At 47.9% G+C, this 57671-nt stretch carries 42 protein-coding genes (2 of these 42 running past the window's edge); 36 read left to right on the top strand and 6 right to left on the bottom strand.

Annotation, left to right across the window (positions count from 1 at the left end; translation table 11 throughout):
• The 21 genes from HQ865_RS01655 to purN form a co-directional block, all read left to right on the top strand.
• Positions 1-1177: the 3' portion of a polysaccharide lyase gene (locus tag HQ865_RS01655; protein WP_173413219.1), read on the top strand. It extends 482 nt beyond the left edge of the window; the window shows 1177 of its 1659 coding nt (coding positions 483-1659); its start codon lies beyond the left edge, outside the window; the stop codon is at positions 1175-1177.
• Between the two features lie 70 nt (positions 1178-1247).
• A complete protein-coding gene (locus tag HQ865_RS01660) occupies positions 1248-4358 on the top strand; it encodes a DUF6298 domain-containing protein (RefSeq protein WP_237073696.1) in 3111 nt (1036 codons plus the stop codon).
• Positions 4359-4367: 9 nt separating this feature from the next.
• Positions 4368-5753 (top strand): glycoside hydrolase family 140 protein, encoded by a 1386-nt coding sequence (locus tag HQ865_RS01665; RefSeq protein ID WP_173413221.1) that lies wholly within the window; start codon positions 4368-4370, stop codon positions 5751-5753.
• Positions 5754-5759: 6 nt separating this feature from the next.
• Positions 5760-6689, top strand: a complete 930-nt coding sequence (locus HQ865_RS01670; RefSeq protein ID WP_237073698.1) for a glycoside hydrolase family 43 protein — start codon at positions 5760-5762, stop codon at positions 6687-6689.
• 6 nt (positions 6690-6695) lie between these two features.
• Positions 6696-8537, top strand: coding sequence for a sialidase family protein (locus HQ865_RS01675; protein WP_173413222.1), 1842 nt, complete (start codon positions 6696-6698; stop codon positions 8535-8537).
• A 4-nt stretch (positions 8538-8541) separates the two neighbouring features.
• The gene (locus HQ865_RS01680; protein ID WP_173413223.1) at positions 8542-9993 is read left to right on the top strand and encodes a sialate O-acetylesterase; all 1452 of its coding nucleotides are present in this window, start codon (positions 8542-8544) and stop codon (positions 9991-9993) included.
• Between the two features lie 3 nt (positions 9994-9996).
• On the top strand, positions 9997-12792 hold the full coding sequence (locus tag HQ865_RS01685; RefSeq protein ID WP_173413224.1) for a glycoside hydrolase family 2 protein: 2796 nt from the start codon (positions 9997-9999) through the stop codon (positions 12790-12792).
• A complete protein-coding gene (locus tag HQ865_RS01690; RefSeq protein ID WP_173413225.1) occupies positions 12789-15536 on the top strand; it encodes an alpha-L-rhamnosidase in 2748 nt (915 codons plus the stop codon). The genes HQ865_RS01685 and HQ865_RS01690 overlap by 4 nt, the downstream gene beginning before the upstream one ends.
• 6 nt (positions 15537-15542) lie before the next feature.
• A complete protein-coding gene (locus tag HQ865_RS01695) occupies positions 15543-16268 on the top strand; it encodes a DUF3826 domain-containing protein (protein ID WP_237073700.1) in 726 nt (241 codons plus the stop codon).
• Positions 16269-16281: 13 nt separating this feature from the next.
• Positions 16282-17418, top strand: a complete 1137-nt coding sequence (locus HQ865_RS01700; protein WP_173413226.1) for a sialidase family protein — start codon at positions 16282-16284, stop codon at positions 17416-17418.
• 3 nt (positions 17419-17421) lie between these two features.
• Entirely contained in the window at positions 17422-18819 is a 1398-nt protein-coding gene (locus tag HQ865_RS01705) for an acetylxylan esterase (RefSeq protein WP_173413227.1), read from the top strand.
• Positions 18820-18823: 4 nt separating this feature from the next.
• Positions 18824-19696 (top strand): sugar phosphate isomerase/epimerase family protein, encoded by an 873-nt coding sequence (locus HQ865_RS01710; protein WP_173413228.1) that lies wholly within the window; start codon positions 18824-18826, stop codon positions 19694-19696.
• 110 nt (positions 19697-19806) lie between these two features.
• Positions 19807-21741: a right-handed parallel beta-helix repeat-containing protein gene (locus HQ865_RS01715; protein ID WP_173413229.1), complete on the top strand. Its 1935-nt coding sequence runs from the start codon at positions 19807-19809 to the stop codon at positions 21739-21741.
• Positions 21722-22456 carry an L-rhamnose mutarotase gene (locus HQ865_RS01720; RefSeq protein WP_173413230.1) on the top strand — a complete coding sequence of 245 codons (735 nt, stop codon included), beginning with the start codon at positions 21722-21724 and terminating at the stop codon, positions 22454-22456. The genes HQ865_RS01715 and HQ865_RS01720 overlap by 20 nt, the downstream gene beginning before the upstream one ends.
• 239 nt (positions 22457-22695) lie before the next feature.
• A complete protein-coding gene (locus HQ865_RS01725) occupies positions 22696-23784 on the top strand; it encodes a Gfo/Idh/MocA family protein (protein ID WP_173413231.1) in 1089 nt (362 codons plus the stop codon).
• On the top strand, positions 23781-25385 hold the full coding sequence (locus HQ865_RS01730; RefSeq protein WP_237073702.1) for a sodium:solute symporter family transporter: 1605 nt from the start codon (positions 23781-23783) through the stop codon (positions 25383-25385). Before HQ865_RS01725 ends, HQ865_RS01730 begins: the two co-directional genes overlap by 4 nt.
• 3 nt (positions 25386-25388) lie before the next feature.
• On the top strand, positions 25389-27587 hold the full coding sequence (locus tag HQ865_RS01735) for an alpha-L-rhamnosidase-related protein (protein WP_237073709.1): 2199 nt from the start codon (positions 25389-25391) through the stop codon (positions 27585-27587).
• Between the two features lie 246 nt (positions 27588-27833).
• Positions 27834-31133: a glycoside hydrolase family 2 TIM barrel-domain containing protein gene (locus HQ865_RS01740; RefSeq protein WP_173413232.1), complete on the top strand. Its 3300-nt coding sequence runs from the start codon at positions 27834-27836 to the stop codon at positions 31131-31133.
• The gene (locus tag HQ865_RS01745) at positions 31130-34405 is read left to right on the top strand and encodes a glycosyl hydrolase (protein WP_173413233.1); all 3276 of its coding nucleotides are present in this window, start codon (positions 31130-31132) and stop codon (positions 34403-34405) included. The genes HQ865_RS01740 and HQ865_RS01745 overlap by 4 nt, the downstream gene beginning before the upstream one ends.
• 621 nt (positions 34406-35026) lie before the next feature.
• On the top strand, positions 35027-37063 hold the full coding sequence (locus HQ865_RS01750; protein WP_173413234.1) for an aceric acid hydrolase: 2037 nt from the start codon (positions 35027-35029) through the stop codon (positions 37061-37063).
• Positions 37064-37243: 180 nt separating this feature from the next.
• Complete coding sequence (gene purN, locus HQ865_RS01755; protein WP_173413235.1) at positions 37244-37822, top strand: phosphoribosylglycinamide formyltransferase; 579 nt, start codon at positions 37244-37246, stop codon at positions 37820-37822.
• On the opposite strand, the gene HQ865_RS01760 is transcribed toward purN, so the two are convergent.
• Both HQ865_RS01760 and HQ865_RS01765 read right to left on the bottom strand, forming a co-directional pair.
• Complete coding sequence (locus HQ865_RS01760) at positions 37819-38103, bottom strand: type II toxin-antitoxin system RelE/ParE family toxin (RefSeq protein WP_173413236.1); 285 nt, start codon at positions 38101-38103, stop codon at positions 37819-37821. The two genes, purN and HQ865_RS01760, sit on opposite strands and share 4 nt — an antisense overlap.
• Positions 38100-38345: a hypothetical protein gene (locus tag HQ865_RS01765; protein WP_173413237.1), complete on the bottom strand. Its 246-nt coding sequence runs from the start codon at positions 38343-38345 to the stop codon at positions 38100-38102. The genes HQ865_RS01760 and HQ865_RS01765 overlap by 4 nt, the downstream gene beginning before the upstream one ends.
• A 204-nt stretch (positions 38346-38549) precedes the next feature.
• On the opposite strand from HQ865_RS01765, the gene purH reads away from it, so the two are divergent.
• The 6 genes from purH (at position 38550) to rodA (ending at position 46018) form a co-directional block, all read left to right on the top strand.
• Entirely contained in the window at positions 38550-40088 is a 1539-nt protein-coding gene (gene purH / locus HQ865_RS01770; protein ID WP_173417689.1) for a bifunctional phosphoribosylaminoimidazolecarboxamide formyltransferase/IMP cyclohydrolase, read from the top strand.
• 208 nt (positions 40089-40296) lie between these two features.
• Positions 40297-41319: a rod shape-determining protein gene (locus HQ865_RS01775; protein ID WP_173413238.1), complete on the top strand. Its 1023-nt coding sequence runs from the start codon at positions 40297-40299 to the stop codon at positions 41317-41319.
• Between the two features lie 96 nt (positions 41320-41415).
• A complete protein-coding gene (gene mreC, locus HQ865_RS01780) occupies positions 41416-42264 on the top strand; it encodes a rod shape-determining protein MreC (RefSeq protein ID WP_173413239.1) in 849 nt (282 codons plus the stop codon).
• Positions 42242-42760: a rod shape-determining protein MreD gene (locus HQ865_RS01785; RefSeq protein WP_173413240.1), complete on the top strand. Its 519-nt coding sequence runs from the start codon at positions 42242-42244 to the stop codon at positions 42758-42760. Before mreC ends, HQ865_RS01785 begins: the two co-directional genes overlap by 23 nt.
• A complete protein-coding gene (gene mrdA, locus HQ865_RS01790; RefSeq protein ID WP_173413241.1) occupies positions 42757-44754 on the top strand; it encodes a penicillin-binding protein 2 in 1998 nt (665 codons plus the stop codon). Before HQ865_RS01785 ends, mrdA begins: the two co-directional genes overlap by 4 nt.
• Positions 44747-46018 carry a rod shape-determining protein RodA gene (gene rodA, locus HQ865_RS01795; protein ID WP_173413242.1) on the top strand — a complete coding sequence of 424 codons (1272 nt, stop codon included), beginning with the start codon at positions 44747-44749 and terminating at the stop codon, positions 46016-46018. Before mrdA ends, rodA begins: the two co-directional genes overlap by 8 nt.
• Before the next feature lie 175 nt (positions 46019-46193).
• Here the strand turns inward: rodA and HQ865_RS01800 are convergent, their stop codons facing one another.
• Positions 46194-46727: a hypothetical protein gene (locus HQ865_RS01800; protein WP_173413243.1), complete on the bottom strand. Its 534-nt coding sequence runs from the start codon at positions 46725-46727 to the stop codon at positions 46194-46196.
• A gap of 99 nt (positions 46728-46826) precedes the next feature.
• On the opposite strand from HQ865_RS01800, the gene HQ865_RS01805 reads away from it, so the two are divergent.
• From HQ865_RS01805 to HQ865_RS01835, 7 genes are all read left to right on the top strand, one after another.
• The gene (locus tag HQ865_RS01805) at positions 46827-49409 is read left to right on the top strand and encodes a ligase-associated DNA damage response DEXH box helicase (RefSeq protein ID WP_173413244.1); all 2583 of its coding nucleotides are present in this window, start codon (positions 46827-46829) and stop codon (positions 49407-49409) included.
• Between the two features lie 61 nt (positions 49410-49470).
• Positions 49471-49866 carry a DUF4476 domain-containing protein gene (locus HQ865_RS01810; RefSeq protein WP_173413245.1) on the top strand — a complete coding sequence of 132 codons (396 nt, stop codon included), beginning with the start codon at positions 49471-49473 and terminating at the stop codon, positions 49864-49866.
• Positions 49867-49901: 35 nt separating this feature from the next.
• Positions 49902-50303: a DUF4476 domain-containing protein gene (locus tag HQ865_RS01815; RefSeq protein ID WP_173413246.1), complete on the top strand. Its 402-nt coding sequence runs from the start codon at positions 49902-49904 to the stop codon at positions 50301-50303.
• A 313-nt stretch (positions 50304-50616) separates the two neighbouring features.
• Positions 50617-50949: a tRNA-binding protein gene (locus HQ865_RS01820; RefSeq protein ID WP_173413247.1), complete on the top strand. Its 333-nt coding sequence runs from the start codon at positions 50617-50619 to the stop codon at positions 50947-50949.
• A gap of 1 nt (position 50950) precedes the next feature.
• Positions 50951-51331 (top strand): SdpI family protein, encoded by a 381-nt coding sequence (locus tag HQ865_RS01825; protein ID WP_173413248.1) that lies wholly within the window; start codon positions 50951-50953, stop codon positions 51329-51331.
• Entirely contained in the window at positions 51328-51807 is a 480-nt protein-coding gene (locus HQ865_RS01830; protein WP_173413249.1) for a nucleoside deaminase, read from the top strand. The genes HQ865_RS01825 and HQ865_RS01830 overlap by 4 nt, the downstream gene beginning before the upstream one ends.
• A 184-nt stretch (positions 51808-51991) precedes the next feature.
• Complete coding sequence (locus HQ865_RS01835; protein ID WP_173413250.1) at positions 51992-53458, top strand: ligand-binding sensor domain-containing protein; 1467 nt, start codon at positions 51992-51994, stop codon at positions 53456-53458.
• Positions 53459-53598: 140 nt separating this feature from the next.
• On the opposite strand, the gene HQ865_RS01840 is transcribed toward HQ865_RS01835, so the two are convergent.
• The 3 genes from HQ865_RS01840 to HQ865_RS01850 all read right to left on the bottom strand — a co-directional run bounded on the left by HQ865_RS01840 (position 53599) and on the right by HQ865_RS01850 (position 56693).
• Positions 53599-55371 (bottom strand): ABC transporter ATP-binding protein, encoded by a 1773-nt coding sequence (locus HQ865_RS01840; protein WP_173413251.1) that lies wholly within the window; start codon positions 55369-55371, stop codon positions 53599-53601.
• Between the two features lie 70 nt (positions 55372-55441).
• Positions 55442-56005 (bottom strand): ribosome recycling factor, encoded by a 564-nt coding sequence (frr, locus tag HQ865_RS01845; protein WP_173413252.1) that lies wholly within the window; start codon positions 56003-56005, stop codon positions 55442-55444.
• A 190-nt stretch (positions 56006-56195) separates the two neighbouring features.
• Positions 56196-56693, bottom strand: coding sequence for a lipocalin family protein (locus HQ865_RS01850; protein WP_173413253.1), 498 nt, complete (start codon positions 56691-56693; stop codon positions 56196-56198).
• A gap of 386 nt (positions 56694-57079) precedes the next feature.
• Between HQ865_RS01850 and trxA the strand changes: the two genes are divergently transcribed.
• Positions 57080-57397, top strand: coding sequence for a thioredoxin (gene trxA / locus HQ865_RS01855; protein ID WP_173413254.1), 318 nt, complete (start codon positions 57080-57082; stop codon positions 57395-57397).
• A gap of 188 nt (positions 57398-57585) precedes the next feature.
• Positions 57586-57671, top strand: partial view of a response regulator gene (locus HQ865_RS01860; protein WP_173413255.1) — the beginning only. 334 nt of this gene lie beyond the right edge of the window; 86 of the gene's 420 nt are visible here — the first part of the coding sequence; its start codon is at positions 57586-57588; its stop codon lies beyond the right edge, outside the window.

A 57671-nucleotide genomic window follows, 5' to 3' on the forward strand; every position in this document is an offset into this window, starting at 1 on the left:
TTGCGTAGCCGGCGAATCTTTTTGGGTGAACACGCACGATGTGGTGATCCGTTACATGCGTTTCCGCCGTGGTGAAACCAACGTAGGCCGCAGGGACGACGCTTTGGGCGGTAACCCGGTCGGTAATATCATTGCCGACCATGTTTCGGCCAGCTGGGGTTTAGATGAGAATTTCTCGATGTACCGCCACATGTTCGATCCGGGCGATGGCTCTAAGGAAGAGAAGAAAGGAACGGTTAACATCACCATCCAAAACTGTATCTACTCTGAAGCATTGGATTACTGGAACCACTCGTTCGGCAGTACAACAGGCGGCGAGAACAGCCTGATGATCCGCAACCTTTGGGCCGATAACACTGGTCGTAACCCATCTATCGGTTGGACGGATGTTTATCACTTCGTAAATAACGTAGTATTCAACTGGCACCACCGCACTATGGATGGTGGCGATTACACCAGTAACTTCAACGTGATCAATAACTACTTTAAACCTGGTCCGGTTACCCCTAAAGATGAGCCGGTAGGCCACCGTTTCCTGAAGCCGGAATCAGGTCGTAGTAAATTAAAGGAAAAATATTTTGGTCGCGTTTACATTAAAGGTAATGTAATGGAGGGTAACGCTACCGTAACTAAGGATAACTGGGCAGGTGGTGTACAAGTGGAAGATGCCAGCGGTAAGGAGTTGCCTGATGCCGGTAAATACACCGAATTTATGCGTACCGATGTACCATTCCCGTTCCCGCATGCGCCGATACATGTAATGACAGCCGAGGAAGCCTACAAATTTGTAGTAGCCAACGCCGGCGCCACCCTACCGGTGCGCGACGCCGTAGACGCCCGTGTTACCGAACAGGTACGCACCGGGAAGATCACTTACAAGGAAATGAATACCGATACGGCATTCCAGTTCAAAGTGCGTAAACTGCCTAAAGATTCGTACAAGATGGGTATCATCACTGCCCCATGGCAGGTAGGCGGCTACCCTGAATATAAGGGTACCCCGTATAAAGATTCGGATAACGATGGTTTGCCTGATAGCTGGGAACTGGCCCACGGCCTTAACCCTAAGGATGGCAAAGATTCGGCCCTGCCTGCAAAAAATGGCGGCGGCTATACCAACATCGAAGTTTACTTGAATACAATTGCCGCGAAGGGCGAAAAGAAAATCACTAAATAAAAGGTCGGCGTTAATGAGCGGTTTTAAATTAAAAAGTCTTCATTCTTTAGTTTGGTTTATAATAGGGTGTGTGCTGTGGTGGCACACGCCCTTAATTGCTCAGGACAAAAAAAAGGCGCCTAAGCCCCAATCGCCTGTCGCCGCCGAAAAAGGCGGCAAACTGGTTTATGCCACTGCGCCAAACGGCGATCGTATTCCCGATTATTCGTATGCCGGGTACATGGCCTCCGAACAGCCGATCCCAACCGTACAGGTAAAAGTTGTAGTGCCTGTAAAACCCGGCGATGCTACCTTACGCATACAAGCCGCTCTTGATTATGTAGCTGCTTTACCTGCCAATGCCGAAGGCATCCGCGGAGCGGTACTGCTTAACAAAGGAACTTATACTGTAAACGGCAGCCTGAAAATGAATGCGTCAGGCGTGATATTGCGCGGCAGCGGCATGGGTAACGATGGTACCATATTACTGGCTGCCGGTAAAGACCGGGAGACTTTTATTAAAGTTGCGGGTAAAAACGATCGCCATAAAGAGAACGAGATAAAAATAACCGACGCTTATGTGCCGGTAAACGCTTTTACATTCCACGTAGCATCAGCCGGGAATTTAAAGGCAGGCGATAAAATATTGGTGCACCGCCCAAGTACCGCGGCCTGGATAGCTGCCTTAGGTGTACAAAGCTTCGGAGGCGGTTTAGGTACCTTAGGCTGGCACCCCGGCGACCAGGATATTGACTGGGACCGCAAGATCATTGATGTTAAAGGAAATGCCATCACCGTTGATGCGCCTTTAACAACTGCGCTTGATACCACTTACGGGGGCGGCACCATTGCCAAATACGATTGGCAGGGGCGAATCGCACAGGTAGGTATCGAGAATATTTTATTAAGATCAGCTTACGATACTACTAACCCAAAAGACGAAGCCCACCGCTGGATGGCCATTACCATGGAAAATGTGAGCGATGCCTGGGTACGCCAGGTTACCTTTCAGCATTTTGCGGGATCTGCTGTATTTGTGTTGGAAACCGCTAACCGCGTTACCGTTGAGGACTGCCGCTCGCTGGCACCTGTATCTGAAATAGGTGGTTACCGTCGTAATACATTCTGGACCATGGGCGGGCAAACGCTGTTCCAGCGCTTGTATTCTGAACAGGGATATCACGATTTTGGCACCGGCTTCTGCACGCCTGGTCCAACGGCTTTTGTACAGTGTATGGGTTCACAGTCGTTAAGTTTTAGCGGCGGTTTGGACAGCTGGGCATCGGGCGTATTGTTTGATGTAACCAGTATCGACGGGCAAGCCATCAGCTACAAGAACCGCGAACAGGACGGACAAGGCGCCGGCTGGAACGCAGCCAATAGCATGTTGTGGAATTGCACCGCCGCCCATATAGATTGTTACGCGCCGCCAACCGCACAAAACTGGGCCTACGGTGCCTGGGCGCAATTTGGTGGTAATGGTTATTGGGAATCGGCCAATAGTACCATCGCCCCCCGCAGCTTTTTCTATGCGCAGTTAACAGATCGTTTAGGTAAAGATGTGAGCAAGCAGGCCGATATCCTGCAGATCATGACCGAACCATCCAGCAGCCCAACGCCCGAACAAGCTGCCGCGCTGATGGCTGAAGCACGCAAGCCACAAACTACCATGGGCGATTGGGTGAATAGCGCTTCGAAACGTAAACCCATCAGCATTGCATCCGCAGGAGCAAAGAGTATTGATGATATCGGTTATAAAACGCCAGCCACCCCGGCGCTTGCGCCTGCAATGGCCATCAAAAATGGCTGGCTGGTGCGTGGCAATAGCATTTTGCAGGGCATGCATTACGAAAGCCCCTGGTGGAACGGTAACGTAAAACCCAATTATTTAGAAAAGACCGCCAAGCCCGATATTACACGCTGGGTACCCGGCCGCACCGGTACAGGCCTAACCGACGACCTGAACGAAGTAAGCGACTGGCTGCTGAATAGCCACACCGTAGTTTTAGAACATAATTATGGCCTATGGTACGAGCGCCGTCGCGACGATCACGAACGTATCCGCCGGGCCGATGGCGATGTTTGGGCACCGTTTTACGAGTTGCCTTTCGGCCGCAGCGGAAGCGAGAAAGATCTGGCTTATGATGGGTTGAGCAAATATGATTTGACCAAATACAACATCTGGTACTGGAGCCGCCTGAAGCAATTTGCCGACCTGGCCGATCAGAAGGGGTTGGTGTTGTTCCACAATAACTTCTTCCAGCATAATATTATTGAGGCTGGTGCGCACTATACCGATTTCCCGTGGCGTACGGCCAATAACATCAACAGCACCGGTTTCCCCGAGCCTGTTAATTACGCGGGCGATAAACGCCAGTTTATGGCCGAACAATTTTATGATGAGACCGATCCGGCCCGCCGCAAACTATTGGTGGCCTACATCAACAAATGTATGGACAACTTTGCAGGCAACAACGGCGTATTGCAGGCCACCAGCGCCGAGTTTACCGGTCCGCTGCATTTTATGCAGTTTTGGGTAGAAACGGTAAAGCAATGGGAGATCGCCCACAAACAAAAACAAATCATCACCCTAAGCGCTACCAAAGATGTGCAGGATGGCATACTGAATGATCCATCTAAGGCATCTGTAATTAACGCTATCGATATCCGTTACTGGTATTACGAGGGCAGCGGCAAACTGTATGCCCCACTTGGCGGCCAAAGCCTGGCCCCGCGCCAGCAGGAGCGCGTATTTAAACCTAAAGCCGTATCTTTCGAATCGGTATACAATGCTGTGCACGAGTATCGCGTTAAATACCCCGAAAAAGCGGTACTGTTCTCGGCCGATGGTTTTGATCATTTTGGCTGGGCCGTGTTTATTGCCGGCGGATCGTTACCGGTGTTGCCTGCCCACACTGATAAACAATTGCTGACCGACGCGGCTACTATGTTGCCTGTAGAATTATCGGGCGCGCCAAAAGGCCAGTGGGCATTGGGCGGAGCAAAAGGCTGCATCGTATATAGCGAAAGTGATAGCGCCATTAAACCAAAGCTAACAGCCAATATCAATTATAAAGTACAATGGATCGACCCTAAAACAGGGGAGGTCATGCCTGGTAGCCAGCAAATCAAAGGCGGCGAGGGAATCGAACTGAAAGCACCTAAAACCGGACCGGCCATACTATGGCTAAGCCGCATCTAAATATAAACGATGAAGAAATTAATACTGTCGGGCATTACCTGCTGCCTGCTTTTTGCTTTTAAAACGGGACAGGAAAAGGCATTGCCGGTTATTAAAATATCGGATAATCACCGCTATTTTACTGCCGGGGGCAAGCCATTCTTTTGGCTGGGCGATACTGGCTGGCTGCTCTTTTCTAAGCTGAACAGGCAGGAAGCTATCCAGTATCTCGACACCCGCCAAAAGCAAGGCTTCAACGTGATACAGGCCATGGTGGTGCACAGCAGTAAAGAAGTGAACGCCTACGGCGATTCGGCATTGACCAATAAAAAGATAGCTGAACCGAAGGTTACACCCGGTAATACGTATGGTAAAGGTAAGGAATATGATTACTGGGACCATATCGATTGGATAATCAGCCGCGCTGCCGAGCGGGGTTTATATATTGCCCTGGTGCCGGTATGGGGTTCGGTAGTAAAGGAAAGCCATATCACACAAAGCCAGGGTAAAGCCTACGCCGAATTTCTGGCTAACCGTTATAAAGGTTATTCAAACATCCTTTGGATGAACGGTGGAGATGTTCCCGGTACCGATTCCTTAAAAACATGGAAAGCGATAGGCAATACCATCCACGATATCGACCCAACGCATCTGATGACCTTCCATCCGCGCGGGCGTACGCAGTCATCTACCTGGTTCCATAACGAGGATTGGCTGAACTTTAACTGTTTCCAATCGGGCCACCAAACCTATGCGCAGGATACCGCTAAAAAAGACCTGAATTACGGCGAGGATAACTGGAAATACGTGAACGACGACTACGCCAAAACACCCGTTAAGCCCACGCTTGATGCAGAGCCATCATACGAAAATATCCCTTACGGTCTGCACGATATTAAACTGCCCCGCTGGAACGCTGCAGAGGTGCGCCGTTACGGTTACTGGTCGGTTTTTGCAGGCGGCTGCGGCTATACCTATGGCAATAACGATGTGATGCAGATGCACAAGGCCGGCGAAAAAATGGGTTCATACGGATCGGTAATGCCGTGGACCGAAGGCATCAATATGCCGGGCGCTAAACAAATGGGCTACCTGAAAAAGCTGATGCTATCACGATCATATTTTGATCGTATCCCCGATCAGAACCTGGTCGCCGCCGGACAAGGCGAGCGCTACGACAGGCTGATGGGCACACGTGGTAAAAACTACGCCTTTGTATACACTTATAACGGTCGCGATATGCAGATAAATGCGATGGAGTTAGCGGGCAGCAAAGTAAAAGCAGCATGGTATAACCCGCGCAACGGACAAACTGCTGCTATCGGCACTTTTGCTAAAGCTAAAGCGATGAAATTTAACCCGCCCGGCGAAAAGAAAAATGGTAACGATTGGGTGCTGATACTTGATTCGATATAAACAGTGATGAGCAGTAAAGTAAAATATATGCTGATGGGCTTTGCCGCTATGCTAATGGTAGCGTGCAAAAGCAGTAAAAGCATTTACGTGTTCAGTTCGTTCCACGAACCGGCTGATGAGGGCTTGCGTTTTTTATACAGCAAAGATGCCTGGCACTGGACCGACCTGAACCACATTTACCTGAAACCACTGGTGGGCGATGCCAAGATCATGCGCGACCCATCCATCACCCAGGGGCCTGATGCTACATTTCATTTAGTATGGACCACCAACTGGAAGAATGACCAGGGTATCGGTCATGCCAGTTCAAAGGATTTGGTGCATTGGTCGGAAGAGGAGCATATTAACGTAATGGGTTATGAACCAACTACCAAAAATGCCTGGGCGCCCGAATTGTTTTATGATGATGAGGCCGGGCAATACATTATTGTATGGGCTTCGTGCATCCCCGGCCGATTCCCGAAAGGGCAGGAGGATGAGGATAATAACCACCGTCTGTATTATACCGCTACTAAGGATTTCAAGACTTTCAGTCCGACCAAATTGTTTCTTGATCCCGGTTTCAGCGTGATAGATGCCGAGATCATCAAACGTGGTAAAGGCGATTATGTGCTGGTGATGAAAGATAATACCCGCCCCAACCGCAATATACTGGTGGCCTTTGCCGAAAGTCCGCTTGGCCCATATCATGACTATACGAAACGCTTTACTGAAATGTACAGCGAGGGGCCATCGGCTATTAAGGCCGGTAACGATTGGCTGATCTATTACGATTCGTACCGGCTGAAACGCTATGGCGCTATGCGTACCACCGATTTTAAAACCTTTACCGATGTAAGCGACAGTGTAAAAGTGCCTGAGGGCCATAAGCACGGCACCATTTTTAAAGTAACACCTAAAATACTGGACGGCCTGAAAAAAGCCGCCGGACAATAAAAAGACATGAGCAGGAATATCGCTTTATATATTTTCTCCATCCTGGGTTTGTGCTTAACGGCGCGGGCGCAGGATACCGTGCATTATACCGGGCAAACGGTAGTCAATGTAGATTATCACCACGGGCAGTTAACACCAGCCGTTGGGGTACATAATATGCAGATATTCCGCGCTAACCGCGAGCACCCCGAACTGGCCGAGGGCTTTGGTTTTACTTATAACCATGCCCCTATGCTGGCTTACTGGAAGAATACGTTTTATGTAGAATACCTGAGCGATAAGGTGGGCGAGAGTGTGCCGCCGGGACAAACTTTGCTGATCACCTCGAAAGACGGCCAGAACTGGAGCAAACCCGAAGTGGTTTTCCCGCAATATAAAATACCTGATGGCACTACCAAAGAGGGCCGTACTGAAGTAGCTAAGGACCTTTATGCGGTAATGCACCAGCGTATGGGTTTTTACACCTCAAAATCAAACCGTTTACTGGTGCTGGGTTTTTACGGGATCTGCCTTGGCCCGCATGATGACCCGAATGATGGTTTGGGCATTGGCCGCGTAGTGCGCGAAGTTTTACCCGATGGTAAGTACGGGCCGGTCTATTTCATCCACTACAACCCCAAATGGAACGAGAAGAATACCTCGTATCCGTTCTATAAAACCAGTAAGGATAAAGGCTTTGTACAGGCCTGCGATGAGCTGATGGCCAACCCGCTGATGATGATGCAATGGATAGAGGAAACCGACCGCAAAGACCCGCTGATCCCCTTGCATAAAGAATATAAGGCGTTCAGCTTTTACCACCTGAACGATGGCCGTGTAGTTGGTTTATGGAAGAACGGCCTGACCGCTATCAGCACCGATAATGGCAAAACCTGGCCCGAAAACGCTACCCGCGCGCCACGCATTGTAACCAGCAACGCCAAAATATGGGGGCAAAGAACATCCGACGGAAAATATGCCACGGTATATAACCCGTCCGAGTTTCGTTGGCCGCTGGCCGTGTCGGTAAGTAAGGATGGGCTGGATTATACCAACCTGCTGCTGGTTAACGGCGAGATCTCTACCATGCGTTACGGCGGCGCCTATAAATCATACGGCCCGCAGTATACCCGCGGTATCGACGAGGGTAACGGTATCGTCCCCGATGGTAAACTTTGGGTTACTTACAGCATGAACAAGGAAGATATCTGGGTATCATCTATCCCCGTGCCCATCACCGATGTGGCCGATGGCCCCGCGAACGAAGATTTTAACGCCCTGCCTGCCGGTAAGGAGCTGGATAAATGGAATACGTTCAGTCCGCTATGGGCTAAGGTAGATATTGAAAAAATGGCCGATGGCAGCAAAGCCTTAGCGCTGAACGATAAAGACCCTTTTGACTACGCGCGTGCCGAACGGGTGGTGCCCGAAGCCAAACGCATGATGGCAGACTTTACCATCGTACCAGGTCAAGCTAATACCGGCATACTGGATATCGAGTTTCAAAATGCCAAAGGCGACGCAGCCATCCGCTTAACGCTGGATTCGACCGGGAATTTGATCACCAAGGCGGGCTATCGCAGCAAGAGTTTAATGAAGTATGAAGCCGGTAAACCGCTGCACATCGTATTGAAACTGAATACCGATACCCGTTTCTACTACTTGAATGTAAATGGCAAAGATCTGGCGCCGAACTTGTTCTTCGCTCCGGTATTATCGGTTAAGCGGGTGGTATTCCGCACTGGTAGCGTACGCCGTTTCCCGGATGCCGATACCCCTACCGATCAGGACTATGACCTGCCGAAAGCAGGCGAGCAGGCCAAACCGGCAGTATTCTATATCAAATCGTTCAAAACACAAAATAATTAACAGGATGAAGCTGCGGGGAATATATACACTACTGATACTGTTAGCTTGCCGCATCGGTGCTTCGGCAGAAGTGGTATTGCCTAAAATATTGGGCAACGGCATGGTGCTGCAGCGCGAAAAACCAATACCCGTTTGGGGCACAGCTTCGGTTGGAGAAAAAGTGACCGTAAAATTCGGTAAGCAAAGTAAAAGCACTGCTGCTGATGCATCTGGCAAATGGCAGGTAATGCTGGATGCCATGCCGGCATCGGCCAAAGGCGAAACGCTGATCATTTCGGGTACCAACACCATCAAGCTAACCGATATTTTGGTAGGCGAGGTTTGGCTATGCTCGGGCCAGTCGAACATGTCGTACGAGATGCGGAAAAATAGCAAAGTAAACAAACCCGATACCATGACCACCGCCTACTCGCCGGTTGATGAAATAGAACACGCACATAACCCGCAGATCAGGATATTTTTGGTCACCCAAAAGAATTTAGCCAAACCCGATTCCACCCATTCGGGTTGGAGCATCGCGCAGGATTCAGCATTGCGGGCATTCTCTGCAGCGGGATATTTCTTTGCGAAGAACTTAAACCATGATTTGAAAGTACCGGTGGGCGTGATCTGTGCGGCTATCAGCGGTAGCCGTATCGAGCCATGGATACCCGAAACCGAATTTGATAATTCAAAAAATTTTAAGAGGATAAGCAAAGATTCGGCACAGGTGAGTGGTGCTGATGGTAAATTTTGGCATAGGATGATAGAGCCGCTTGTCCCCTTATCCCTACGCGGTTTTTTATGGTACCAGGGCGAAGCCAATATGACCGAGCGTGAAAGTTATATGGATAAAATGGAAATGCTGGTCAATTCATGGCGAACGGCATGGAAAGATCAGCAATTGCCGGTTTATTACGTGCAGATAGTTCCGTATTACTATTCAAAAATGAAGTCTACAGTGGTCATAACCCCCGAAACATTACCTCTTTTTTGGGAAGCGCAGGGAATGATGCAGCATCAGGCTAATATGGGTATGATAAGTACCACCGATCTTAATGATGATGTAAAGAACCTGCACCCTATGTTTAAGTGGGAGATCGGGAGGCGGCTTGAATTAGTGGCTTTAGCGAAAACATATCATAAGCCCGTTGTTTATTCGGGGCCGGTATATAACGGGAAATTTGTGGATGGGGATAAAATGATCCTTTCCTTTTCAGGCATAGGTGATGGTTTAGTTAGTCATGACGGTAAGCCTTTAACTCATTTTACAATTGCAGGCAAGGATGGGAAGTTCGTACCAGCTATCGCAGTTATAAAAGGTAATAAAGTAGAAGTGTCGGCGGCTACGGTGAAGGCCCCCGTAGCTGTACGTTTTGCCTGGATCGAAGATGCCCAACCTAATTTTTTTAATAAGAACGGTTTGCCTGCCCAGCCATTCAGAACAGATAACCCAAATGTGCTTTATACACGATAATATATGAGAACCGCCGGAACTAAACTGATGCTATTTGCCCTGCTGTTGCTGGCAGGCTTTAACCTGCGCGCGCAGGAGACCCAAAAGGTTTTCCTGAGCGGTACCGGCAGCGACCATACCGTTAACTGGCAGTTCTACTGCACCGAGGGCCGCAATTCGGGCAAATGGACTACCATCCCCGTGCCATCAAACTGGGAGTTGCAGGGCTTTGGTAAATACAATTATGGTTTAGATAAAGACAGCCTGAAAGGCCGTGAAAAAGGCCTGTACAAACACGAATTTACTGTGCCCGCGGCATGGCAGGGCAAGGCGGTAAATATCGTTTTCGATGGTTCGATGACCGATACCGAAGTGAAGTTGAACGGCAAATCGGTAGGGCCTATCCATCAGGGGTCGTTCTATCGATTCAAGTATGATATCACTAATTTATTGAACTACGGCAAAACTAATCTGCTGGAAGTAACGGTAGCCAAATATTCGGCCAACGCATCGGTAAACAATGCCGAGCGCAAGGCCGATTTCTGGGTATTCGGGGGCATCTTCCGCCCGGTATTTTTAGAGGCATTTCCTAAGGCTCACGTAAAAGCGGTGGCTATTGATGCCAAGGCCAGCGGTGTTTTCAACGCGCAACTGAAACTGGCATCGGTGAAAGCAGGCTCGGTTACCGGGCAGGTGTATACGTTGGACGGTAAAAAATTCGGTCCGGGATTTTCTGCCGGGGTGAAGGCGGGTGATACCACGATCAAGATCTCGGGTAATATCACGTCGCCAAAATTATGGTCGCCGGAATTTCCTAACCTGTATAATGTAGTATTCACACTGAACCAGGGTGGTAAAGTAACCCACACCGTAAAACAGCGCTTCGGCTTCCGCACGGTAGAGCTGCGTGTGCACGACGGTATTTATGTGAATAATGTAAAGATCAAATTTAAAGGTGTTAACCGCCACTCGTTCTGGCCTACCACCGGTAGGGCATTGAATAAAACACAAAGCATTGCCGATGTGAAGATGATCAAGGATATGAACATGAACGCGGTGCGCATGTCGCATTATCCACCCGATGAACATTTCCTTGATGCCTGCGATTCGCTTGGCCTTTTTGTGCTGGATGAACTGACCGGCTGGCACGGTAACTACGATAACGAAGTAGGCGCCAAACTGGTGCATGAAATGATAGAAAAGGATGTGAACCACCCGGCCATTGTAGTTTGGGATAATGGCAACGAAGGCGGCTTTAACCTTAACCTCGACCATTTATTCGGCGATTTAGATCCGCAGCGCCGACCGCTTATCCATCCCTGGACGATCTATAACGGAACTAACACTCAACATTATATCAACTACGATTATGGTACGGCCACCAATTTCCATGGGCATGATGTAACCTTCCCGACCGAGTTTTTGCACGGTTTGTATGACGGCGGCCTTGGTGCCGGGCTGGATGATTTTTGGGAACTGATGTGGCATACACCGCTATCGGCCGGGGGCTTTTTATGGGTATTTGCCGATGAAGCCGTAGTGCGTACCGATAAAAACGGCGAGTTGGACAGCGATGGCGATCACGGTCCTGATGGTATAGTTGGCCCCTACCACGAAAAAGAGGGCAGCTATAACGCTATTAAAGAGATCTGGTGCCCTGTTCGGTTAGAACCACGCGAGATGACGCCAAAGTTTGATGGCAAATTGCGCCTGGAGAACCGTTATTTCTTCACCAACCTGAAGCAGTGTACGTTTAGCTATAAATTAATTAAACTAAGCGACGCATTCCATAAAGTAGCGGCCGATGCAAAGTCGGGCGCTATCGCATCACCTGATGTGGCACCGGGGCAGAACGGATACTTGCAAATGGCCCTGCCTGCCGGCTGGCAAAATTATGATGTGCTGTACATGACGGCTTACGGTCCGGATAAGCGCGAACTGTATACCTGGAGCTGGCCAATTACCGGTCATGATGCCATTACCGCACGTATGGTAACTAAAGCCGGCAGCAACAAACCAACTATCAAAGAAACCGACTCGCTGTATAAAGTAAGCGCCAACGGCATCGAGCTTGAATTTAAACGTGCAAGTGGTGTATTAGCCAGTGTTAAAAACGCCAAAGGTAATATCCCTTTCAATAACGGCCCGGTACTGGCCGAGGGCGGCGACAAGACCGGCTTCCAACGATTGAAGTATCGATACGATGGCGACAACGTGATCGTTGAGGGCGAGTTCGAGAAAAAGGCCAACGCTGCGCAAATGCAATGGACCATCTATCCATCGGGATGGGTGGAGCTATCTATGCGCTATTGGCCGGTTGGTGAAGAAGGCAACCTGATGGGTATCAGCTTCTCATACCCCGAAAAAGATGTAAAAGGCGTAACCTATATGGGCGATGGCCCTTACCGCGTATGGAAAAACCGCATGAAAGGCGTAACGCTGAATGTATGGGATAAAACCTATAACAATACCATCACCGGGCAGGGTATGGTGCAATACCCCGAATTTAAAGGCTATTATTCTAACCTGTACTGGATGAAACTGAATACTACTGGTCAGCCTGTAACCATAGTTTGCGATAACCGCGACGTATTTATGCGTTTGTTCACCCCGGCCAATCCTAAAAAAACCTATAACACGGCACCGGCGTTCCCTTCGGGCGATATATCGTTCATGAACGGGATCACGCCTATCGGTACCAAATCGCAAAAACCGGAGAAATTGGGTACGCAGGGTTTCCCTAATAAGTATTTCGATTACTACCGCGATATCAATATGGCTTTGAATATCACCTTGTACTTTGATTTTTCGGGGAAATGATAAACCGCGCATATATCGCCCTGCTGGCATTGCTGCTGCTAAGCTGCCAATGCTTCGCCGCTATCGGCACGCAAAATCTGCGTTGCGAAATGCTGATGAACCCGCAGGGAATCCAAACCACATCCCCGCGTTTAAGTTGGGAAATCACCGGCGATGGGCGTGGCATCAGTCAAACTGCCTATCAAATTTTGGTGGCTTCTACTCGGGCTAAACTGACCGCCAATATTGGCGACCTGTGGGATTCACACAAAATTACGTCAGATCGTTCGGTGCAGATTAACTATGCAGGCAAACCATTGGCCAGTCGCACGGCTTGTTACTGGAAAGTTAAAGTATGGACAAGCAACGGTGAAAGCACATGGAGCCAACCCGCCAGTTGGAGTGTTGGTTTGCTAAACCCTGCTGATTGGAAAGCCAAATGGATAGGTTATGATAACGGTTTCCCCTGGGATAGCGTTTCTAAGTTCTCGCGTTTATCGGCACGTTATTACCGCAAGCAATTCGATGCGGCATCAGGTATAAAAAAAGCTACGGTTTACATGGTGGGACTAGGTCATTACGAGTTATTCATCAACGGGCAGCCTATCGGCGACCAGGTTTTATCTACCCCACCTACCGATTACACAAAGTCGGTTATCTACAACACTTTCGATGTTACCAAAAACATCAAACAGGGAACAAATGCCATTGCAACCGCATTAGGCAACGGGCGTTTTTTTACCATGCGGCCCAAGTACAAGCCTCAAAAAATTAAGGAGTTCGGTTTCCCTAAAATGCTGCTGCAACTGGAGTTAGAATATAACAACGGAACAAAGCAAACCATCATCAGTGACGGTAGCTGGAAGTTCACTGCCGATGGCCCCATCCGCACCAACAACGAATACGATGGCGAGGAATACGATGCTACTAAGGAAATGCCGGGTTGGAATACCATCGGTTTTAACGACGCCAAATGGCTGAAGCCCGAACTGGTGCAAGCATCCGGCGGCAAACTGGTGGGACAGATGAACGAGCCTATCCGCGTGGTGCAAACGGTTAAACCGCTATCGGTAAAACTGGTCAAACCCGGGATGTATGTGATGGATATGGGGCAGAATATGGTGGGTTGGCTGAATATGAAGGTGCGTGGTATGCACGGACAGAAAGTACAATTACGCTACGCCGAAACCACTCAAAAGGATGGTGAACTATACGTAGCCAACCTGCGAGATGCCAAGGTGACCGATGTGTATACCCTGAAAGGCGGAGGCGAAGAAAGCTGGCACCCGGTATTCGTTTACCATGGTTTCCGGTATGTAGAGATCGTGGACTATCCGGGCACGCCAACTGTTAACGATTTTGAGGGGCAAGTTGTAAACGATGATTTGCCGGTAACCGGAAGTTTTGAAACATCTAACAACCTGGTGAATAAAATATACCGCAATGCTGTTTGGGGGATACAAGGCAATTACAAAGGTATGCCGCTGGATTGCCCGCAGCGTAACGAGCGTATGCCCTGGCTGGCCGATCATGCCACCGGATCGTACAGCGAAAGTTTTGTGTTTGATAATGCCAAGCTGTATGCCAAATGGTTGGATGATATCGAACAGGCGCAAAAACCTAACGGTTCCATCCCTGATGTAGCCCCCGCTTACTGGAATTATTACAGCGATAACATGACCTGGCCTGCCACTTATTTGCAGGTAGCCGGTATGTTGTATCATCAATATGGCGATAAGGAAGCGCTGAGCAAACACTACGCATCCATGAAAAAGTGGCTGGTTTATATGCGCACTTTTATGAAGGATTACATCGAAACCAAAGATAAATATGGCGATTGGTGCGTACCGCCCGAATCGCCGGAACTGATCCATAGTAAAGATACCTTGCGAACTACAGATGGCAAACTGATCGCTACGGCTTACTATTATAAGCTGCTGGGGATGATGCAAAACTTTGCCCAATTGCTGAATAAGCCGCAGGACGTAAAGGACTTTGCCCAACTGGCCTCGAAGATAAAAACCAGGTTCAATCAAACTTATTTTGATGATAAAACGCGGCAGTATGCTAATAACTCGGTAACATCAAACCTGCTGCCGCTTTACTTTGACATGGTGCCGGAAACGGCTAAAAAAGATGTTTTTAAAAATATCGAAGATAAGATACTCGTCGCCAATAAAGGCCACATCAGCACGGGGGTAATTGGTACCCAATGGTTGATGCGCGGTTTGACTGATCGCGGTCGTGCTGATATTGCCTGGCGAATGACCACCAATACCGATTATCCGAGCTGGGGCTACATGGTGAACAAAGGAGCCACCACTTTTTGGGAATTGTGGAATGGCGATACCGCCAACCCATCCATGAACTCGCAAAACCACGTGATGCTTCTGGGCGACCTACTGGTTTGGTTTTACGAAAACCTGGCCGGGATAAAATCGGATAGCAAGGATATCGCCTTTAAAAAGATCGTGATGAAACCCGAGCCGGTAGATGGGTTGGACTTTGTGAATGCGTCGTACCATTCTATCCACGGCATGGTAAAAAGCAGCTGGAAAAAAGATGGAGGTCGGTTTAACTGGAAGATCAGTATCCCGGCTAATACCACCGCCATGGTTTATGTTCCGGCTAAATCGGCCGCAGCGGTGATGGAAAGCGGACAAAAAGCGGCAACGTCAAAAGGCGTGAAATTCATCCGGATGGAAAATGGCCGGGCTTTGTTTGAAGTAGGTTCGGGCGATTATGTATTCGATAGTATTAATTAAGCAGATATGAAAAAATTGAACAGGATAGGTTTAGTACTCGTGGCAATGCTGTCTTTAACCACTATGGTTAAGGCGCAGGAAACTGCAAAGCCCAAAGCCGATGCCTCGCCTGAAGCACAGGCAAAGGCCGACGCGGACGTTGCCAAAAAAGCTGCTGAGTATGTGGCCGCATTAAACTTAACCGATGCTGATAAAGCCGCCCGTGTAAAGGATGTGGTTACCACGCATTTGAAAGCCGTGCGCGACTGGAACAACGCTCACAACGCCGATATGGTACCGGCCGGCATCAACCCATTATCGGGTAAGCCGCTGAGCGAAATGGACAGGCAGATCATTGTTAACTCATCTATCCCAAGATCGGTACACGAAAATTTGATGGCCGGTTTGCGCAAAGACCTGGCCGAAGAACAGGTGGAAGTGATACTGGATAAATACACCATCGGCAAAGTAGCTTTCACGCTGAATGGCTATAAATCTATCGTGCCCGATCTGACCCCGACCGAAGAAGCCGCCATTTTAGCCAACCTGAAACTAGCGCGTGAGCAGGCGGTAGATTTTAAAAATATTAAGCAGGTATCGGCAATTTTTGAGATCTACAAAACCAAGAACGAACAATACCTGAACGAACACGGCCGCAACTGGCACCAGTTATACGGCGATTATACCAAAGCCATCATCGCTAAAAAGGCGGCAGATAAAGCTGCAAAGGATAAAGCCGCGGCAAAACAATAGAACATAAGGAAACATGATAAAAAGACTTTCATTAACCGTATTTACAGCCATCATTGGCATAGTTGCTTTAGCACAAACTAACCCATGGCGCAAGGGGATTATTAAAGATGAATTCATCTACGAAAAAGCCCCATATCCGGAGTGCCATGCCTCAACCATAGCGCAAACCAAAACCGGTTTTGTGGCCGCCTGGTTCGGTGGTACCAAAGAGCGTAACCCTGATGTATGTATCTGGGTAAGCCGCCTGGTAAACGGTAAATGGACCGAAGCTATTAACGTAGCCAACGGTATCCAAAACGACACCCTGCGTTATCCAACCTGGAACCCGGTATTGTACCAAATCCCAGGCGGCGATTTGATGTTGTTTTACAAGATCGGCCCAAGTCCATCAACATGGAAGGGATTTTTGAAAACATCATCAGACGGTGGCATCACCTGGTCGGCGCAGAAAGCTTTGCCTGAAGGATTTTTAGGTCCGATAAAAAATAAGCCCGTTTTGCTAGGTGACGGCACACTGATGTCGCCAACCAGTACTGAGGGCAAAGGCTGGCAGGTGCATTTTGAAGCAACTAAGGATTGGGGTAAAAACTGGACGATGATAGGCCCAATTAATGAAGCCAAAGGCGAAATGAATGCTATACAACCCAGCATCCTGTTCCATAAAGATGGCCGTTTGCAGATCCTTTGCCGCAGCCAAAACCGCGCGGTATTAACGGCATGGTCAAGCGATAACGGCAAAACATGGTCGAAACTGGAGAAAACATCGCTTCCGAATAATAACTCGGGTACCGATGCGGTAACGCTGAAAGATGGTCGCCAATTGCTGGTATACAACCACGTATTGCCGCCGGGTAAAGAAGTGAAAGGCGCCCGCACGCCGTTGAATGTGGCCGTATCTAAAGATGGTGTGAACTGGTACGCTTCGGCGATATTGGAAGATTCGCCGATCAGCCAGTACTCGTACCCATCGGTTATCCAGGCATCGGATGGTATGGTGCACATTGTATATACCTGGCGCAGGCAAAAGATAAAACATGTGGTGATCGATCCGGCTAAGCTGGAAATGAAAGAGATAAAAGATGGCGTTTGGCCGGCTGTGAAAGGTTACACCTTACCTGTAGTAACCGGCGAGGTTGACGTAATGAAATAAACGATGAAAAAAGTATTGTTTCTATTATCGGGATTGATGACTGTTGCCGGCTTTTCGCAGGCACAGCAAAACTCCGATGCGGGCTATCCCAAGCCATTGAAGGATGTGCTGAACGAGATCATCGGGCGGTATCACGTAAAGATAAAGATAGACGAAAAGCTGGTTAAGGATAAGACCGTAAAATATGCCGAATGGGCCTTCCGCCCGGATGTTGACCAAACGCTGGCCAATGTGCTGATGCCCCTGAATATGAAGGTGAACAAGGAAGCGCCCGGTGTTTACAAACTAAAAGAGTACGAATACTACAACTGGCCGGTAGAAGACGGCTGGAAAGAGCTGGACCGCATCGCATCCCAATACCACGATAAGGCCGGGTTTGAAGAGCGCAAAGCTTTACTTCGCCCGCAATTATATGCTGCTTTGCAATTATCGCCGCTGCCTGCAAAACCGGCATCGGCACCTATCATCACGCCAAAGCGTGTTTACGATGGTTATACGGTAGAGAATATTGCCATTGAGATATTGCCCGGTTTGTACATTAACGGTTCGCTGTATAAGCCTGCCAAAATTAAAGGCAAGATCCCGGTAGTGTTAAGTCCGGATGGGCATTGGGATAAGCAACGTTACCGTGCCGATTGCCAGATCCGCTGCGCCAATATTGCCCGTATGGGTGCTATGGCCTACAGCTATGACCTGTTTGCCTGGGGCGAATCGTTGCTGCAATTTAAATCGGAAGATCATCGCCGCTCTCTTGCGCAAACCGTACAAACTTTAGGTGCCATCAGAATACTGGATTACGTTCTATCGCTAAAAGAGACAGATCCAACAAGGGTAGGCATCAGCGGTGGTTCGGGAGGCGGCAGCCATACCGCTTTAATGGGCGCATTGGATGAGCGCCTCACACTTACAGCCCCCGTGGTTTCGATGTCGTCGTATTTTTACGGCGGTTGCCCCTGCGAAAGCGGGATGCCAATAGCCCAATGCGGCGGCGGTAGCGATAACATGGAACTGTCAGCCATGGCCGCTCCGCACCCGCAACTGCTGATCTCTGACGGCAGCGACTGGACACAGCACATGCCCGAACACGACTTTCCGTACATTAAAAAAGTATACGGCTACTACGGCGCGGCCGATCTGGTAGAGAATGTGCACCTGCCCAATGACAAGCACGATTTTGGCCCGAGCAAGCGCATCCCCCTGTACAAATTCCTGGCTAAGAACTTCCATTTAGATCTGAAGGCTGTTCAGGATAAGGATGGCAATATCGATGAATCGCACGTAACGGTGGAGAAGGAACCGGCCATGTATGTGTTTGGCGATAAGGGTGAGAAACTGCCTGCAGGGGCCATCCACGGGTTCGATCAGTTAGAAAAAGTATTCGCCGCGGCGACAAAAAAATAATACGATGAAAAAGCAAGTAATCATAGCGTTGATGGGTTTAATGGCCATCCCGGCTATCAAAGCACCGGCACAAACAAAGCAACGTTACAAAGTGGCCGTTGCCGATATCATGATCCTGAAAAGGCAAAAGCTGGGCGCGTTCCAGTTAACCAAAACCATTGGTGCCGATGGCGTTGAGGTAGATATGGGTGGCATGGGCCCGCGCCCTACTTTTGAGAATACCTTAACGGTAGATTCTATCCGAAAGCAATTCCTGGATAAATCTAAGGAGCTCAATATCGAAATCCCATCTCTGGCCATGACCGGCTTCTTCGCCCAGCCTTTCGCTACCCGCGAGACCGCCGTGGCTGCTACCGGCGATTGCATTGCTACCATGAAACTGATGGGCGTAAAAGTAGCTTTCCTGCCGCTGGGTGTCAGCGACCCTGCTAAAGCGCCTGAAACCCGCGCGGCTGTTGTAGAACGCTTAAAAGCGGTAGGCAAAATGGCCGAGAAGGAGGGCGTGGTTATCGGTATCGGTACAGCGCTGCCGGCTAAAGACCAGCTTGCGTTGCTGAAAGAGATCGGTTCGCCGGCTATAAAAAGCTATTTCAATTTTCAGGATGCGCTGGATAATAGCCGCGATCTGCAAAAAGAACTGGAAACCCTGGGCGCGAAGAACATTGTGATGATCCACTGCACCGATACCGATGGCGAATGGCTGCAGAATGACCCCAAGATAGATATGAAAAAGGTAAAAGCCACTTTAGATAAAATGGGTTGGGGTGGCTGGCTGGTGATAGAACGCTCGCGCGATGTGAAGGATGTGCATAATGTGAAAAAGAATTTCAGCGCGAACAGCGCTTATGTGAAGTCGATTTTCCAAACAGGTAATTAGGTATGCAGCTCAATCAACTTGTCATTTCGAACGTAGTGAGAAATCTTATACGATATGCTAAACCGCTAAGCAGGTCGTATAAGATTTCTCCTGCGCTACGCTTCGTCGAAATGACAAGGGGGCTGATAATTGCTGCATCGCTACTGCTGATAACCATTGACACTTATGCCGCGGATATCTACGTAACCAAAACAGGCTCCGACAAAAACACCGGCACTAAGGAACAACCCTTAGCCAGCCTGACCATGGCGCTAAGGAAAGCCCGCGAGTTACGCCGCCTGAATGATCCATCAGTAAAAGGCGGCATCACTATAAAAATAGAACAAGGCCTTTACCAATTAGATGAGACGATATTCATCCGTCCCGAAGATTCAGGAACGGAAGATAGCCCTACCGTTATTGAGGGTGTGTCAGATGGAAAAACTATCCTAAGCGGTGGTATACAAATAAGCGGCTGGAAAAAAGTAACGGGTATTATCCCCGGCTTGCCTGTCGAAGCCAAAGGGAAGGTTTGGGTAGCCGATGCGCCAATGATCGGCAACGATGCGTTACAGTTTCGCCAGCTTTGGGTGAACGATGTAAAAGCAACCCGTGCCCGCGATACTGAAGCGCCACTGATGAACCGTATATTATCGTGGGATAAAAAGACCGAGACCTGCTGGATACCAAAACCCAAGGGCATCGATATTAATCATATTAAAGGCATGGAGATGTTCATCCACCAATGGTGGGCCATCGCCATGCTGCGTATAAAAGATGCCGCAGTGCAGGGCGATAGTGTTAGATTGTCATTTTACCAGCCCGAAAGCCGTGTACAATCCGAGCATCCATGGCCGGCGCCCTGGATATCGAAAAAGACGGGTAACTCGGCATTCTACTTAAATAATGCTATCCAGTTTTTAAATAAACCCGGCGAGTGGTTCCTTGATCAGCGCCAGCAAAAGATCTACTACATCCCACGTTCCGGGGAGGATATGCGTACAGCCGTTGTCACCGTACCTTATCTGGAAACGCTGGTGAAAATACAAGGCACTATCGATAACCCGGTAAAGTACGTGCAATTCAAGAATATCGCCTTGCAGCATAGCACCTGGTTGTTGCCATCAAAGCAAGGATTGGTACCGCATCAGGCGGGTATGTATATGACGGATGCCTACAAGCTGAAAATTCCCGGCACGCCTGATAAAAAAGGTTTGGAGAACCAGGCATGGGTAGGTCGCCCGGCTGCTGCTGTTGCTTTGGCTTATGCGGATCATACGGGTTTTGAGGCTTGCCGCTTTGAGCATATGGCATCTACCGGATTGGACTACCAACGAGGTACGCATGATAATGAAATAAAGGGCAATCTGTTTAAAGATATTGGGGGCACGGGTATCCTCGACGGTATATTCAGCGATGAGGGGCAAGAAGTGCACCTGCCTTACAACCCCAAAGACCAGCGCGAGGTATGCAGCGGCGACCGGATAGAAAACAACCTAATCAGCGATGTGACCAACGAGGACTGGGGCTGCGTGGGCATTGGCGCGGGTTACGTAAAGAACATCCATATAGCACATAACGAAATATCCGACATCAACTATACGGGTATCAGCGTAGGTTGGGGCTGGACCAAGACCGAAAACGCCATGCGCGATAACCGCATCACTGCCAACCGCATTCATCACTATGCCCGTAATATGTATGATGTGGCGGGCATCTACACACTGTCATCACAACCGGGGACGCTAATCAGCAATAATGTGGTCGACAGTATTTACAAAGCGCCCTACGCGCACGATCCGGTGCATTGGTTTTACCTGTATTGCGATGAGGGTTCATCCTACATCACCGTAAAGGATAACTGGTGCCCAGCCGAAAAATTCCTGAAGAATGCCAACGGTCCGGGCGATGTATGGGAAAATAACGGTCCGCAGGTAGCGGCAGCCGTTAAACAAAACGCGGGTTTGGAACCCCCTTACCAATACCTGTTGAAGTATAAACAAACCAACCCGGCCAATCAGGCCATAAACCATAAGGAGGAAAAAGATGAGGCTACTAAAAAATAGCGGCTGGCTTCTCAGTTTGCTGATACCGCTGTGCATGCTTGCTGCCTGCGGTGGCAATAATGCGAAAGCGCCAGTTGCGGATACCGCGTCGAAATCAAAAACGCTTGTTAACAAAAAGGTGATCGTAGAGATCATTATCCCCAAAGATTCAGTATTTAACGATCATGCGCTTTATGACCTTGCAAAAGGCTTCGGGTTGGATCATCAAAACCTTGTCCGCTGGAATAACAGGGTTGCCGTGTATGCCGATCTCTCTAATCCCGAAGAACTGGTAAGCGCGATAAAAAAGGAATATCCTGCCGATACCATCCAATACTTCGACGCGCCTTTTTACAATTTCAACCGCAAGATGTGTAAGGATACCATCGTATCGAAGGAGTGGACCAATATCTTCCTTTCAGCTAACCTCGTTGCCGATCCCAAACTACAGCAGGAATACCTCGACTATCATAAAACCCAGTTTGAAAAATGGCCCGAGGTATCCAACGGCTTTTGTAATGCGCAATTTCAGCAATTACTGGTGTTCAGGAATGGGCGGCAACTGATGCTGGTGATCAGCATCCCGAAAGGAAAAACTTTAGATGAACTAAACCCGCTTACCACCAAAAACAACCCGCGGGTTGATGAATGGAATAAGCTGATGAGTAAATACCAGGAAGGTTTACCGGGGACTAAAAAGGGGGAGACTTGGGTGTTTTTGAAGGCGTTAAAATAGTTTGTCATTGCGAGGAGCGGCCTGGGCAATGAGTGAAGGGGCGACGCGGCAATCTCGTAGTTTGATCTGCACACTACGAGATTGCCGCGCTATCGCTCGCAATGACAGGTAGCGAAGGAGGGGAGGCAGGACAGCCTATGAAACTATATAGCACAGCCTTTCGGATATTAGAACTTTTAAACCGATACTAAATCTTCCGGACTTTCGGTCTTCCCGTCTTTCCGGACTAAATAAGAACCATGTTAAAAATAGGCATTTTAGGATTAGGCGAAGGCCGCAGCACCATGTCGGCAGCGTTGCAGAGCAGCAAGGTTGAACTGAAAATGGTATGCGACCGCAGCATTGAGGTGTGCAAGCAACGCGCGCACGAGTTCGACTTTCATCACTATACTACCGAGTACCAGCAAATGCTGGACGACGCCGAGATAGATATCATAGCCATTTACACGCCCGATCACCTGCACGCGCAACATGTAAAACAAGCGCTGCTGGCAGGTAAAAATGTCATCTGTACCAAGCCTTTTATTGATGACCTGAGTGATGCGGCCAAACTGCTGGAAACAGCTGCCCGGTCGGGTAAAAAGGTGTTTATCGGCCAAAGTTCCCGCTTTTTTGAGCCGGCTAAACGCCAGCGTAAGGATTACGAAGCCGGACTGATGGGCGATCTGATCACCATTGAGGGGGAATACCACGCCGACCACCGCTGGTTCTTAGAGAAACCCTGGGCGCTGGAGGCTTCGTTCAAGTGGCTGTATGGCGGTTTAAGCCACCCGGTTGATTTTATCCGTTGGTATATGCCCGATATTGAAGAAGTGATGGGTTACGGCATGATCAGCAGCAACGGCAAAAATGCCGGGTTGAAGAATCATGATACCATGCACTTTATCTACAAAACTGCCGATGGCCGCGTAGCGCGTGTGAGCGGTTGCTATACCGGGCCAACACAACCTGCCCAGCGGGATAGCGGCATGAGCACCATTTTGCGATGTACCGAAGGCGCATCGCAAGCCGATTACCACGAATTGCGATACGCTATTACCGATAAAACAGGCGAAGAGAAAATTGTAGTGTGGGGCGATAAAACCATTAAATACTATTTCCGTTTTGAGGGACAAAGTCACCACGCGGGCGAATACCAAAATTATTTGGAATACTTTGCCGATAGCATCACCCAGGGCTTTACCGCTTACCCCGATGTAAAAGAAGGCATAGGTACCGTAGCTTTGTTACAGGCCATGGACCGTTCGCTACAAACCGGCGCGCCAGTTAAGGTGGATGATATCCTGGCCGAGTTCAATTTATCACGCAATCAATTGTCCGCATCATGATCTTGGGCATGCGCAATATCGTATCGCGCCTTACCACTTTGGATTATGCCATTGTGGTGGCCTACCTCGTCATCCTGATGGTGATCGGGTATCGCGCCAGCTTCGGTAAAAAGAAAAAATCGGAAGAGGACGAGACGCTGTTCCTGGCCAATAAATCGCTGGGATGGAGCAGTATCGGCTTTAATATGTGGGGTACCAACGTGGGGCCGTCCATGTTGGTAGCCTGCGCCAGTATCGGCTTTAAAACGGGTATCGTAGCCATCAATTTCGAGTGGTATGCTTTTATCTTCCTGATGCTGCTGGCGCTGGTTTTCGCGCCGAGATATATCGCCGCCAAAGTATCAACCATGCCCGAATTTATGGGTAACCGCTATGGCGATTCCACCCGTAATATCCTGGCCTGGTACGCGCTGATCAAGATCCAGATTTCATGGCTGTCGCTTGGCCTGTTCGCAGGCGGTTTTTTGGTAAGGCAGATACTGGGTATCCCCATGTGGGAGTCGGTTATTGTATTAGTGGCCTTCGCGGGCCTGTTCGCCTATGCGGGCGGGTTAAAAGCCATCGCCAAAGTGAATGTATTCCAAATGCTATTATTAATAGCGGTATCTATCATGCTGGCTGTTATCGGTGTAAATAAAGCAGGTGGCTTATCCACCATCTATCATAGCGTACCAACCAACTTTTGGAATTTGATACGCCCCGGCTCCGACCCTGATTATCCGTGGTACGCCATTCTGTTAGGTTACCCGGTTGCGGCAGTGGCGTTCTTCTGTACCGATCAGGCCATGGTGCAATCGGTATTGGGTGCTAAAAATTTAGAACAGGGGCAATTAGGTGTCAATTTCATTGGCTGGCTAAAGATATTATCGTTGCCATTATTTATCCTGCCGGGTATCATCTGCTTTATCCTTTACCCAACCAGTAATTCCGAGTTTGCTTATATGACCATGGTGACCAACCTGTTCCCCGCCGGGCTGAACGGCTTGGTGATCGTAGTGCTGATAGCCGTATTGGTAGGCACCATCGGTTCGTCGTTAAACTCGCTGAGCACCGTGTTCACAATGGATGTTTACGCTAAAAAGATAAACCCCAATGCGCAAAATAAAGACCTGATACGCGTAGGCCGCTATGTAGTGATAGCCGGTTGCATACTGGCCGTAGGCATGGCTTTGGCTATCGATAGCATCCGTGGGTTGAAATTTTTTGATGTGTTCCAATCGGTATTAGGCTTTATAGCGCCGCCACTGGCCGTGGTGTTCCTGCTGACGGTTTTCTGGAAACGGACCAGTCGACTGGCGGTGAACGCTATCCTGTCGGCAGGCTCGGTATTTAGTTTAGGCACGGGCATTATGTACCTGTGGGTGTTCCCACCGGCGCAATATCATTTCTGGCCGCATTATTTATTGGTATCGTTCGATGTTTTTGCGGTGCTGTTCGTGGCGGCGGTCATCATTTCATTGTTAGACCCTAACCCCGTACGCTATACCGATACAGCCGAACAAGCTGCCGATATTGCTAAACCAACTAAAAAAGTAAAGATAGCCTGGGCCATGTTATGCGTGGTAATGGTAATTTTATATATCGTATTTAACGGACATTAACCAATGATGACCAATATTTTAAACCTGAAGAAATTAAGCAAATACATCGGCGTAGCCCTATGCCTTGGCATGATGTTTTTTGCCGATGCCGCCGTAGCGCAAAAGGCTACCTGGATATGGTATCCCGGCGATTACGAGATCTGGCTAAGCAACAAAATGCAGAACCGTCGTACCGAGCGTGGCGCGTTCCTGCCGCCGCTGTGGAAAGAGGATAGCCATTACGTATTGGTAGAGTTCCATAAAGACATCGACCTGCCCAAAGCCGAAAAGGTGGAGATAGGCGTTGAGGGCCAATACAATTTAAAGATAGATGGGAAAGCCTTTGCGGGATACCCTAAAAGTATCGATATACCTGCCGGTAAACACCGCATCAGCCTGAAGGTATATAACCAGGCCAGTCCCCCAGCTATTTATGTAAAAGGGGATAAGCTGGTATCGGATGCATCGTGGCTGGTCACTTTCGAGGACAGGGAGTGGATAGATGCATCGGGCAAAAGCTCCGACCTATCGGCCACCACCTATGTAAACGCAGGGGCATGGAATTTTAACGAGGTAAACACATCGCCATCGGCTTTCAGGTTGCCGGTAACCGAGCAGCAGGCGGTGAAGAAAGATAAAAGCGCCAATAGCATTTTGGTCGATTTTGGTAAAGAAACCTTTGGTTTTGTGAAGCTGTTGGGCGTAAAAGGCAAAGGCAAAGCAACGCTGTATTTCGGCGAATCGAAGGAAGAGGCCCTGTCGCCGGATCATGGCGAGTTAATGGACGAATTGCAAATAGATCAGTCGCAAAAAGCCGATGTTACTTTTGAGGGCTCCCGGGCGTTCCGTTATGTCAATATCAAATTTGATGGTGGTGTTACCGTCGATGATGCATCGATGCTGTACGAATATTCGCCAGTTGAGCAGCGCGGGAGCTTTAAATGTAACGACGAACAGATCAATAAAATATGGGATGTGGCGGCTTACACATTGCACCTTAACACCCGCGAGTTCTTTATCGACGGTATAAAACGCGACCGCTGGGTTTGGAGCGGCGATGCATACCAAAGCTACGCCATGAATTACTACCTGTACTTCGATTCGCCGACGGTGACCCGCACGTTGTATGCCCTTCGTGGTAAAGACCCGGTGACCAGCCATATCAATACCATTATGGATTATACGTTCTACTGGTTTCTGGGTATCCACGATTATTACCAGTACACCGGCGATAAGGCTTTCATCAAACAAATGTACCCACGCATGCAAAGCCTGATGAACTGGTGCCTGGCCCGCCGCGATAAGGACGGCCTGATGGTTGGCCTGCCCGGCGACTGGACATTTATTGACTGGGCCGATGGCCTGAGCAAAAAAGGCGAAGTAAGCTTTGAGCAGCTATTGCTGTGCCGCAGTATGGAAACCATGGGCCTGTGCGCCGACCTGATGGGCGAAAAGGCCGAGGCCGCGAAGTATAGGCAAATGTCGGCAGCGCTGAAGGCTAAGATATTTCAATACTACTGGAATGCCCAAAAAGGCGCGCTGGTGCACAGCCGCGTTAACGGTAAACAAACCGATAACGTGACCCGCTACAGCAATATGTTCTCGATCTTCTTCAATTATTTTACCGAGGCGCAAAAGCAGCAGGTAAAAAAGACCGTGCTGATGAACGATAAGATCCAAAAGATAACCACGCCTTACATGCATTTTTACGAGCTGGAAGCCCTGTGTACCATGGGCGAGCAAAACGCCGTGCTTAAGGAAATGAAAAGCTACTGGGGCGGCATGCTTAACCTGGGCGCTACCACTTTTTGGGAAGAATACAACCCGGCTAAATCGGGGGCCGATCATTACAGCATGTATGGCCGCGAGTTTGGAAAAAGCCTGTGCCATGCCTGGGGTGCCAGTCCTATTTACCTGCTGGGTAAATACTACCTGGGTGTAAAACCAACCGCGCCGGGCTACAGCAAATACATCATCGCCCCCAAACTTGGCGGCCTGCAATGGATGGAAGGCAGCGTGCCCACACCTAATGGCGATATCAGCGTACGCTGCGATACCAAACAAATAAAAGTAAGCGCCGATACCGGCACCGGTACCCTGCAATTTACCAGCAGTACGTTGCCAACATGTAAAGAGGGTGCGGTAGTGGCTAAAGGGAAGAATGTTTACGAGGTGAGCATTGCTAAGGGCAAGAAATATACGGTGGAGTATACGGCGATGTAGACACCAAAATGTCATCCCGAACTTGTTTCGGGACCCCACATGCAAAGTTGCCTATATAACGGCAACCTGTTTTATGGGATGCCGAAACAAGTTCGGCATGACAGAAAGTACAACGCCCGTTCAAGCGTCCACGCTTGAACGCACTCCTGATTAAGCGTCCACGCTTAATTTAATAATAACGTAAGCGTGAACGCTTACACTAAAATAGCAGCAAGCGTGGACGCTTGCCGCAGCGTTTTTTTTAATATGTACAAGCATATCGGCATAATTATCCTGTTATTAATATCCGGCAAGAGCTTTGCTCAACTGGTGGATAAAACCCCGGCGGCCATCCCCAACGCGCCATCTATTTACAAAGATGAACCCTGGGAAAACCCAATGGTAGATGGTATTAACCGCGATGCGGCCCGGGCAACCGCTTATTCTTATAGTAATATACCCGATGCACTAAAAGGCGACAGAGAAAAGTCGGGAAGGATGATAAGCCTAAACGGTAAGTGGGATTTTAACTACGCCAGCAAACCTGCTGATGCGCCGCAGGATTTTTATAAAAGCAAAGTAAGCGGCTGGCATAAGATCGTAGTGCCATCAAGTATGGAGATGCAGGGGTACGATAAGCCTATCTACAAAAGCGCCGTGTACCCCTTCCGCCCGGTGAACCCGCCGCATGTGCCACAGGATTACAATGCTGTGGGCAGCTACCAGCGCACCTTTACTGTTCCGGCCGATTGGAAGGATATGAACATCACCCTGCATTTTGGCGGGGTAAGTTCGGGCTTTAAGGTGTGGATGAACGGGCAGTTTCTGGGTTATGGCGAGGATAGCTTCCTGCCGTCCGAATTTAACATCACACCTTATTTGCAGGCTGGCGAGAATGTGCTGTCGGTACAGGTGATCCGCTGGAGCGACGGTTATTTTTTGGAAGACCAGGATCAATGGCGCATGAGCGGCATCCACCGCGAGGTAATGCTGCTGACTGAACCTAAGCTGCGTATAGCCGACTTTCAGTGGGAATGCAAACTGGATAAGGACTATAAAGATGCCATGCTGATGATTCGCCCGCGTATGGAAAACCTGACTGGCAAAGCCATCCCCGGCTATCAGTTAAAAGCACAGCTATTCGATAAACACGACAAGGCCGTTTTTGAAAAGCCGCTGCAAAAAAGTGTGGAGAGCATCGTAAACGAGATCTTCCCCCGACTGGATAACGTGAAGTTTGGTCTGATGGAAGCCAAATTGAAGAACCCCGAAAAATGGAGCACCGACGAACCAAACCTGTACACTTTAACCTTGAGTTTGGAAGACAGTACCGGCCACGTGCTGGAAGTGAAAAGCTGCAAGGTTGGTTTTCGCAGTATTGAATTTGCCAAGGATGACAGCAAGTTGCTCATTAACGGAAAGGTAACCTACCTGTACGGCGTTAACCGCCCCGATCATGACCCGATAAAAGGCAAGGCCCTTTCGCGCGAAGATATTTTACGCGATGTGCAGACTATCAAGAAATTTAACTTCAACTGCATCCGCACCAGTCATTACCCAATGGATCCGTACCTGTACGATCTGTGCGATCAGTACGGCATTATGGTGATAGACGAGGCCAACCTGGAAACCCACGGCTTAGGTTCGAAACTAAGTAACGACCCGCAATGGGCGGGCGCTTATCTTGACCGTGTTACCCGCATGGTGATGCGCGATAAGAACCACCCCAGCATTATCATCTGGAGTTTAGGTAACGAGGCCGGCCGCGGGCCTAACCACTCGGCTATGGCAGGCTGGGTACACGATTTTGATATCACCCGCCCCGTACATTACGAACCAGCCCAGGGCACTCCGCAGGCCGAGGGCTACATCGCGCCCGATGATCCGCGGTATCCAAAAACTAACGACCATTCGCACCGCCTGCAAAACCCTATCGATCAGCCCTATGTAGATATCATCAGCCGCATGTACCCGGGCTTGTATACAGCACCCTTGCTGGCCAACCAGCAAAATGGCGATCATCGGCCAATATTTTTTGTGGAATATGCCCACGCTATGGGTAATTCGGTAGGTAACCTGAAAGAGTTTTGGGACCAGTGGCGCACCACGCCGCGCATTATTGGCGGGGCTATCTGGGAATTTAAAGATCAGGGCTTGTTGAAACGCGATTCATTAGGTACTCCATTTTACGCCTACGGCGGCGATTATGGAGAGCGCTATTATGATGATTTTACCATCAAGGGCATCGTAGCAGCCGACGGCAGACCGAAAGCTGCTATCTACGAGTGTAAGCATGTTTTCCAACCTGCGGAATCTGTTTTGAAAGATGCTAAAACAGGCACGATATATATCAAAAACTGGGGCAGCGTAAGTAATTTGAATAAGTACGATGTGTACCTGCAACTGCGCGAAGATGGCAAGGTCATCATCAAAAAACCAATGACCCGTGTTAATTTGGTGGCGGGCCACGATACTACCATTAGCCTGAAACCATATTTGTCGGAATTAAAAGCCGGGCACGAATACCTGGCCGATATCCATTTTGTATTGGCGCAGGATGAACCGTGGGTAAAGAAAGGTTATGAGGTAGCGGCAGATCAGTTCGCGTTGACGGGGTTAGTGGAGACAAAGCCAGTAGCTAAAACTTATCCGGCCATCGCTGTGATGGATTACGGCAATACCTATTTGCTTAACAACAAAGCCTTTAAAATAGCTATCGATAAAAAGCAGGGTGCATTGGTATCCTTTATTTATCAGGGGCAACAACAGGTGAATGTACCATTGTTGCCGCATTTCGTTCGCCCGGTTACTGATAATGATCATCGAGGCTGGAAAGCAGAAAAGAAATTAAAAGATTGGTTTAGCAATAACCCTAAATTAAAGACGATAACTATTGATCAGTCGCAGGCAGGAAACGGGATCGTAAAGGTGAACAGCATTTACACCATGATAAAGGATAGCGCGATTATCAATATCACCTATATCATTTATGGAGATGGAACGATAAAGGTCGACCAGGATCTGAATGCCAACCCCAAACTACCCAACATCCCCAAAATAGGTATGCAAATGGGTATCGATAAGGCCGATACCATCATCACCTATTATGGTCGTGGCCCGCTGGAAAATTATATCGACCGTAGGACCGGCTTCGAGGCGGGCATTTATACGCAAAACATCAGCGATTTTATGGAGCCTTACGTAGTGCCGCAGGAGAACGGTAACCGTACCGATGTGCGCTGGATGCTGCTGGCTAACAAAAATAAGGAAGGCCTGCTGGTAGTGGCCGATAGCCTGCTGAGCATGAGCGCCTGGCCTTATACCGAAGAAAATATCCGTACAGCTAAGCATACCAACAAACTAAAGGATGCCGGTTTTGTGACGCTCAATATCGACCTGAAACAAATGGGTGTTGGTGGTAACGATAGCTGGAGCGATGTGGCCGCGCCGCTTGAACAATACCGCATCCCCGCAGGGAATTATCATTACAGTTATTATTTGGTGCCCTGTAAGGCAGGCGACGATTCGTCCGCATTGGCACGTAAAGTAAGATCGGGGGGAAGATGAGGAAGTTCGTATCGGTGGTAATCGCTTGTTTACTGGGGCTTGCGGCTACGGCGCAGGTGCGCGGAAAAGTTGTGTCTAAAGACCAATTAAAGCAAGTATTCCTGCACCCGCCGGAATCGGCAAAGCCATGGGTGTTTTGGTACTGGATGTATGGCGCGGTAACCCGCGAAGGCATCACCGCTGATCTGCAGGCCATGAAACAGGCGGGCATCGGCGGCGCGTACCTGATGCCGATAAAAAGTGTGACCAACCCATCGATGATCTCCAATCCGGTAGCGCAGTTAAGCCCCGAATGGTGGGCCATGGTAAAATTCAGCATGGAAGAAGCCGACCGCATTGGCGTTAAACTGGCTATGCACGATTGCGATGGTTTCGCCCTGGCCGGTGGTCCCTGGATAATACCGGAGCTATCCATGCAAAAGGTGGTTACTTCAAAAACTATCGTAACGGGCGGCAAACTGTATATCGATACGCTGGCTGTTCCGGCGCACTATAAAAATTATTATAAAGATATCGAAGTGCTGGCCTATCCATCGCTAAAAGACGAGGGGATAAGCAGTTATGATGCAAAGCCCAAAGCCTCTATCAGCCTGCCCAATACCGATGTGCAATACCTGGCCGAGCGCGGTAATAAAAAGAGTTTTTCAAGCGCCGATGCTTGTTCCATCACACTGGAATTTGATAAGCCTTTCACCAGTCGTTCACTTATCATCCATACCACGGCCAGCAATTACCAGTCAGAGCGTTTGCTGATAGAAGCCAGCGATGACGGCAAGACTTACCGCACCATTACCCGGCTTGTTCCGCCTCGGCACGGCTGGCAGGACGGCGACGCGCAGATCACTAATGCTATCCCAACTACAACAGCCAAATACTTCAGGTTTGTGTATGATAAAACCGGCTCGGAACCTGGGGCCGAAGACCTGGACTTTGCCAAGTGGAAGCCATCACTGAAGATCTCGGGCATTGAATTGTTGTCGGAACCTAAGATCAATCAATTTGAAAGCAAGACCGGCGAAGTATGGCGCGTAAGCCAATCGACAACCGCCAGCCAGTTGCCTGATGAATTATGTGTGCCGAAAGATCAAATCATTAACATCACCAATAAATTAAGCGCCGATGGCAAACTGAACTGGCAGGTGCCCGCCGGGCAATGGACCATCATGCGCATCGGCCATACATCAACCGGGCATACCAATGCTACCGGCGGCGCGGGCAATGGTTTAGAGTGCGATAAGTTTAATCCCGAAGCGGCCAGGATTCAATTTGAGAACTGGTTTGGGGAAGCCATAAAACACGGCGGCCCTGAACTGGCTAAGCGGGTTTTAAAGATATTTCATGTGGATAGCTGGGAGTGCGGCAGCCAGAATTGGTCGCCGGTATTTGCGGGCGAGTTTAAAAAGCGCCGCGGATACGACTTGCTGCCATACCTGCCGCTGATGGCGGGTGTGCCGGTGGGCACGGTGCAGGAATCGGAAAAAGTACTGGCTGATATGCGCGAGACCATTGCCGAATTACTGGTGGCTAATTTCTACGGAACGATGGCCAAACTGGCGCATGAGAAAGGCTGCACATTTAGCGCTGAAAGTGTGGCACCAACTATGGTAAGTGATGGCATGCTGCATTATCAGCTGGCCGATATCCCCATGGGCGAGTTTTGGTTCCGCAGCCCTACGCACGATAAGCCAAATGATATGCTGGATGCCATTTCGGGCGGGCATATCTACGGGAAGAATATCATACAGGCCGAGGCCTTTACCGAGCTGCGCCTGCTGTGGGACGAACACCCCGGGATGCTGAAAACCATGGCCGACCGCAACTTCGCGCTGGGCTTTAACCGGTATGTATTCCATGTAGGTACGCATAACCCATGGTTAGATCGTAAGCCAGGGATGACACTGGATGGTATCGGTAATTTCTTTCAGCGCGACCAGACCTGGTGGAAGCCGGGCAAAGCATGGATAGATTACATTCAGCGTTGCCAGGCTTTGCTGCAACAAGGGCATCCGGTAGCAGATATAGCCGTATTTACAGGTGAAGAAACGCCGCGCCGTGCTGTATTGCCGGCAAGACTGGTAAGCACACTCCCCGGCTTATTTGGCGAAGAAAAAGTAAAAAGCGAGCACGAACGTATGGCCAACAAAGGCGAACCGATCATGAACATGCTGGAAGATGCCAGTCACTCGGCCAATATGGAAACTGCTGATACATTTACCGATCCGCTGCGGGGTTATACTTACGACTCCATGAATAAAGATGCATTGCTGCGTTTAGCTACCGTGAAGGATGGGCGCATCGTTCTCCCCGGTGGGGCGAGTTATGGGGTACTGGTGGTGCCGGGTGCTGATGCGATGAACCCTACAGGTAAACTATCTACGGCGGTTAAAAATAAAATAACATCACTTAAAGCACAAGGTATTCACATTATTAGTGGTGATAAACCATATGCCGCACCCACGCTTGATGGATGGGGGATAGGGCGCGATGTTATAGCTAAAGATAGGGACGGCACTCCCACTAAAGATATGGTATGGGCACATCGTTCAGGTGATGGTTTTGATATCTATTTTATCTCTAATCAGCAAGCATCCGATAGGAATATCCAATTATCATTAAGGGGCACAAGCGGTGCGCCTGAATTATGGGATGCGGTAACAGGCGATATCAATGCTGTATCATCGCAATTGGTTAACGGTCGCACAAACCTATCGGTACAACTTGCCGCTAATGGGTCGGTATTTGTGGTGATGCGTAAAGGTAATGCACACAATGTTGTTGCTGCCAAAAACATCAAACCTATACAAACTTTAAAAACGCAATGGCAGGTAAGTTTCGATCCTAAATGGGGTGGGCCTGTTAAACCTGTAACATTCGATAAACTGGACGATTGGTCGGCACGAAGTGAAGAGGGGATCCGTTATTATTCAGGCAGAGCGGTATATCAGCAAACATTTAATTGGAGTGGCAATAGCGCCAACGTTTGGCTTGACCTGGCTAAGGTTGCCAATATGGGGCAGATATTTTTGAATGGTGTGGATTGTGGCGTGGCCTGGACGTATCCGTACCGGGTAAATATCAGTAAGGCTTTAAAGCCGGGTACCAACAAAATTATAGTACAGGTTACCAACACCTGGGCCAACCGCCTGCGCGGCGACCATGGCAAGCCCGAAAAAGAACAATTAACGTGGACCAATGCCCCTTATCGTATAGAAACAAGGCAATTGTTACCGGCAGGTTTGTTGGGGCCTGTGCAGTTGGTGAAGATAGAATGACCCCGCGGGGAAACTAACCAAGGGTAGACTCACCCGGTCATCGCTACGCTTGACCACCCTCTCTCGCCTTTGGCGAAAGAGGGGATGGGGTTACCAGATACTGCTTCTTCCCTCTTTCCGCGCAGCGAAGAGAGGGTAGGCAAGCGAAGCGCGGTCGGGGGCGAGTAAGGTAGGCAAGCAGAGCCGGCGAGTTCACTCACCCGGTCATCGCTACGCTTGACCACCCTCTCTGCTTCGCAAAGAGGGAATAGGCTGTACGATACTGCTCCCGCCCTCTTTCCGCGCAGCGAAGAGAGGGTCGACCAGCGAAGCGTAGTCGGGGTGAGTAAACAGGCAAGCAGAGCAGGCGAATTGACCCACCCGGTCATCGCTATGCTTGACCACCCTCTCTGCTTCGCAAAGAGGGAATAGGCTGTACGATACTGCTCCTGCCCTCTTTCCGCGCAGCGAAGAGAGGGTCGACCAGCGAAGCGCAGTCGGGGTGAGTAAACAGGCAAGCAGAGAAGGCGAATTGACTCACCCGGTCGTGCTTCGCCGATCACCCTCTTTGCGAAGCAGAGAGGGAATAAGGTTGTCGAGTACTGCTTTTAGATAGATACAATAGCGTAAAATTAAAGAGATATGAAGAACGTGCTAAAATATGCCGGAATAGGGTTGATAGTGGCATTAAGTTTTAAGCAAACATCAGCCCAAAGCAAGGCGCTGGTAAACACCTCGGCCAGTCCGTATGCCAAGCTGAGCAGTACCGATATGGGTAGCGTTACCTGGACCAAAGGTTTTTGGGCCGACCGCTTTAAGGTATGCCGCGATACCATGATCCCTAACCTGTGGCGCATTTATACCGACCCTAAGATCAGCCATGCATTCAAGAATTTTGAGATAGCCGCCGGACTGGATACAGGCTCGCATTCAGGCCCGCCCTTTCACGATGGCGATTTTTATAAACTGCTGGAAGCCGTAGCCAGCATGTATGCCGAAACCCGAGACCCAAAACTGAACGCCCTGCTGGATCAGGCCATCCCTGTTATCGCTAAAAGTCAGCGTGCCGATGGGTATATCCATACCCCGGTTATTATATCGGCACAAAAACGCGGGCAGGAAACAGCCTTTAAAGATCCTAATAATTTCGAGGCCTATAACCTGGGCCACCTGATGACGGCCGCCTGTATCCACTACAGGGTAACGGGTAAGACCAATTTCCTTGATGTGGCCATTAAAGCCACCGATTACCTGTACCACTTTTACATGACAGCATCTGCAGAGGCATCGCGCAGCGCCATTTGTCCGTCGCATTATATGGGCGTGGTAGAGATGTATCGAACCACTAAAAATCCCAAATACCTGGAGCTGGCTAAAAAGCTGATCGATATACGTGGCACCAACGCCAACGGTACTGACGATAACCAGGACAGGATACCATTCCGCCAGCAAACAAAAGCTATTGGTCATGCTGTACGCGGCAATTATTTGTATGCTGGTGTGGCTGATGTTTACGCCGAGACCGGTGATACTACGTTGATGCACGCCCTTAACCTGATATGGACAGACATGGTAACCCGCAAAATGTATGTAACGGGAGCTACCGGTGCATTGTATGATGGTGTTTCGCCCGATGCCACATCGTACAAACCGGCCGAGATACAGCAGGTGCACCAGGCATACGGTCGTGATTTTCAACTGCCTAATTACACCGCCCATAACGAAACCTGTGCCAACATAGGCAACGTGCTGTGGAACTGGCGCATGCTGCAGGTAACCGGCAAAGCCGAATATGCCGATGTAATGGAACTGGCCTTATACAATAGCGTGCTATCTGGTGTTAGTTTAAGCGGTCGTGGCTTTTTGTACACCAATCCCTTAAATTATTTTGATGAAGAGCCTTTCGATACCCGCTGGTCTAAGGATAGGATAGGTTATATCAAGCTATCCAACTGCTGCCCGCCAAATGTGGTGCGCACCGTGGCCGAAGTAAGCGATTATGCTTATAGCGTGTCCGACAAAGGGCTGTGGTTCAATTTATATGGCGGTAATAATTTAGCTACCACCTTAAAAGACGGCTCGGCGATCAAGCTATCGCAAGCGACAGATTATCCGTGGAATGGTATGGTGAATATCAGTATTAGCCAGGCGCCGGCAAAAGCATTCTCGGTATTTTTAAGGATCCCGGGATGGTGCAATGGGGCAAGCTTAACAGTAAATGGCAAACCGGTATCAACCAAATTAATTTCGGGCGAATATGCTGAGGTAAAACGCGTATGGAAAGCCGGCGACAAGATCGCGCTGAACCTGCCGATGCCTGCTAAACTAATGGAAGCGAACCCGCTGGTAGAAGAGACCCGCAACCAGGTTGCCGTAAAACGTGGTCCGATAGTTTACTGCTTAGAGTCGAAAGATCTGCCTAAAAATCAAAAGATATTTAATGTGGCCCTGCCGGCAAATATCAGCCTGAAACCGGAGATGATAAAAATAGATGGCAGTGATATTATGAGCCTTACCGGTAAAGCTGATATGCTGGATAATGGTAACTGGAAGAATAAACTATATAAAGAAGTGGGTGCCAATAAGCGCGGCGCGCTGAACATCAGGCTAATACCTTACTATGCCTGGGGCAACCGCGGGCATGTGGATATGGAAACCTGGATACCGCTAGCCCGGTGATTTGTAGGATTAACGTAAGTTTCCTGAACGGAATTTGATAAAAGATTTTGTTTGCTGCATCAATATTTTATATTTGATGCAGCAAGTGTTTATGGGCAGATAGTGTTATACTGCAGTTAATTTAAGAAAAACAATTTTGCATAATTGACCGTTTAAAGCCGATAAAAGCATACCGTCTTCATGAAAAAAAGGATCGCCATTTTTGCTTCAGGATCGGGTTCAAATGCCCAAAAAATAATGGAGCATTTTAAGCGCCACCCGGATGCCGAAGTTGTATTGATACTCACCAATAACCCGCAGGCTTATGTGCTTCAGCGGGCCGATAATTTTGAAGTACCCACTCATGTTTTTACCCGGCATGAGTTTTACGATACCGACGATGTGATACGCCTGCTGAAAAATTTGCAGGTAGACCTCATTGTGCTGGCAGGTTTCCTTTGGCTGGTCCCTACAGGATTACTAAACGCCTTCCCGAATAAGATCATCAATATACACCCGGCCCTGCTACCCAAATACGGCGGCAAAGGCATGTATGGCGATCATATCCACAAAGCGGTTTTAGCAGCTGGCGAGGAAGAATCGGGTATTACCATTCACTTTGCTAACGAGCACTTTGACGAGGGCGAGATACTGCATCAATCTAAGTTTAAGATAGACACCGGCGATACCCTTGAAATGCTGAAGTTTAAGATCCAGCAGTTGGAACATCATTATTTTCCGAGGGTGATAGAGAGTTTGCTGAAGAAGATGCGGAGTTAGGCGAGTGTCGAACCGTGTACTATTCGGTATACTTTAAAAGTATCCCCAGCGATTTTAAACGCAATTACCCAGTCGTTATAGAAAGCACAACTATAATTTTTCTTGAGTAAGAAAATATTCCTGCACAAGGCATATTGTACATCGGGTTGTGCAATATTTTCAATAGCCGCTTTAAATCGCAACGCATATCTATCACCATTTCCCGGGGTATTTTTAGATTCTACAAATGCAGCGATCTTATCTATAGTTTTAGCTGCTCTTGGGTAGATGACAACTTTCAATGTTTCCCGTCTGCGTATTTGGCAAACACTGTTTCTATATCTATAGGTTCTTCGTCTTCTTCGCCTGCGAAATATTCTTCCAGCTCAGCTTCGGTAGCTGGTCTTCCAAATCCAAAGGTTATATCATCGTCGCTAAGTACCCGGTGTTTCTCTGTTTTGACAGACAAGCCCAACTCTTCTGCATATTTAAGCAAAAGATCAAGTTTTTCCTTTGGATCTGATTCTACAGTTATGATTGTCATAATACTAAGGTAGCAAAAATCAGCCCAATTTCAAAATTAAGAAATTACGCTTCAATACGCCTAACGGGCGCTTTTTAAGCCTTATATTTTTAACCTGTTAAGCCCTACAGCAATGCGCTTAAAATTTTCTTAAAAAAACTGATTATCAATTGCTAATCTCTAATGAGTAATCCATACCTTTGCGGCTTAAAAAAAGCCCTGCCGATGAGCCAGTCAGTTCAAATAAAAAACGCGTTAATTTCAGTTTATTACAAGGACAATCTTGAGCCTATTATCCACGAGTTAAACCGCTTGGGTGTTGCCATTTATACTACCGGTGGTACCGAAACCTTTATTAAAGGCCTGGGTGTGGATGTGATTAAGGTAGAGGATCTTACATCGTACCCATCAATTTTGGGCGGCCGTGTAAAAACCCTGCATCCTAAAGTATTTGGCGGTATATTATCACGCCGCGGACTGGAAAGCGACGAACAGCAACTGGCCCAGTACGAGATCCCTGAAATTGACCTGGTAATTGTAGATCTGTACCCGTTTGAAGAGACCGTAAAATCGGGCGCCGGGCAGGATGACGTGATCGAAAAGATCGATATCGGCGGTATCTCGCTGATCCGCGCGGCGGCTAAGAACTTTAAAGATGTGGTGATCGTAGCATCGAAGGATGATTATGGCACACTGGAAAACCTGCTGAAAACACAGGATGGCACAACCACTTTCGATCAGCGTAAAACATTTGCTGCTAAGGCGTTTAATATATCGTCTAATTACGATACGGCTATCTTCAATTACTTTAACCAGGAAGAAGCCGAAGCCATCCCGGTATTTAAACAAAGCATCCAGCAAAGTAAGGTATTGCGTTACGGCGAGAACCCGCACCAGTCGGGCACGTTTTATGGCAACCTTGATGCCATGTTCACCAGCCTGAGCGAAAAGGGCAAAGAACTATCGTACAACAACCTGGTAGATGTTGATGCCGCCGTGGCCCTGATAGATGAGTTTACCGACCCTACCGTAGCTATCTTAAAGCATACTAACGCCTGCGGTGTAGCTACCCGTCAGTTTATTAAAGAAGCCTGGATTGATGCTTTGGCTTGCGATCCGGTTTCGGCTTTTGGCGGTGTGATCATCACCAATACCGAGATAGATGCTGAGACAGCTGCCGAGATAGATAAATTGTTTTACGAGGTGCTGATCGCTCCGGCTTATACCGGCGAGGCTGTAGCTATCCTTACTGCCCGTAAAGGCCGCATTGTACTGGTGCGCCAGCCAGTTGAGCTGCCGTTAAAGCAATTTAAAACCTTGCTGAATGGCGTGATAGAGCAGGATAAAGACCTGACAATAGAAGGCCCGGCCGATATGAAAGTTGTTACCGAACGCCAGCCTACCGAGCAGGAGTTGAAAGACTTGTTTATTGCTAACAAGATCACCAAGAATACTAAATCGAACGCAATCGTATTGGTTAAAAATAACCAGATGCTGGCCAGTGGTGTAGGGCAAACTTCGCGTGTTGACGCATTAAGGCAAGCACTGGCCAAAGCCGAAACATTTGGCTTTGATGTAAAAGGCGCTGTAATGGCATCCGAAGCATTTTTCCCCTTCCCTGATTGCGTGGAGATAGCTGCCGAAGCAGGTATTACCGCGGTATTGCAACCGGGCGGATCTATAAAAGACCAGTTATCTATCGATATGTCTAACCAAAAAGGCATCAGTATGGTAATGACCGGTGTGCGCCACTTTAAACATTAAAACCTCTCCCTAACCCCTCTCCGAGGGGAGAGGGGCTTACAGTCAACTTCTTACAGTCTTCCCCTTTAGGGGAGATATCGAGGGGGGATAAAATAACCAAACCCACACAATAAATAACATTATTTAACGCTTTAAAAAGCAAGTGATTAATTAGTGTAATTAGAGTTATTTTTACAAACTTTGCAGCTTATTTCGTAATACACACCACATGGGTTTATTTAATTTTTTCACACAGGAAATCGCCATAGATCTGGGTACCGCAAATACCCTCATTATACATAATGATAAAGTTGTTGTTGATGAACCATCGATAGTAGCTTTTGACCGTACCACCAACAAAGTAATAGCCATCGGACGCCAGGCTATGCAAATGGAGGGTAAAACACACGAGAATATCCGTACCGTTCGCCCGCTTAAAGACGGTGTAATTGCCGACTTTAACGCTGCTGAGCACATGATACGCGGCATGATCAAAATGATCAACAAAGGCAAAGGCTGGTTCTTCCCATCGCTGCGTATGGTGATCTGTATCCCATCGGGCATTACCGAGGTAGAGAAGCGTGCCGTACGCGATAGTGCCGAGATTGCCGGCGCTAAAGAAGTTTACCTGATCCACGAGCCGATGGCCGCCGCGGTAGGTATCGGTATTGATGTGGAAGAGCCGATGGGTAACATGATCATCGATATTGGTGGTGGTACTACCGAGATCGCGGTTATCGCGTTGTCGGGTATCGTTTGCGATCAGTCTATCCGCGTAGCGGGTGATAACTTCGATTCGGACATCGTTCAATACATCCGCCGTCAGCACAACATCATGATTGGCGACCGTACCGCCGAAAAGATCAAAATAGAAGTTGGTGCCGCACTACCCGAACTGGCCGATCCACCGGCTGATTTTGCCGTACAGGGCCGCGATTTGATGACTGGCGTACCTAAACAGATCACCGTATCGTATACCGAAATTGCGCATTGCCTGGATAAATCTATTTCTAAAATAGAAGAAGCGATATTGAAAGCGTTAGAGATCACCCCGCCAGAGCTTTCTGCCGATATTTACCAAACCGGTATTTACTTAACCGGTGGTGGTGCATTGTTGCGCGGTTTGGATAAGCGTATTGCTGCTAAAACCAAACTGCCGGTACACGTAGCCGAAGACCCGCTTCGCGCCGTAGTACGCGGTACCGGTACAGCGCTTAAAAATATTGGTAACTTTAAGTTCTTAATGCAGTAAATTAGTGATTAGAGATTAGTTAATTAGAGATTAGTAACACAAGCTGATCAACATATTTAACTACTCTCTAATCTCTGATTAACTAATCACTACCCGATGCGCAACCTGCTGATTTTCATTAGAAAGTACAACGCATTCTTTTTGTTCCTGATCTTCGAGATCAGTGCGCTTATTATTTACGTTAAATATAATTCGTTTCAAAAGGCCACCTTTTTAAATTCGGCCAACCAGGTAACAGGCAACCTGTATGCCCGGAGCGACGAATTGAAAAGCTATATGACCCTGCGCGAAGTAAACGACCGCCTTGCGGCCGAGAATGCCACGTTGCGCAACCAGTTAAAGTCATCGTTCTTTGTTGATACCCTGAACAAACACAAAGTTGTAGATAGTATTTATAAACAGCAGTACGAATACATTACGGCTAAAGTGATCAATAACTCTATCAACAAACGGAATAACTACATTACCATTAACAGGGGAAGCAGTGATGGTATAGCTAAAAACATGGGGGTGATATCTCCCGATGGCGTTGTTGGTATCGTCGTCTTCGTCTCAGATCATTTAGCGGTTATCCAGTCGGTTTTGCACAAGGATACCAAGGTGAGCGCTATGCTTGCCGATAATAAGGCAAATGGCACACTGAAATGGGGTGATGACCTTGACCCGCATTCGGCGCAGTTTGTAGATGTTAGTAATAACGTAAAACCGCATTTAGGCGAGCTTGTGGTTACCTCAGGGTATTCACTGTTTCCGGAAGGGGTAGCTATAGGTAAAATAACCAGTTTGCATACCAAGGGTGGAGGCTTTTTCCTGAATATGGAAATAGCCCTGGCTGTTGATTTTGCCAAACTGCAATATGTTTATGTAGTAAATAATAAATTTCAGGCCGAGCAGGCCGATCTGGAATCGAAGGAAAAGAAAGATGAGCAGAACAATCCTAATTAACCTGGTCAGGTTCATCGTGCTGATATTTGTGCAGGTATTCCTGCTCAAAAATGTTACGCTTTACGGCTTATCTATACCGTACCTGTATATCCTGTTTATATTGTTGCTGCCGTTCGAAACGCCTAACGTTTTGCTCTTCGCGCTATCGTTTTTAATGGGCTTAATTATAGATGCTTTTTACGATACACCCGGCCTGCATGCCGCGGCATGCGTGTTACTTGCTTTTGTAAGGGTGCTGTTTATTAGCATTACCGTTCAAAAAGACGGCTTTGATAACGACCCCGAACCAACGCTTAGTATTATGGGCTTTCGCTGGTTTTTTACCTACGCTTCTGTACTTACCTTATTCCATCACTTCTTCCTCTTCAACCTGGAAGTTTTTCGCCTGTCCGAAATACAATATACCTTTTCGCGTTTTGTTTTAAGTTCAGTTTTTACCGTATTTTTAATGCTGGTTACAGGCCTTTTATTTTTCAGGAGAAAAGAACGTAAATGAATAGTTTTTTCGCGCGGCGCTACGTTATTACAGCAATTTTTGTCACCGTTGCCCTCATTTTGCTGGGGAGGCTTTTCTATATCCAGATCATTGATGACCGCTATATGCTGTTTGCCAAAAACAACGTGGTGCGTCCCGTTATCGTGTTCCCTGCCCGTGGCCCTATATTAGATCGTAATAAAAAAGTGCTGGTAGAGAACCAGCCGGTGTACGATATTATGGTTACCCCCAAGCAGGTAAAACCATTTGATACGCTGGAGTTTTGCAAGCTGATCGGTATTGATATCGATGGTTTCCATAAGCGCATGGATAAGGCCATTAAAATGTCGGGATACAGTCGCCAATCCATATTCGAAGGGCAACTGTCTGCAGGTTTATATGCTTCGCTACAGGAACGCATGTACGAGTTTCCGGGTTTTGATATTCAATTGCGTTCGGTACGTAGTTACCCCGATTCCATTGCCGCGCAATTTTTAGGATATATTGGCGAGGTGAACGAAGCCCGCATAAAAAGGTCGGGTGGGTATTATCACCAGGGCGATTATGTTGGTATCAGCGGGGTAGAAAGCGCGTATGAGAATGAACTGCGCGGCACCCGCGGTGTGCAGAACCTGATGGTTGATAATAAAGGGGTATCTAAAGGGCACTTTGCCAATGGCGCATACGATACGGCTGCTGTTGCCGGCGAACGCCTGATATCATCCTTAGACAGCCGCATCCAAAAACTGGGCGAACGCCTGATGGCTAACAAGGTAGGCAGTATAGTGGCTATCGAACCATCTACGGGCGAGATATTGTGCTTTGTAAGCAGCCCCACCTACAATCCAAACTTGCTGGTAGGCCGACAGCGGTCCGAGCATTATACAGTACTGCACGATGACCCATATTCGCCATTTCTTATTCGCCCTATTCAGGCGCGTTATCCGCCGGGATCGTCTTTTAAACCGCTAAGCGCGCTGATAGCCATGCAGGAAGGAGTGATCTCGCCACAAACTACCTACAATTGCCCGGGCTATTATATGGCAGGGAACCTAAAGGTAAAATGTTTCCGTGGCGAAGTTCATGGTACGGTTGACCTGAGCAAAGCCATCGCCGAATCGTGTAACGGATACTTTGATATGGTATTTGAAAAACTGATCAATATCGGGGGGGCTAAAAAAACAGAAGAATCATACAATATTTGGCGCGATAAAGTGGCCAAATTTGGTTTGGGCGGTAAACTTGATATCGATTTGCCGAGCGAAAACCCGGGCTATCTGCCAAAATCTACTTTGTATGATAAGTGGTACAAAAAGGGCTATTGGCGCTCAAGCACCATTATTTCGTTAGCTATCGGGCAAGGTGAGTTAGATGCTACCCCCTTGCAGTTGGCTAACATCGAAGCTACAATTGCTAACCGTGGCTTTTTTTATAAGCCTCATTTAATAAAAGGTATTGGCGATAAGCAGATCGTTAAAGACGAATACACCGTAAAAAATTACGTGGGTGTAGATTCTGCATATTTTAAACCGGTTATTGCCGGTATGCAAAGCGTAGTGGAACAAGGTACCGCGGCAGGGGCAAGGATCCCGGGCATCGTGATGTGCGGCAAGACAGGCACAGCGCAAAAAAAGCACGGTACCGATAACTCGGTATTTGTGGCTTTTGCCCCGCGCGATAATCCTAAGATCGCTATCGCGGTGGTGGTTGAAGATGGGGGCCAGGGTGCCGCTTACGCCGCGCCGATAGCCAGTTTTATTGTCGAAAAATATCTGCGCGATAGCATCAGCAGCCGCCCGTCCGGGGCTACGCCCGAGTACTTTTTTAATAAGAGTGTTTTGCCGGTTATTGCGGGTAAAAGTCCGGCAGGCAAAAAGCCATCAACCGATAGTTTGAAAAAAGCCGCGGCAGATTCGGCGAAGAAGGCAAAGCAGGGAACGGTAGCGGCCGCAAATAAAAAGCAGGCACTTTTAAAGCAAACAGCAATGCTGTATAAACGCAGGGAAAATGAATAATCAACGCAGCTTTTTCTTTAATGTAGATTGGGTGACGGTGTTCCTTTACCTGGCGCTGTGCACTATTGGCTTGTTCAACATCCGCGCGGCAGTGTATAAGCCCGAGCATGCCGGTTTTCTCGATCTGTCGACCCAATACGGTAAGCAATTTATTTTTATTGCGGTGGCTATTGTAGTAGCCATAGTGATATTGCTGCTGGAAAGCCGTTTTTTAAGCGCATTGGCCCCTACGTTTTATGTAATAACCGTATTGCTGTTATGCGCGGTAATGTTACCTGGTTTAGGGCATCGGGTAGGTGGTAACCAGGCATGGATCTCCCTGGGGGGCGATTTCAGGCTCCAACCGTCCGAGTTTGCCAAGTATAGTACGTGCCTGCTTTTGGCGCGATACCTGAGCGGTACCAATATTAAAGTTACCGAGATCAAATCGTTCCTGATAGCGGGTGGTATTATCCTGTTACCCATGCTGCTGATAAAAATGCAGCCCGATGACGGATCAACGCTGGTATTCTGCTCGCTGATATTTGTATTATACCGCGAGGGCCTTTCACCTTGGTTCCTGATCGTGTTGGGGATCATTATTGCCCTGTTCATCTTATCGTTGGTAATAACCAACCAATGGTACCTGATAGGTACCCTGTTAACGCTGGGGCTGATACTGATCTATATTAACCGGCGCGACAGGAAAACGACAGTAGGCTTGCTGGTGGGTACCATTCTGTGCACATCCTTTGTATTCGCTATTCGCCCCTTGTACGATCATGGTTTAAAAGAGCACCAGCGCGAACGTATAGACGTAGTGCTTGGCCGCTCGAAGGACACAAAAAAGGTAGGCTATAACCAAAACCAATCTAAAATAGCTATAGGTTCGGGCCGCATGTGGGGCAAGGGGTATCTGCAGGGCACACAAACCAAGTACTCGTTTGTGCCCGAACAAAGCACCGATTTTATTTTTTGCACCATTGGCGAAGAGTGGGGCTTTGCCGGGTCTATCGTAGTGGTGGGTTTATATGTAGGCCTGCTCTTGCGTATTATCGCTTTGGCCGAAAGGCAGCGATCGCCATTCTCACGTATTTACGCGTATGGTGTGGCCTCGGTCATCTTTTTCCACTTCTTCATCAATATCGCCATGACCGTGGGTTTTATGCCCGTTATCGGTATCCCGCTGCCGCTGATCAGTTACGGTGGTTCATCGCTATTGAGTTTCACCATCCTGCTGTTCACGCTTGTTAAGCTTGATTCTAATAGAATGGGGATCGTTTAGGCAAGTACATTTTGTCATTTCGAACCCTTGGAGAACGGGGAAATTGTTGTGAAAAGGGCGAGAAATCTTATACGGGCAGCCGGTCGCACGTATAAGATTTCTCTTTCGCCCCAACGCCAATTCCCTCGCTTCGCTCTATCGAAATGACAAACGGTAAGTTGGGTAAGTCCACGAGTTAATGCCGTATATCCAAATACGCCGCCGATGTATCCCCCGCTGCATGCACTATAATAGCCGAGCAGCGCTGCTCGGCGTTCATCTCAAAAGTGATGCCTTTCTTTACATCGCTATACATGGCAATGCCTTGTGCTATTTCTTTAACCGCGCCGGGATATTCCTTCATCAAACTATCCAGCGGGAAACCAACGTGCACCCATTTTGAAGTTTTGTATTTGGGCGATGTAACGCGGATCAGTTTTATGTGGCTTACGTTCTCATCCTTGCCGCCAAAATTACGGTGCGCATAAACCGTGATAGTATCATTGTCATTTAACCAGGTTAGACTTTGTGCGCCCATAGCGGCATCCTGTTTAGTGGGCTTGCCCAGCGCTTTAATTACGCTGTCGGCCGCCTCATTTATTTTGATATAACCGATACCCGAACCAGGAACGATCAGCATTTCGGGCTTCACCGGTTCATCAGCCTTAATTTCCGATGGGCGCGTTTCCTGCACCGTTGTGTTGCTTTGTTGCGGCTGCCCGCAAGCCATGCAACAGCAAATAAGTATTAGTCCAAACCCATATTTAATCATAATTTTAAACCGCTGGTTTTCAAAATAACTAAACCGGCATTATTTTGTTTTTATTGCATGCTTAGTATAGGTCAGCAGGTTATTGCCCAATGGTACCGGGAAAAGAACTGGGAGCAGTTCCCCTTTCAAAAGGAAATGGAGGAGGCTTATCTTTCAGGCTTCTCGGGTTTGCTGAACGCGCCTACAGGTAGTGGTAAAACATTCGCGCTGTTCCTGCCTTTTTTGGCCGATTATATTAACCGTTATCCAGATACTTACCTAACCCGCCGTAACAACGGCCTGCTGATGTTATGGATAACCCCTTTGCGGGCGCTTACCAACGATATCCGCAAGGCCATGCAGCAAGCCTGCGATGAAATTGGCCTGCCCTGGCAGATCATGACCCGCACCGGCGATACCTCGGCCGCGCAAAAGGCCGCCCTTAAAACCAAGCTACCCGAAGTGCTGCTCACCACCCCCGAAAGCCTGCACCTGATGCTGGCCCAAAAGGAATACCCCAAACTGTTCCACAGCCTGGAGGTAATGGTGTGCGATGAGTGGCATGAATTGTTGGGTACGAAGCGGGGCGTGCAGGTGGAGTTGGGGTTATCAAAGTTAAAAGCATTGCGCCCAGACCCCTCCCCGGCCCTCCCCGAGGGGGAGGGCCGGGGAGGGGTGAGGAGTTTGAAAATCTGGGGCATCTCCGCCACCATCGGCAACCTTGAGCAAGCCGCCGAAGTATTGTTGGGCAACAACTTCCCGGCCGATAAGATCAGGATGGTGCGGGCGCATGTGGATAAAAAGCTGGTGATCAAATCGGTTATCCCGGATGATATTGAAAGCTATTCGTGGACGGGGCATATCGGGATAAAGCTGCTGCCACAGGTGATGGAAATAGTAGCCAAAAGCAAGACCACACTGATATTTTGCAATACCCGCTCACAGTCGGAGATCTGGTATCATGCCATCCTGGATAATTACCCCGAGTATGCCGGCATTATGGCCATGCACCATGGTTCGCTGGATAACGAATTGCGGCTTTGGGTAGAGCAAGCCCTGCATGCCGAAGCGTTGAAGGTAGTGGTCTGTACATCAAGTCTTGATTTGGGGGTGGATTTTCGTCCGGTGGATACGATTGTGCAGGTGGGCAGTCCTAAGGGCGTAGCACGCTTTATGCAGCGCGCCGGGCGAAGCGGTCACCGGCCGGGCGATACCTCGCTGGCTTATTTTGTGCCGACACATTCATTGGAACTATTGGAAGGCGCCGCGCTGAAGCAAGCCATAAAGCAGGGCATTTTCGAAAGCCGGGACCCAATTTTACTGGCTATGGATGTGCTGATCCAATACATGGTTACACTGGCTGTATCGGATGGCTTCCGTGCCGAAGAATTGTATGCCGAAGTAAAATCGACCTTTGCTTATGCCGACCTGCGCCGCGAGGAGTTTGGTAAGCTGTTGGAATTCATCACCAACGGCGGCAAAACGCTTGCCGCTTACGATGAATTTTTAAAGGTAGAGGTAGAGAATGGCCTGTACAAAGTGAACAGCCGCCGGGTGGCCATGCGCCACCGGCTGAGTATAGGCACCATCACCAGCGAATTAAGTTTGCGGGTTAGCTGGCTAAGCGGCGGGAGTTTGGGCACGATAGAGGAGGGCTTTATATCCAAACTGAAACCCGGCAACGTATTCTGGTTTGCCGGCCGCAGCCTGGAATTTGTGAAGGTGAAGGAGATGACGGCCTATGTGAAAAAATCAAACGCGAAGAAGGGGATCATTCCAAGCTGGGCCGGAGGCAGGATGCCTTTATCATCGCAATTATCCGCTGTATTTAGAGATAAGCTGGATGAAGTGGCTCATGGTGTAGAAAAAGATGAGGAAGTAAAAGCGTTGCGGCCTTTGTTTGAGTTACAGAAGAACTTATCGCACCTGCCCGAAAGCCACGAGTTTTTGATAGAGTCGTTTTATACGCAAGATGGGCATCACCTGATATTTTACCCTTTCGAGGGTCGGTTGGTGCACGAGGGGATGGCATCGCTGCTGGCTTATCGTATTGCTAAACTAAAAAGCGCCAGCTATTCCATCGCCATGAATGATTACGGCTTTGAATTGTTAACCGATGAGGATATCCCCATCGAAGCCGCGCTGGAAACCGACGACTTGTTTAGCATTGAAAACCTGCTGGAGGATATTCAGCACAGCCTTAATGCTAACGAAATGGCCCGGCGCAGGTTTAGAGATATCGCGCACATAGGCGGGCTGGTGTTTACCGGTTACCCCGGCCAAACGGTAAAGAACAAGCACCTACAGGCATCAACATCATTATTGTTCGAAGTATTTAGCGAATATGAGCCGGATAACCTGCTGGTACGCCAGGCATATAACGAGGCCCTGGCCTTTCAATTAGAAGAATTCAGGTTGCGGGCCGCCCTGCAGCGCATCAATAAGCAAAGCATCATCCTGAAACAAATAGAGCGGCCCACGCCATTCGCGTTCCCGATAATGGTGGATAGCCTGAGCCGTGAAAAGCTAACCACCGAAACACTGGAAGAACGGGTAGCCAAAATGGCCCGGCAATATGGCGCCGAGGGCGTTAAGGCCAAAGAAAAAGAGGGAGGCGATAAAAAGTTTTCGGCAAGGGTGGCGCGGAAGCGGGGCTTTTAAGCTGATAATTAAGGATACGTATGATTAAAATATTCGTTATTTTTAATCGCAAAAATCTGTAATGAAAAAGTATCCGGCCATATTTATAGCTTTATTTATGCTGATGATAGGTGTTGTAAATGCGCAAACCAAAGCACCAAAAGCATCACGCCCTACCCAGGCAATGGATAATGGCGCTATCGATGGGATACTAACCGCCATGAAAAACCAGCGTGGCGATGAAGCTAAATTAGAAGTGCTGCAACGTTTTATGAAGAATAACGTGGACGGTATGATGGTAGATCAGCAATTGCGCTTGCTTAACCAGTTTGCCACCGATGATGCTAAATTGGAGTGTGCTAAATTTGCCTATCCGCGCACGGTTGATCCGCAAAATTATAGCAAGATACAATACAATATAGGTAACCCCGCCATACAAAAAACATTGGCCAATTTTGTGAAGAAGCAGGGCAAATAGCATTAAGCTAAATCAATACTAAACCAATTAACAATATGAAAAAGATATTAATGTTACTAACGCTTGCGGTAATGATAATTGCCGTAAGTGCCCTTACACCCGCAGGTTACGCCCTGTGCCAGGATGGCAAAATTGTTCACCCCAAAACAGCTATGGCAGCGGCCGACCTGACCACTCTGTTAAACAACATTCGCGGCAAGGCCAATGATGCCGAAAAGCTAACCGTTTTAAAGGATGGCCTTAAAGATAAAGGTGTTACTGTAGACCAGGTGATCACCCTGTTAAACCAGTTTAATGAGGATGCCAAGCTGGAAGGGGCTATCTATGCCTTTCAGTTCACCACCGATTATAAAAAGTACGATAAGGTGCAGGACCTTTTCGGCAAGGAAGAGAACAAGCACCGCTTGCAGGATTATGTAGATAAGCATAGGAGATAGGATATCGTATCAGACGAAAAAAACGGAGAACGGTTTCGTTTTTCGTTAAAGTTACAGGCCAAATCAGTAGGCATGTATGTTAACACCAATTTTGTTTAAAATTGATTTGTTGCTGATTATCAGATATTTATGACAATGTAACATGTATTAGGTTGATTTTTAAATTAATCAATTGATTATCAGTTTGTTAACTTATAAAAATGTCCGAATTATGTTACATTGTGTTACATTTTGTTAACCCTAAGCCTGATTTTGACGGAGGGGTTGAAGCTTAAGAATAAGCCATAGGGTAAAGGGCAATTGAGATATAAATATGGAAATAACCTGGAACGATTTTGAAAAGGTAGAGTTACGCGCGGGGACTGTGCTGGAAGTACTGGATTTCCCGGAAGCACGCAAGCCGGCCTATAAATTAAGGGTTGATTTTGGCGAATACGGCATCCGCTGGTCAAGCGCTCAGATCACTAAGCATTATACCAAAGAGGAATTGGTGGGGCGGCAGATCGTCGGCGTAACCAATTTCCCTAAAAAGCAGATCGCTAATTTTATGTCGGAATTTTTGGTGACCGGCTTTGCCGACGAAAATGGCGATATCGTTTTAACAGCCATTGAAAAGCCGGTGCCCAATGGCAGTAAACTGATATAGTATGCATTGGATAGAATGGTTCATCGGTCCCCAATTAATTGGCGTGGTATTTCTGCTGGCAGGCTTTATTCAAAAAAAGTATCCGCCTAAAAAGATCAACAACTATTACGGCTACCGCATGCCATCGGCTATGAAAAACCAGGAAACCTGGGACGAAGCCAACCGTTTTTCTACCGCTTATATGATAAAGGCAGGTATGGTGTTAATAGTTACGGGTTTTTTGGTCACCTTGCTGCTTTACTGTATCCCAATGCCGCAAAAATTTAAGGCGGTCACGCTATTTTTAGTAATTTTGGCCGCCGGGATGGGGAGCGCTATCAGCATGATCATGGCTACGGAAAAGCATCTCAGCAAAACTTTTGACGATAGAAAATACCAATGAGATATGTGAGTTTTGACGGTGAGGATACCATATCGCCCGATGATTTTTTTATGGCCGAGGCCCTGCGCGAAGCGAGGTTAGCATTAGCTGAAGACGAAATACCAATAGGTGCAGTTGTAGTTTGCCAGGGCAAGATCATTGGCCGGGGCCATAATCTTACCGAGCGGCTGAACGATGTATCGGCCCATGCCGAAATGCAGGCGCTTACCGCAGCAACCAATTATATCGGCGGTAAATACCTGAAAGATTGCACGCTGTATGTAACCATGGAACCCTGCGTGATGTGTGCCGGCGCCAGCTACTGGTTCCAGGTGGGCAAAATAGTTTTCGGGGCCTATGATACCAAGCTGGGATTTGGACGGCTAAATCAAAAGATCACCCATCCTAAAACTATCATCACCGGCGGCATCCGCGAAAATGAATGCGGCGAACTGGTGCGCAATTTTTTTAAAAAGAAGCGCGAGCGGAAAGGCTAACCATCAACCGGCCAAACGTTAACTTTTGTTAAATCTGCCCCGGTAATTTGTACAGGCGCATTATAGTAATATTTTTGTTGTTTGAACAATTATTGCAGCGTTAGGCCGTTTTGCTATTTTATTATTGGGGAACTTTATTTTTAATTTTAAACAGCATATTATCTTAGCGCCATATATACCCCAAATGAAATTACGCCACCTGTTATTCTTCGGTCTGCTCTATATATTTTTGCCCGCCATTAGTTTCGCGCAAAACCTTTTTTCAGAGAAAATTGGCATTTGCAGCGATGTTAAATATTGTATGGATTGCGGCGCGCCCAAAGCAACGGTAGATCCCTTTGTGCTGAACGATATTTGCGACCGCATGAACCTGCGTTATAATTTTAAGGGTGGTTACGGTAGCATTACCTTCCAGGTGTTGGTTGATTCTATCGGCAACAGCTGCGTGTTGAGCCATACCGATGTTTCGCACAACCAGCTATCGCGCGAGTTGATGGTAAGCCTGAATACCTGTATCTGGCGCCCGGCCAGGGTTGATGGTAAAAAGGTAAACGCATCGGTAAATGTAATGTTTACCATTGCCGATGGACGCATCCGTGGCGAGATGGTCAGGCTTGATCTTACCGAACTAAAGCCTGCAGATAACCCTGTGGTTTATAACAAGCAATACCAATATCAAAACCCCTTGTTAAGCAGCTATAATTTCACCGCGCTGACCAAATACAACTCCCCGCTCCCCGATAACGTTAGCCAGGCCAGTATAGTTGATAAAACCGATACGCTATGGTATGCCACCACCGCCGGACTGGTGAAATTTGACGGAAACGGCTTCTTCCCGGTAAATGGCACCAACTCGCCGTTTGCCGCCGCGCCCGATGTATCGGCCATAGCGGTTGATAAGGATAACTATAAATGGATCTACGCCAACGCCAACGTTTACATGTATAACAACACCGGCGCAGGCTGGCAGATATTTAATCCGGAGCAATTTAAAATCGGTAAGCCCTACAGTATTATCACCACAGCAACCGGCGAGGTGTTTATGCCTAACAGCAAGGGTCTGCTGATATTACGTAACGGCAAGTTCAGGCTGATCGATAACCAGGTGATATGGCAAATGCCATCAAATAATGTTTATTATGCCTATTATGATAAACGCGGCCGCCTGTGGATAGGTACATCAAAAGGCAGCGTAATGATAGACCGCGACCAAAAGGTTACCTCGTTTAACAAAACCAACACGCCCCTGGCCAATACCTGTATTACCAACGTAACCGAGGATGACAAGGGTAACCTGTACTTTTCGCTGCTGGCATGCGAAAACCCGGGCAACGATAACGACGAAGAAGGCCTGGCCATTATGACTGCCGATGGCAAATGGTCGCATTATAACGATAAAAACTCGGGCATGCCGGCTAATCACGTAAACGCCCTGCTGTTTGATAAGCTGGAGCGTGTGCTATGGCTGGCCGTTGATAAAGCCGGCCTGGTGCGCTTTGATTTAAAGGGCGGCTGGGAGAATTATCACAACGGTAACTCACCGGTACCGGGGCCAAACGTTACCAGTTTGGCGCAGGATAATAAAGGGTTGATCTACGTGGCAACAACTAATGGCTTGTTGATGATGATGAAAAAAGGAGCGGGGCAGTAAGCTTCGCGAATGTGCAAATGTGAGGATATGCAGATGTGCGAATGGAGAAATTCTCTTTAAAGAAAAACGCCCGGTCGCCGGGCGTTTTTTATTTGTATCAATCATTTGCACATCTGCATATACGCACATCTGCACATCCATTACGGCAGTTCCGCCACTTCCGGTGTCATTTTCTCGCCGATCTGCTGGCGCCACATGGCGTAGTACAGTCCTTTTTGTTGGATCAGGTCGGTATGTTTGCCCGATTCGATGATATGGCCTTTTTCAAGCACGTAAATATTATCGGCATGCATAATGGTCGATAAACGGTGGGCGATCAGGATGGTGATATGATCCGTTTGATCGCTTACATCTTTAATAGTTTCGGTGATTTCTTCCTCGGTGATGGAATCCAACGACGAAGTAGCTTCGTCAAACACCAAAATATCCGGACGGCGCAGCAAGGCGCGGGCTATCGATAAACGCTGTTTCTCGCCGCCTGAAACTTTTACACCACCCTCGCCTATCATGGTATCCAAACCCTTATCGGCACGGGCCAGCAGGCTTTGACAGGCCGCACGGTGCAACACGTTCATACACTCCTCATCCGTTGCTTCAGGGCGCACAAACAGCAGGTTCTCGCGGATAGTGCCCGAGAATAATTGCGTATCCTGTGTTACAAAGCCGATCTTTTCGCGCAATTGGTCAAGGTCTATCTCGCTGCTTTGAACTTTATTATAGCTAATATCGCCTTCCAGCGGCTGGTATAAACCTACCAAAAGCTTCACCAGTGTGGTTTTACCCGAACCCGATGGCCCGACAAAGGCGATGGTTTCGCCGCTGTTCACCTGGAAATTAATATGGTTAAGCGCGTTGCGGTTGGCTGTGAGGTGCTTAAAGCTTACATTGTTAAAGGTAAGTGTCTTCACCTGTTCGATAAGTACTGGTTTAGCCGGCTTTTTATCGATAGGTGTATTCAGTATCGCCTCGAAGTTACCTAACGATACCTGCGCCTCACGCCAGGACTGGATCACGTTGCCCAACTCCTGTAAGGGGTTAAACAAAAAGAAGGAATAAAAAAGGAATTTAAAATAATTGCCCGGCGTAAGCGATCCTTTAAAGATCAGGATCAATAACACCAGCACCATACAACTACGTACAAAGTTTACCGTTGTGCCCTGAATGAAGCTCATACTGCGCACATACTTTACCTTTTTTAGTTCCAGGTTCAGTATCTTATAAGTGGTTTTGTTCAAACGCTCAATTTCCTGTTTCACCAGGCCCAGGCTTTTGATCAATTCAATATTCCGTAAAGATTCGGTAGTGGAACCCGCCAGCGACGTTGTTTCGGCTACAATAGTGCGCTGAATGTTTTTAATACGCTTACTTAGCGCCGAACTTACAAAGCCAATAACCGGCAAAGCGGCAAAGTAAACCAGCGTAACCTTGTAATTAACACTTATAGAATAAAAAATAACAAACAGCATCCCCACCAGACTGATAAACAGGGTATTAATAAAGGAGGTGATGAATTTTTCGCTATCTGTACGCACTTTTTGCAGGATGCCCAAAGTCTCGCCGCTACGCTGGTCTTCAAAAACCTGGTAGGGTAATTCAAGCGAGTGTTTTAAACCATCGGCGTACATTTTAGCGCCGGTTTTTTGGATAATGATATTGGTAAAATAATCCTGAAAATTTTTAGCGATGCGCGATACCATGGCCGCCCCAATGGCCAGTCCTATCCATTTCAGCGCGCCGTGCAGGCGATAATCATAGCTCAGGTTTTTACCGTTCTTCGGTATCATGTAGTTATCTACAATGTTACCGGTGATCATAGGGTCTAACAGGGAGAAACCAATGTTAAAGGCTGCCAGCACTAAAGCCAGGGCAACCAGCCAACGGTGTTCTTTTAAATAGGATAAAAGCAACTTCATAGTTCAAAAATAAAAAAGGGGATCGCATAAAATGCTCATCCCCTTTAATTTGACATTTCGCTGTGCGAAACTATACCGTCATGATATCTTTTTCTTTAGCGGCAATCAGTTGGTCTACTTTAGTAATATAAGCATCAACCAGTTTTTGCACTTCGGCTTCGCCGGTTTTCATTTCGTCTTCTGATACGCCTTCTGCTTTTAGCTTACGGATCTTATCGTTAATATCCTTACGGATGTTGCGTACGGTAACTTTACCGTTCTCGCCTTCCGATTTGGCTTTTTTCACCAGGTCGCGGCGGCGCTCTTCGGTAAGCGGGGGTACGTTGATGCGGATGATCACGCCATCGTTTTGCGGGTTAACGCCCAGGTTGGCCTCCATTATCGCTTTTTCGATAGGGCCCAGCAGGCTTTTTTCCCATGGCTGTATCACAATGGTTTTGGCATCAGGAGTATTTACACTACCTACCTGGCTTAAAGGGGTTGGCGAACCGTAGTAGTCAACTACAATGCCGTCGAGCATGGCAGGGTTGGCTTTGCCGGCACGTATTTTACCTAATTCGTTATCGCAGTGGTCAACAGCCTTCTCCATCAGGCTTTTTGCATCAGTTAACTGTTTTTTAATGAGTTCGCTCATGGTGAGATAGTTTTTGCAAAAATAGAAAAAAAGCGGAAAGCGGAAAGACTAAACCAGAAAGCTTTTTGCGTTATAACAATGTTGGTTGCTTTGTGCTTTGAACTTTAAGCTTAACGCCTAAAACTGCATAAACGTATAAACCACCTCGTGCTGATAACGCAGGTATTGGTTGGTAATATGGTGAATAATCTTAACCATGGTGTTGTTGCGATGTAAGCTTATCAACCGCGTAGCCTTTGGCTTTGCAACGGGTTACAATTTCATCGTACAATTTTTTGTCGATAAATGGCTTGCGGCTCATGATGAACAGGAACTTATGCTCGGGGTGGCCAACAACCACGTACTGGTAATCGTCGTCCAGTTCTATCACCCAATAATCAACTTTAAAGGGCCAAAGAAACTGTGCCTTCATTTCACCGTCACCGTCCTTTTCAGGAAATAGTTTTGAGGTGTAGATTTTATCGTCGTCGCCCTTTTTGCAGGCGGTAAATACATTATAATAACCATCTTTATTGAGGGTGTAGGTTGTGGTGGTTTCTCTACTGCCCTTATCATATATGGTAGGTATCGAATAAAGCGAATACCACTTCCCGGCAAAGCGGCTCAGGTCTACCTTATCTACTGGCTTATTGACCGGCGCGGCCAAAGCTGTATAAAAAAATATAAGCAGGGTGCATATCGCTTTCATATCATTATAAACGAGATAGATGGGTGGGTGGATTTGTGTACGGGTAATTTAACCACAAAGGCCACAAAGATTTTTCACAAAGAATACAAAGATTTGATATCGGCTGGTTAACAATTGTTTTTAAGAAAGATATAAAAATTTATTAAGAAGCGTGATAAGCATCTTAGTGTTCTTTGTGGATAGGCATATATACATTTCTTTGTGTTCTTTGTGGTTAAATCTGTATACTGCATAAAAGTCAGGAAAATACCGTTTGGTATATGACTAAAAGTCATAAAAGTTTAAATTAGTTATCCACACGTAATTAATTTGTCACATTGTCAGTTAGGGTATTGTGGCAAGCTATTTGAATACTATATATTTGTTGAACTTAAAAATTAAATATCATGGCTTTAGAAATTACTGACGCAAACTTTGAGGAGCTTGTGCTTAAATCTGATAAACCCGTATTGGTTGACTTTTGGGCAGAATGGTGTGGCCCTTGTAGAATGGTTGGCCCGGTAGTGGAAGAAATTGCAAAAGAATATGACGGCAAAGCTGTTGTTGGCAAAGTAAACGTTGACAATAATCCCGGCATTTCAATGAAATTCGGTATCCGTAACATCCCTGCTTTACTGTTCTTTAAAAACGGGGAAATTGTTGACAAGCAAATTGGTGCCGTACCAAAATCTGTATTAGCCGATAAACTGGTTAAGCAATTATAATATATATTCGTAATAAGTTTTTAAAGTAGAAAAGGATCGCCCGAATGTTCAGGCGGTCCTTTTTTGTTTATGGGGCAGATTACAGGAGTAATAATTATGTTGTTTTTTAACTAAGATCAAAAAGGGTATAAAAGGTTAGCGGATCTCTCTCAGCCAATCGGTACAAGGTTTGCATTAGAAAGAGGTATATGAAGGACCTAAACATAATGATGATCGACGATAATCCGATAGATCATCTCATCGTACAGCGGATATGTGAAAAAGAAAGCCTGTT

This window comes from Mucilaginibacter mali (genome assembly GCF_013283875.1).
GTDB classification, from domain to species: domain Bacteria; phylum Bacteroidota; class Bacteroidia; order Sphingobacteriales; family Sphingobacteriaceae; genus Mucilaginibacter; species Mucilaginibacter mali.

Coding starts and splice junctions, on each gene's coding strand:
- HQ865_RS01665 (WP_173413221.1), top strand. CDS start 4,368: ATGAAGAAATTAATACTGTCGGGCATTACCTGCTGCCTGCTTTTTGCT.
- HQ865_RS01670 (WP_237073698.1), top strand. CDS start 5,760: ATGAGCAGTAAAGTAAAATATATGCTGATGGGCTTTGCCGCTATGCTA.
- HQ865_RS01675 (WP_173413222.1), top strand. CDS start 6,696: ATGAGCAGGAATATCGCTTTATATATTTTCTCCATCCTGGGTTTGTGC.
- HQ865_RS01680 (WP_173413223.1), top strand. CDS start 8,542: ATGAAGCTGCGGGGAATATATACACTACTGATACTGTTAGCTTGCCGC.
- HQ865_RS01685 (WP_173413224.1), top strand. CDS start 9,997: ATGAGAACCGCCGGAACTAAACTGATGCTATTTGCCCTGCTGTTGCTG.
- HQ865_RS01690 (WP_173413225.1), top strand. CDS start 12,789: ATGATAAACCGCGCATATATCGCCCTGCTGGCATTGCTGCTGCTAAGC.
- HQ865_RS01695 (WP_237073700.1), top strand. CDS start 15,543: ATGAAAAAATTGAACAGGATAGGTTTAGTACTCGTGGCAATGCTGTCT.
- HQ865_RS01700 (WP_173413226.1), top strand. CDS start 16,282: ATGATAAAAAGACTTTCATTAACCGTATTTACAGCCATCATTGGCATA.
- HQ865_RS01705 (WP_173413227.1), top strand. CDS start 17,422: ATGAAAAAAGTATTGTTTCTATTATCGGGATTGATGACTGTTGCCGGC.
- HQ865_RS01710 (WP_173413228.1), top strand. CDS start 18,824: ATGAAAAAGCAAGTAATCATAGCGTTGATGGGTTTAATGGCCATCCCG.
- HQ865_RS01715 (WP_173413229.1), top strand. CDS start 19,807: ATGACAAGGGGGCTGATAATTGCTGCATCGCTACTGCTGATAACCATT.
- HQ865_RS01720 (WP_173413230.1), top strand. CDS start 21,722: ATGAGGCTACTAAAAAATAGCGGCTGGCTTCTCAGTTTGCTGATACCG.
- HQ865_RS01725 (WP_173413231.1), top strand. CDS start 22,696: ATGTTAAAAATAGGCATTTTAGGATTAGGCGAAGGCCGCAGCACCATG.
- HQ865_RS01730 (WP_237073702.1), top strand. CDS start 23,781: ATGATCTTGGGCATGCGCAATATCGTATCGCGCCTTACCACTTTGGAT.
- HQ865_RS01735 (WP_237073709.1), top strand. CDS start 25,389: ATGATGACCAATATTTTAAACCTGAAGAAATTAAGCAAATACATCGGC.
- HQ865_RS01740 (WP_173413232.1), top strand. CDS start 27,834: ATGTACAAGCATATCGGCATAATTATCCTGTTATTAATATCCGGCAAG.
- HQ865_RS01745 (WP_173413233.1), top strand. CDS start 31,130: ATGAGGAAGTTCGTATCGGTGGTAATCGCTTGTTTACTGGGGCTTGCG.
- HQ865_RS01750 (WP_173413234.1), top strand. CDS start 35,027: ATGAAGAACGTGCTAAAATATGCCGGAATAGGGTTGATAGTGGCATTA.
- purN (WP_173413235.1), top strand. CDS start 37,244: ATGAAAAAAAGGATCGCCATTTTTGCTTCAGGATCGGGTTCAAATGCC.
- HQ865_RS01765 (WP_173413237.1), bottom strand. CDS start 38,345: ATGACAATCATAACTGTAGAATCAGATCCAAAGGAAAAACTTGATCTT.
- purH (WP_173417689.1), top strand. CDS start 38,550: ATGAGCCAGTCAGTTCAAATAAAAAACGCGTTAATTTCAGTTTATTAC.
- HQ865_RS01775 (WP_173413238.1), top strand. CDS start 40,297: ATGGGTTTATTTAATTTTTTCACACAGGAAATCGCCATAGATCTGGGT.
- mreC (WP_173413239.1), top strand. CDS start 41,416: ATGCGCAACCTGCTGATTTTCATTAGAAAGTACAACGCATTCTTTTTG.
- HQ865_RS01785 (WP_173413240.1), top strand. CDS start 42,242: ATGAGCAGAACAATCCTAATTAACCTGGTCAGGTTCATCGTGCTGATA.
- mrdA (WP_173413241.1), top strand. CDS start 42,757: ATGAATAGTTTTTTCGCGCGGCGCTACGTTATTACAGCAATTTTTGTC.
- rodA (WP_173413242.1), top strand. CDS start 44,747: ATGAATAATCAACGCAGCTTTTTCTTTAATGTAGATTGGGTGACGGTG.
- HQ865_RS01800 (WP_173413243.1), bottom strand. CDS start 46,727: ATGGCTTGCGGGCAGCCGCAACAAAGCAACACAACGGTGCAGGAAACG.
- HQ865_RS01805 (WP_173413244.1), top strand. CDS start 46,827: ATGCTTAGTATAGGTCAGCAGGTTATTGCCCAATGGTACCGGGAAAAG.
- HQ865_RS01810 (WP_173413245.1), top strand. CDS start 49,471: ATGAAAAAGTATCCGGCCATATTTATAGCTTTATTTATGCTGATGATA.
- HQ865_RS01815 (WP_173413246.1), top strand. CDS start 49,902: ATGAAAAAGATATTAATGTTACTAACGCTTGCGGTAATGATAATTGCC.
- HQ865_RS01820 (WP_173413247.1), top strand. CDS start 50,617: ATGGAAATAACCTGGAACGATTTTGAAAAGGTAGAGTTACGCGCGGGG.
- HQ865_RS01825 (WP_173413248.1), top strand. CDS start 50,951: ATGCATTGGATAGAATGGTTCATCGGTCCCCAATTAATTGGCGTGGTA.
- HQ865_RS01830 (WP_173413249.1), top strand. CDS start 51,328: ATGAGATATGTGAGTTTTGACGGTGAGGATACCATATCGCCCGATGAT.
- HQ865_RS01835 (WP_173413250.1), top strand. CDS start 51,992: ATGAAATTACGCCACCTGTTATTCTTCGGTCTGCTCTATATATTTTTG.
- HQ865_RS01840 (WP_173413251.1), bottom strand. CDS start 55,371: ATGAAGTTGCTTTTATCCTATTTAAAAGAACACCGTTGGCTGGTTGCC.
- frr (WP_173413252.1), bottom strand. CDS start 56,005: ATGAGCGAACTCATTAAAAAACAGTTAACTGATGCAAAAAGCCTGATG.
- HQ865_RS01850 (WP_173413253.1), bottom strand. CDS start 56,693: ATGAAAGCGATATGCACCCTGCTTATATTTTTTTATACAGCTTTGGCC.
- trxA (WP_173413254.1), top strand. CDS start 57,080: ATGGCTTTAGAAATTACTGACGCAAACTTTGAGGAGCTTGTGCTTAAA.